Consider the following 48,609-nt stretch of genomic DNA (forward strand, 5'->3'; position numbering starts at 1 on the left):
GCGAAGGTACTGGCTAAACGCGGATACGGGCTCCTCCTCTCCGACCGCAACGAGCAGGGTCTGCACGAGACAGTGTCCGAGCTGGCCACCGAATCTGCCGTAGAGTCCCGCGTTGTCGACGTCACGGACCCGGACAGTGTTGCGGCACTGTTCGCGCAGGCCGCAAGGCTGCCAGGCGGCATTCGGGGATGCGTTCACTCGGCAGGAGTGGTCGGAACCTCGACACTCGACACCACCGAGGCGACTGAGTGGGAGCGGATCTTGTCGATCAACCTCACCGGAACATTCCACGTGATCGCCGAGTCCGCCAAAACAATTGGAGATGGAGGGTCGATCGTCTCGATCTCCTCAATGGCGGCCCAAACATCGTCACGGTTCGCCTCCCCCGCGTACGCGGCCTCCAAGGCGGGGGTCGTCGGCCTCACTCGGTCGCTGGCGGCACCACTGGCTGCCCGAGGTATCCGGATCAACTCCGTCTCCCCAGGGGCGATCGACACCAACATGCTGGCGGAATTCGGATCAGAACGTCGCGAGTCCCTGAAAGGCATGAACCCGATGGGACGTCTCGGGAACCCCGACGAGATCGCCAGTACGATCGAATTCCTGGTGTCGGACGCGAGTTCGTTCGTCACAGGCCAGGTGCTCGCAGTCAATGGTGGTGCCTTCTTGGGCTGATCGGCAGTAGACCCTGGTAACCGCGTTCGGTCAACTCCTGGTCCGGCCCGCCGACGTTCTGTGCGGACCGGACCTCCATTAGATCCCGGAGACGCGGACCAGGCGGGTAACCAGGCAGCTACGCTTGCGTAGCCGGGGCCGATACCGACGCTCGCGAAACGAGGTCGCAAGGCAACAGAACCTGCGATGGCGCGGCGGCAGAGCCACCGGACTGCTCCATTCGATCGAGAACGGACCGTACCGCTGCCGCGCCCATGTCGAAGTAGGGAATCGCAACTGTGGTCAACTGCGGCATCAACCCGGCGGAAATGAGCTCCAAATCGCCGAAACCGACCACCGATAGATCCTCGGGAATACGAAGGCCAAGAAGACTAGCTGCTTGATACACACCCATCGCCATGTGATCACTGAAACAGAAAATCGCCGTCGGGCGGTCTGCACGATCGAGCAGTTCCAGGGCCGCCTGACGCGCACCCTGAGGGCTGGTTTCCCCGGCCTTCACAAGCGCCGGGTCGAACTGGACGTCGCTCTGAGCGAGCGCTTCGTGGTAGCCCGTGAGCCTCTCGTCGGCGGCGACCAGCACCTGCGTCGTGGTGACGAATCCGATACGACGATGGCCGTAATCGAGCAGATGTCGAACTGCCCGACGCGCACCGTCCCGTTCGTCGGAGAGAACCGCCGGATGATTGGTCGAAGACGGGTGGCCGTGGACGACCGTCGTGATCGTGTTGTCGAGGACGTCCGGAACGTGAACGATCTGCTTGACCAGAGCTGCATAGAGCACACCGTCGACCTGGTGCTGCAGTAGGGACCGAATCGCCCGGAGTTCGGTGTCCGTGTTGCCTTCACTGTTCACGACCATCAAGACCAGACCGTCGCGCTGCGCGGCGGACTGTGCCCCCAATACGAGCTTGCCGGCATACGGCGTGGTGACGATCTGGTTGCTCACCATCCCGATCACTCCAGAGCGTTGCGTGCGTAGTCCGCGAGCGAATGAGTTCGGCTTGTACCCGATCTTGGCAGCCGACTCATTCACGAGGCGTCGTGTGTCGTCGCTGTAGCGTTCGAGACGCCGACCATTGAGTATCTGTGAGACTGTCGCGACCGACACCCCACTCAACGCTGCGACATCACGAATGCCGGGCCGTGCTGCCATCGTGCGCTACCATCCCCTGGCTCAGAGTTCGTGTCGGTGACAAGGTCGAGTTTCACACCAACATTACCTGCCGGCCACAGCGTCAAACTTCGCGAATCATCGACGCGCAACCGCGGCGTGTCTCGGCGAGGCCGGCACGGCAATGTCGAGCTCGACGATTCGGAACGCCAAGGGGTTCTTGTTCCGGCCGAGCCTTCGATGCTGGGTCGCTAGTTGAGGCCAAACTCCTTGGCGACCAGCTCAATCGTGGTCATGCGGGCGTCGAGTCCGGGAACATTCGGGTTGATCATGATCTGATCGGTGCTATAGGCCTCTGCCAACTGTTCGATCTGGCTCCGAACCTCTGATGGTGTCCCGAAGACAAGGCGGTTCCGATTGCGCTCGATCGTCGCCGCCTCACCGGCTGTGTACCTGTGATGGCGGGCTGTCGATACCGAGGGCAATGCGGTCAACGCTGCGGGGCTTTCGATCTGCGCCAGCCAGAGATGGAACGCTGTTGCGAGATCATCTGCCTTGCTCCGGCTTTCCGCCACCGCAACGAAGATGGTAACGATCACCTCCGGTTCCGGTTGCAGCTCGGATGGCACGAACTGCTCTCGGTACGCCTGCGCCGCCGGAACACCTCGCCCACCGGGGTTGATGAAGTGGGCAAAGGTAAATCCCAGCCCTTCTTTCGCTGCGAGGCCGGCTGTCGACCCGCTCGCACCCAGCACCCACATCTGCGGGCTGGTCGAAATCTTGGGTCGGGCGGCGGCTCGGGCGAAGCGATGCCCGACGGGATAATGCCCGGTGACGAACGACTTGAGGTCGGAGACTTTGACGTCGTAGGGCAGGTCCCTGGCCTTTTCCTCGTTCAACGCGTGACTGATCAGTGCGTCTGCACCCGGCGCCCGTCCGAATCCGAGATCGACGCGTCCGGGATGCAGAGCTTCGATCATCTTGTAGTTCTCGGCAACCTTGATACTGCTGTAATGAGGCAACATCACTCCACCAGAGCCCACCTTGATCCGGCGAGTGCTGTCGGCGAGGTGCATCATCAGCATCTCGGGTGCGACACCGGCAAGCGCGTCGGTGTGATGGTGCTCGGAGACCCAGAATCGTTCGTAACCGAGCGCATCCGCGCGTGCCAACTTGCGCGTGTCAGCGAGAGCCTCGGCTGCGGTCCCGCCCTCGTCAACCGGTGAATAGTCCAGGATGCTCAGTCTCACAGCGGGGTCCTCCTCGTCGAAATTCTGTCCACGGGTTCGCGTCTTCGCGGTCTTCGACGACGCTAAACCTTCACATCAATGTGAAAGTCAAATCCGCACCCCGGACACCTGAGGAAGCTTGTGGCCTCGCGATGTCAATCCGCCCTTCGATCCGGGTTGCAGCGGGCCCGGGATCGCAGTGCTGAGGAATGCGAGAAACGCCGCTCTATTTGGGTGGGGTGACGATATAGCCTTCGATATCGGAATGCTCGCGTGCGAGATTCCGAGCCAACTCCTCGTCAATCCACGAGGCGGTCGTGTGGCAGAAGGCTCAATACACGATCCATTGGCTGTCTTGCCCCTGAGGCGGTCCTTCGGCATTCACCGCAAGTTGGTGAGAATTCCAGAACCGCGGGACTAGCGAACGTACGTACGTCTAACGTAGTGTTGAAGGCCACAGCAACATTTGTACGGCTAAGGAGAACGATGTTTACTCTCGTCGACGCTATTCGTCGCAACGAGCGGCTGGTGCCCCAACGTGAAGCGATCTTCGACGGTACGCGCCGGCTCACCCATGGAGAACTCGCGGACAGGGCGTGGCGAATCGCCGCCGGTCTGCGGTCGCAGGGTGTCAAACCCGGTGACACCGTCGGCGTCCTGGCGGGCAACACCGCCTTCAGCATCGAAACCTTCCTGGGAGTCGTCGCCGCCGGTGCCGCCTTTGTCCCGTACAACTGGCGATGGGCAACCGAGGAGCTGGCGCACGGCATCAACGAAACCGGCGCCCGCGTCGTACTCGTCGGCGATGGCTTCGACGCCGCAATCGCGGAGGTCCTAGCCGGTGACGGCCTCAAAGCGCCGGTCACCGTGGTGCACGAGGGAGACGAGTTCGATCACCTCCTGCGGTCGGAACCGATCAAGGATGTGCCGGTAGAAGCATCGGATGCTGCCTGCATCCTGTTCACCGGTGGCACCACCGGCTTCTCCAAGGGGGTCGTGCTCTCGCACTCGGCGATCCTGACCAACGCAGTCAACGAAATCGCCGACTGCCGTATCGGTGCCCGCCCGAACGATCGCGGCCTCGTCGTCACCCCGCTCTTCCACTCCGCCGCCCTGCTGTGCTGGTTCCTGCCCCACTACGTGACGGGGAACAGCTCGGTCCTCGTCCACAAATTCGTGGAAGAGGAGATCGCGGACCTCGTCGCGCGCGAGTCGATCACCAACATGTTCCTCGTGCCCAACATGATCCGGCGCATGCTCAAGTCGGGCACGTTCGACACCGACGGGTTCCGCAACAATTTCAAGGCCCTCCACACCGGTGCCGGTTTGCTGCGCATGCCGGACAAGCTGGCAGTGTCGGCCCTGATCCCGGATGTCGACCTGTTCTTCCGTTACGGCCTCACTGAAGCCGGGCCGATGGTCACCCGGCTTCTCCCACAGGACATGCTCCGGCCGGAGATCGACGGCTCGATCGGCACCGAATACCTCCTCACCGAGGTCGAGTTGCGTGATCTCTACGACGGTGCCCCGACGGCGGTGGGGGAGATCGGAGAGATCTGCGTCCGCGGCCCCAATCTGATGACCGGATACTTCGGTCGACCGGAGGCCACCAAGGAGGTGCTCGACAACGGCTGGCTGCGTACCGGTGACCTGGCGGTCCGCGACGAAAATGGCTACCTGTACTTCCGCGACCGGGCCAAGGACATGATCAAGACCGGTGGCGAGAACGTGTACAGCTCGGAGATCGAGCAGTTGCTCCACACGCACCCGGCTGTCATGGAAGCCGCCGTCCTCGGTGTCCCGAGTGAAGAGTGGGACGAGGAGGTGCGAGCAGTGATCGCCGTTCGGCCGGGTCAGACCGTCACCGAGACGGAGATCGCAACGTTCCTGCGCAAGCACTTGGCCGGATACAAGGTTCCGAAGATGATCGCGCTCGTGGGCCCGAACGCCCTGCCGATGAATCCCAGCGGCAAGATTGTCAAGACCAACATCCGGGCAACGATGGGGTGGTAACAACCGCGTCACCAATCAACGAGAATATCAATCGACTAACGTACGATTGTTCCTGAGACCGCTTGCCGGCCCCTTCGGGGACCGTCCAATTTACCTCGGAGGGGCACAGTGACTCGAGCAACTCGGGTGACACGCGGCGGCGCGCGCACCAACGTCGCCATTCGGGAGGCCGCGGCCAGCCTGTTCTACGAACATGGCTACGAGGCCACGTCGCTGCGCACAGTCGCGAGCGAGGTCGGCATCCAGGTCGGCAGCCTCTACAACCACATCAGCGGCAAGGAAGAGTTGCTGACCGACATCATGGTGTCGGTCATGGACGAACTCCTCGAAGCCGTGAACAAGGCGCTCGTAAGCGTCGACGGGAGTGCGCTGGACCGGTTCAAGGCGGCGGTCGACTGCCACATCCGTTACCACGCGGAGCATGCGCGGGAGACGTTCATCGGCAATACCGAGCTCCGGGCCCTGAGCGACGGAGACTTGGAGTTGGTCCTCGCCAAGCGTGCCGAGTACGAGCGACTGCTGCAGAAGCTCATCAAGGACGTGGCCAAGGAGACCGGCGCTGACATCCTCGATGCCAAACTGCAGACGTATTCGATCCTGGCTCAGGGTGCACACGTGTCGTCCTGGTACAAACCCGGCGGCCCCAAGACGCTCGACAAGGTCGTCAACACCTACATCAAGATGGCGCTGCGACAGCTCGGCGTCGAGAACGGCAGCTAACCTAGCAGCTTCTCGCGCCATCCCGCACCGGGGCACCAGCCGGGATGGGGCCTCTGGCGACCGGGTGTTCGAACCCGTGGCAGATGGCCTCGCCAGGACGTCGACGCCGCTCTGTTAGCCGACGACAGCACGGTGCGTGATTGCAGGGCCACCGCGACTCTGTTGGTGCCCGTACATCTTGCTTTCGTTCCCGCGCCGACGGCTGGCTCCGATGGGCGGCCGCGAAGACGGACGCCAGTGAGAAGGACGGAATTTTCGATCGCGATCGCATCGCGCGCCGCCAGTGTCCTACGATCGTCGCCCTGGGCGTCGTGGCACTGCCCGGGGCAGAACCAATGCCCGATCGTGATTCGGCCTGGTCGGTTGCCGGATAATTCATTGGCACGGAACGTTTCCCGGTGAGATTCGAATCTCCATTGAAGGTCGCTTCGCCGTGATGCCCGCTGCTCTGAGGGATGCCGCGCTCACCAGCCCCATCTGGTTGACATTTGTTGTCGCTCAGATCACACTCTAATTAAACAAACGCACGTACGTTTGTGTCCGTTGCTCCGCCGACACCGGCAGGGAATTACATCGAGAGAATGGGAAACGCAATGAGCCGCTTGGAGGGCAAGGTCGCCCTGATCACCGGGGCCGCACGCGGCCAGGGACGTTCGCACGCGCTGGGGCTGGCGAAAGAGGGCGCTGACATCATCGCCATCGACATCGCCGACCAGATCGATAGTGTGCCGTACCCGATGGCGTCGCTCGATGACCTGAAGGAAACGGCGCGGCTGGTCGAGGAACTGGGCCGCCGCGTGGTCATCGCGCAGGCCGACGTGCGCAACCTGCAGCAGATGGAGGCTGCGGTCGCCGACGGCCTCGCCGAGTTCGGCCGTATCGACATCGTCTGTGCCAACGCAGGCATCATCTCGGCAAACAAGGTCCTGGACCTCACCGAAGAGCAGTGGAACGACATGATCGACACCAACTTGACCGGTGTCTTCCACACCGTCAAGGCAGCGGTGCCGAACATGGTCGAGCGGGGCGAAGGCGGCTCAGTCATCTTCACCGGATCGACGTCGAGCCTGAACGGTTACCCGAACGTCGGCCACTACGTCACCGCCAAGCACGGCATCGTTGGTCTCATGCACACGCTCGCAAACGAACTCGGCCCGAAGGGAATCCGGGTCAACGCCGTGCACCCGACGAACGTCAACACCAAGCTCCTGCAGAACGAGACCTTCTACGGACTCTTCCGCCCCGACCTCGCGCACCCGACACTCGAGGACTCCCGCGACGCGTTCGCCACCATGCACTCGCTCCCGAACATCCCGTGGGTCGAACCCATCGACATCACCAACGCCGTGCTCTTCCTGGCCTCGGACGAATCGCGGTACATCACCGGTATCAACCTGCCCATCGACGCCGGCGCAAGTCAGAAGGTCGGCGGCTAGAAGTCGTCGGATTCCGTGGCGAGGCGGTGTGAGCCTTGCCATGGGGCAATCCGCTGCCCCTTCACCCGGCACTTTTCCGTCCCGGGTGATGGGGCAGCGGTGCGTTCCCCTGCGTGTCTCTTTGGCTCTGCTCAGTGCGGGTGGCTCATCCGTACCACCCGCACCTCGGCCGATACTCCGGGGGTGCGGCCAGTACTTTCACCCCGGTCCTCGAAGGCCGCGAAGTACCGGCCCAGTCCTGTCCTGGGCGCTGAAGGTCAGTTCGCCCCATCGCATGGTGGCGCCATCGGTAACGCTACGGCCGCCGACAAAGGCACTTGGCTTCCTTACCGATGAGAACTACGACCTGATTCTCGACGCACTTGCTGACTGATCTGCGAACCGGAGGAAGGTCGTATCGTCCTCGCCTCGCTGTACCCCTGGTGGCCCGCTGAAGATCGATGCCCGGCGGCCGGTGGTCTGATGCTTGCAAAGTGCGCACTCCCGGTAGATCAGCTGATCACCATTGGCGAGACGGCTGCGGTGTGCTGGACCAAATGCAACTGGTGCAGGTGAACTGGTCAGACTGTTCGGATCACGGTCCGGTGAATGCTTCACCCGACAGGTCCGCGCCGCGCGGCTCGAAGGACTCTGCGGTGTCGGTGTCCTCGACGTCCATGTCGGGTACCTGGGCTTCTTCCCTGCCTGCCGTCAGCTGTTCGCGCGACGTGTCGGTCGTCTCGCCGGCTTCGAGGACTCTCGGTGCGTCGTAGTGGGTGGCCATGACCTCTACCTCATGATGCGGTCGGGTCGGGCCCGGTTCGGGGGTTCGGTGGCGCGCCACTCTCCCGGGGTCGGGCCGCGAGGCGGGTACGTCGGGTGTGGCGGGCACGCTCGTTTTCGGACATGCCACCCCAGATGCCATAAGCCTCGGTGGTGAGGGCGTGGGTGCGGCAGTCGGCGAGCACGGGGCAGTCCTGGCAGATCTGTTTGGCGGCGTGCTCACGCTGGGCGCGGACGCTGCCGCGTTCACCGTCGGGGGAGAAGAACCTCTCGGTGTCGGTGCCGCGGCAGGAGGCGCGGTGCTGCCAGTCCCGGTCGATGTGGTGGTGCGAATGATCAGGCACTGCGGGATTGGTCGCTTTCGGAGTCGAACATTGACTTGATCCGCCGGCCCCGGGCGGGGCCACGCAAGGGTGCGGGGTCGGTCGGCGACGTTCGTGCACGGAGACGTGGGTCGGCAACACTTCCCTGTCGCCGACCGGGGTGTCGAGGCTTCCGGTTTCTGGGACTGCAGTCGGTGCGCAGCGCGTGCGCAGTCGGAATGGGCGGTGTCGGTTGCGCTGATGCCTGGGGTCAACATCGGTGGGAACGGGAGGCACCCGGATCCCATGCCCTCGTCGTGAGGCCCGGGATCCGGGTGCTGAAAGCGAATGGCGTGGATGCGCGGCGTCAGAGCGCCATTCCACCATCCACCGGAAGAACGACTCCGGTCGTCCAGTCGTCCTCGAGTGCGAACCGTGCGATCCACCGGGCGGTGTCGACGGGATCGCCGACACGGCGCAGAGGGATCGTGGCCGCACGCTCACGCAGCAGCATCGACTCCTGCTCGGCACTCATCCCGGCGGTCCGGTAGATCGCGGTCGGCGTCGGACCGGGAGCGACGGAATTGACCCGAACCCCCTCGGGGCCCAACTCGAGGGCCCAGCACCGCGTCAGGTGCGCCACCGCCGCCTTGGAAGCCGCGTAGTGCGCATTGCTGGCGGTGGGCTTGAGCGCGACCGAACTCGCCACGTTCACGATTGCTCCCCTGCTGCTCTTGAGCGCGGGGAGGAGCGCCTGCGTGACTAGGGTGGTACCGAGCACGTTGACGTCGAACAGTGAGCGCACCGATTCCACGTTCACCTCGGCCAGCGGTCCCACCAGGAAGGCGCCCGCACAGTTGACAACGAAATCGATTCGTTCCCAATGCTTCTGCGCTGCTGCGGCCGCCGAGGCGACCGCAGCAGCGTCGGTGATGTCGACTGTGCGGGCCGCGACATCCTTGCGGTCGGCAAGATCTGCCAACGCCTCGTCGCTGCGATCCCACGCGTCGACGCGGGCACCGTGCTCGACCAGCAGCTCGAGGCAGGCCCGACCGATCCCGGTGCCCGCACCGGTGACGACACCGGTGAGGCCATCCCGCCGCGGTGCGAGCACCGGTGCGCTCATACCGGGGTGACGCCGTTTCGGCGGGCCGGGGCGGTGCGATCCCGCTTGCGGTACAGCGCCAGGCGCTGGGTGAGCTCGTGGCGCAGCTCGTTCGCGGGCACGACCGCTTCGACGGCGTTCTCGTTGGCGATCTTGAACACGTCGATGCCGGCGGCGTACTCGGCCTGCTTCTCGGCGATGAACGCGGCGCGCTCCTCCGGATCCTCGATGGCCTGGATGCGGTTGTAGTGGATGCCGTTCACGGCGGCGTCCGGGCCCATCAGGGCGGGCTTGGCCGTCGGCAGCGCGATCAGGGCGTCCGGCTGCATCGGGGCACCGGACATCGCGAGGTACCCGCCGCCGTACGCCTTGCGCAGCAGCACCGTGATGCGGGGGACGCGGGCCTCGGAGACGGCGAAGATCATCTTCGCGCCGTGCCGGATGATGCCCTGACGTTCGACCTCGGAGCCGATCATGTAGCCGGCGATGTCGACCAGGAACAGGATCGGGATGTTGTAGGCGTTGCAGATCCAGATGAACCGGGCCGCCTTGTCGGAGGAGTCGGGGAAGATCACTCCACCCTTGACGGTGGGCTGGTTGGCGACGATGCCGACGCTTTGGCCGTTCAGGCGGGCGAACCCGGTGACCAGTTCCGGGGCGAAGAGGTCCTTGTACGGGAAGAAGCTGGCGTCGTCGACGAGGGAGTCGATCAGCTCGTGGATGTCGAAGATCTCGGATTCGACCTCGGGGACGATCTCCTTGATGGTCCGGGCACCGGACGGGTCCGCCGGTGCGGTGACCGGGGGCTCCTGCTGCCAGTTCGACGGCAGGAATGACAGCCACACCCGCACGGCGGCAATGGCTTCCGCGTCGTCTTCGACGAGGACGTCGGACAGGCCGGAGACGGTCGAGTGCATCTCTGCGCCACCCATTTCCTCGAGGGTGACGTCTTCACCGGTCACCATCTGCGCCAGCCGCGGGGAGCCGAGGTAGGCGGTGGCGTGACCGCGGACCATGATCGTCAGATCGCACAGTGCGGGCACGTAGGCGGAGCCGGCGGGGGAGGGGCCGAACAGGGCGCAGACCTGGGGGACGCGGCCGGAGATCTGGACCTGGTTGTAGAAGATGTTGCCCCAGGCACGGCGGCCGACGAAGCTCTCGAACTGTTCGTCGATGCGGGCGCCGGCGGAGTCGAACAGGTACACGATCGGGGTGCCGGTGGAGTCGGCGAGTTCCTGGGCGCGGACGATCTTCTCGAAGGTCCGCTTGCCCCAGGTACCCGCCTTGACGGTGTAGTCGTTGGCGATGACGACGATGTCGCGGCCGTCGACCTTGCCGACCGCGGTGACGACGGCGTCACCGGGCAGGCCCTCGTCGTAGCGGGCGAGCAGGCCGTCCTCGAAGGACCAGCCATTGTCGAAGAGCAACTCGAGCCGGTCGCGTACGAGCATCTTGCCGGCATCGATCTGCTTCTGCCGCTGCTTTTCCGAGCCGCCGAGCCGAGCGGCGGTCAGGCGTGCCTCCAGCTCGTCGTGTGGGCTCCGCGCGGGTGCGGTCTGGGTGTCATCCAGGATGTCAGTCATCGGAAACTCCAAATTGATTCGGTATGAGAAGGATTCGGTCAACTACTTGTAGCTGAACAGCAGAGAGGCGCCGCCGTCGATTACGGTGGTGGTGCCGTTGACCCCGCGTGAGGCGCGGCCGGCGAGGAAACCGATGACCGCGGCGACGTCGTCGGGATCGAGGATGCGCCCGGTCGGGGTCTTGGCCGCCATCCGCTCTGCCGCGGGTCGATCGAGCATCGGGGTGACCATCGCACCGGGAGCGACCGCGTTCACGGTGACCGCGGTGCCCCAGAAGTCGAACATCAGGGAGCTGGTCAGGTTGATCAGTGCGGCCTTGGAGGCGGCGTAGGCGGGGTACTCGTAGCCGCGGGTGCCGGCGAAGGAGGCGCAGTTGATCACACGCCCGTACTCGGCGGCCTTCAGATCGACGGCGAAGGCCTGGGTGAGCAGGAACGGGGCGGTGACGTTGACGTCCATGACCTGCCGCCAGGAGTCGGCGGTGGTGTCGGCGAGATGGGTGCGGCGCAGGATGCCGGCGATGTTGACCAGATGGGAAACCTGGCCGAGGTCGGCGTGCACCGCGTCGACCAGCGAGCTTGCCGCCGACTCGGAGGTGATGTCCACGCCGTAGGCGGCACTGGTGACCCCGTTGTTTCCCAGCTCGGTGGCGGTGCGCTTGGCAGCGACTTCGTCGATGTCGACACAGGCCACCGACAGGCCGAGTTCGCCGAGCACCGCCGCGGTGACGGCTCCGAGTCCGCCCCCAGCGCCGGTGACCACCGCGACCGGCTGCCCTACCGGTGGTGTCATCTCACTCACCTGCCGCCACGACGGTGGCCAGGGATGCCCCGGCCGCGACGACCTGCCCGACCTCGACGTGCAAGGCGTCGACGACCCCGGTCACGGCGGCGCGGATCGGGTTCTGCATTTTCATCGCCTCCAGCACCATCAACACCTGCCCCGCCTCGACCTGGGCACCGACCTCGACGTCGATCTGCGCGACCGTGCCCTGCATCGGGCTCTTGGCCTCACCGCTCGCCGCGGCGCCGCCGCCCCGCTTCTTCCGTGGGCCACCGGTCGCGGCGCGACGCGCCTGCGGCTCGGCGACGGGCGCGGCAGCGGCCGGACCGGCGGGAGTGAAGAACGGAATGACGTAGCGACGGTCGCCGACCCACACCTCGTTGCGGGGCAGCATCTCCTCGGTGTCCTCGGCGTCGGCGTCGGCGTCGGACAGGTCCTCGACCGGCGGCAGCAGCGAGGCAAAGTCGATGTCGCGCTCGAGCCAGTTGGTATGCATGGCGACGTTACGGAAGTCCTTGTGCGCAATGATCTGTCGCGCGGCCGGGACGGTGGTGGGCACGCCATCGATGATCAGCTCGTCCAGAGCGAGGGTCAACCGGTCCAGGGCCCGGTCCCGGGTCGGTGCCCACACGATGAGCTTGCCGACCAGGCTGTCGTAGTAGGGCTGGACCTCGTCACCGGATTCATAACCGCCGTCCCAGCGGACACCGGCCCGAGTCGGTGCCTGCACGGTGGCGATCGGGCCGGGGCTGGGCATGAACAGGGCGCCGCGGGTGTCCTCGGCGTTGACGCGGACCTCGATCGCGTGCCCGCGCGGGGAGGCGCCGGACTCGGTGATCGACAGCGGCTCGCCGGCGGCGACGGCGAGTTGCTCGGCGACCAGATCCAGGCCCAGGGTCATCTCGGTGACCGGGTGCTCGACCTGGATGCGGGTGTTCATCTCCAGGAAGTAGAAGGCCTCCCGGTCGGCCTCGACGAGGAACTCGACAGTGCCGGCGCCGACATAGCCGACCTCCTTGGCCAGGCGGACCGACGCCTCGCCCATGGCACGGCGCAGCTCGTCGGACAGGCCGGGAGCAGGTGCTTCCTCGATCAGCTTCTGGTGCCGGCGCTGCACCGAGCAGTCACGGTCGCCGATCCACACCGCATTGCCGTGGGTGTCGGCGAAGACCTGGACCTCGACGTGGCGAGCACTGGACAGGTACCGCTCGAGGTAGACATCGTCACGACCGAACGCGGCAGCGGATTCCTGCTTGGCCGAGGCGAACGCGGATTCGGCGTCGGCGGCCGAGGCGACCATGCGCATGCCGCGGCCACCACCGCCGTAGGTGGCCTTGATCGCCACCGGGTAGCCGTACTCGTCACCGAACGCGATGACATCCGCCGGAGAGGCGATGGTGCCCTGCGAGCCGGGGACCTGCGGGACGTCGGCCTTCGCGGCGAGATCGCGGGCGGCGATCTTCGAGCCCATCACCTCGATCGCCGAGGAAGGGGGTCCGATGAAAATCAATCCGGCGTCCTCCACGGCCTTGGCGAACGCGGCGTTCTCCGCCAGGAAGCCGTAGCCGGGGTGCACGGCCTGCGCACCGGTGCTCTTCGCGGCCTCGATGATCTTGTCGATCGCCAGGTACGACTCCGACGCAGAGGCCGCGCCGAGCAGGACCGCCTCATCGGCCAGACGCACATGCAGCGCCTTCTCGTCCGCCTCCGAGTACACGGCGACGCTGGCGATGCCGGCCTCTGCGCAGGTGCGAATGATGCGGACCGCGATTTCGCCGCGGTTGGCGACGAGGACCTTGGACAACATGCCCGGACTCCTTGGGGTTTCGAAATACCTGTGCGATGGACGCCCCGGTGTGGGGTCGCCTTCGTAGGACCATGTCACTTAGACAAACAATCGTACGTTCGCTTACGGTACCGTCAGATGTGGTAACGGTCAACGATGGTCCCCGACTCACCCGTGGGCGGGGTCGACGACAGAGAGGGCGCGGACGGTGATTGCCTCTGCCGAACAACTCGAGTCCCTGGTCGACGCTCTGCGAGTGACCCCCGCGGGGGTGAACCGGTTCGACGGACCGACCTCGGCGCGCAAACTTCCCCGGCTCTTCGGCGGACAGGTTCTCGCCCAGGCCGTGATGGCGGCCGGTGCGACCGTGCCCGCCGACCGGTACCCGCACTCGCTGCACACCTTGTTTCTGCGCGGGGGAAATCCCGATGCACCCGTCAGCTACCAGGTGACGGTCCTGCGCGACGGCCGCTCCTACAGCGCCCGCGCCGTCACCGCCGCCCAGGGCGAGGAGGTGCTGGCGACCCTGCAGCTCTCGTTTGCCACCGAGGAGGACGGCCCCGAGCACGAATGGTCCCCGCCGCTGACCGAGACGCCGCCGGACGAACTGTTGCCGCTGCACGAGCAACTCGAGGGCGAGAGTGCGGTGCTGCCGGAGTGGTGGTCGAGGCCCCACCCCTTCGACTTCCGCTTTCTCGAGCACCCCGAGGCGCTGGCCGCGGCCGGCACCCGGGCCCCCGAGCAGCAATTCTGGGTGCGCGCGGCCACCAGGGTCCCGGACGAGCCGCTGCTGCACACTGCCCTGTTGGCATATGTCAGCGACCTGACCCTGCTCGACCCGGCGCTGATGCCGCACGGGCGCTCCTGGTACGGCAACCGGGTGATCGCCGGTGCCAGCATCGACCACGCGATGTGGTTTCACCGCCGGTTCTCGATGAACGACTGGATGCTGTGCCGGCAGGTCAGCCCGATCGCCACCGGTGGCCGATGCCTGTGCACCTGCGATTTCACCACCGAGGCGGGTGCGCGCATCGCGTCGGCCTCCCAGGAGGGCGTTCTGCGCGAACCCTGACCTCGACAGCACCGTTCAGACCGGCACGATCTCCGCCTCGGAGGCGAGAAACCAAGTGATGTCCCCGATGAATTCTTCCTCGTGCTCGCGGACGGCGTCCGCCTCCAGCGAGGAGAACGCCTGGGCCACTGCGGAAACGGACGGGAACCACAGCTCCGCCATCCCGTCGTACGCCCATTCCGTGCGATGCTCGATCGCCGGATTCTGTACGTAGCGCTCGAGCTCCGGGAGCTTCCATACGTACCGGGGGTGCTCGACGTTCCAGTACCGGAGGAACTCGTCGCGAGAAAGCTCGGACTTCGCCGTGATCAGCGCAACGATCTTGACGGACATACATTTCTCCTTCAGGCGGGGTCGGCGACCGAGAAGTTCGGCGACCAATCGGGAATGCACGGCGGCGTTCGGCCGGAGATGACAACTTCCGGTCGAACGCCGCCGTGGGGATCAGTGCGCGAGGGTCTTCGTCTTGTCCAGACCTGCCCCGGTCAGGGCTCGCACTTGAAGTTCGTCGAAGGCGGCGTCATCTGCCGGCTCTCGACTGAGGTAGCTGCCCACGACGCACCCGAGGAATCCGGCGGGCACCGACAGCAGGATCGGGAAGGCCAATGGGAAGGGCGCTGTTGTCGACAACGAATCCGACAGCAGCGGAGCCAGACTCGGCCACACCAGCGGGCCGGTCAGAATCAGCGCCAGCGCCGTCAGTAGACCCGACAATGCGCCGACCACGGCCCCGAGGGTACGCATCCGCCGCCAGAGCAGCGTCATGATCAGCACGGGGAAGTTCGCGCTGGCCGCGGTGGAGGTGGCCAGCGTGGCCAGGAAGGTCACGTTCTGGGTGCCGCCGATGGCCAGGGTGGCACCGACGGTGACGATCACCAACGCCACCGCCGCGATCCGGCCGACCGTCATCTCCTCCCGTTCGGGCCGGTGGAACGTCTTGGCCCACAGGTCATGAGCGATCGTGCTCGACGCGCTGAGCACCAGGCCGGCCGACACCGCCAGCAGCGTGGCAATCGAGACCGCGACCACCAGCGCCAGCAGCAGGTCGGACGCGAAGCCGTCCCCGCCGCCGAGCCAGACGGTCAAGGCAGGCAGGGCGAGATTGCCGCCCTTGCCGGCGATTGCCTCCCCGCCGGCGCCGAGGGCAGCGCGCGCGGAAATGCCGAGGAATGCGATCAGGACGTTGAAACCGCCGATCAGGCTGATCGCCCAGATCGCGGACTTGCGGGCCTCGATGGCGTCGGGGACGGTGAAGAACCGCATCAGCACGTGGGGCAGCCCCACTGCGGACAAGGTCACGGCCACTGCCATGGAGATGATGTTCCAGGGTCCCTTGAAGGAGTTGCCGGTCGCCAGGTAGTGGTCGCCGAACTTACTCTGCGAGACCGCCTGCTCGATGATGTTGAGCGGGTTGGGATCGATCCGGACGAGAACGAGGATCACCAGCAGCGCGACGACGCTCATCAGGGCAACAGCCTTGATGATCTGCAGCCACGTCGTGGCGAGCATGCCGCCGAAGAGCACATAGGTCAGCATCAGGACCGCGGCGATCACCACACCCCAGGAGAAGTCGATCCCGGCGAGGGCCTCCATCAGCACGCCGCCCGCGACCATCTGGGCGAGCAGGTAGAAGACGCAGATGAACAGTGTCGAGATCGCCGAGACGATGCGGACCGGCCCGGACCGCAGCCGAGTGGCGAGCGCGTCGGCGAACGTGAAACGCCCCAGGTTGCGGAGCTTTTCGGCGATCAGGAACATCACCATCAGGAAGATCCCGCACGCGAAGATCGCGTACACGATCCCGTCCATGCCGTAGAGGTAGGCCAGCCCGGCATAACCCAGCAGGGAGGCCGAGGACAGGAAGTCGCCGGCGATGGCGGTGCCGTTCTTGCGTCCGGTCATCGCGCCGCCAGCCGTCCAGAACTCCGCGGACGTCTTCGTGCGGCGCGAGGCGAAGTAGGTCGCGACGAAGGTCGTGGCCAGCAGCAAGATGGTGACGACGACGGCGGTGGTGTTGAATCCGTCAGACATTTTCCGTGACCTCCCGCTCCCGAGCGGCGGTGGGAGTGCTGAGCACCGCCGCGGCCAGGGTGTCCCAGTGGCGTGCGCGGCGCACGTACCAGGCGCCGAGTCCCATCACGGTCGCGACGTAGGCCAGGGACAGGATCAGCCCGATGCTCAGCCCCGACACGGGACGCTTGGCGATGATCTCCGGTGCGAAGGCCGCGAAGCCGACAAGCACGCAGAACGCCACCGCGAAAACACTCCAGGCGATGGTGAAGAAACTGCGGCGGTCACCTCGCAGGCGGAGCATTGCCGGATCCGACCAGAGTCGACTCCAGTCGACGGCGGTCTCGGTGGGAGGCATGGTCACCCTTTCTCGTGGTTGGTGCCGTCTTTCGCGCGTATACCGCGAGTTCACGACGAGTGAGGGCGGGGCCGGGTCGCGTGTGGGACCGAACGCCCTGCACGCCCTCTGTAATGGGCATCACAGACGCTATACGAACGGGTGTTTGTTTGTCCAGGTGCACGGAAAGGCCTTTTGACACCTTGGAAAAACGTGCGTTCGTTTGTATCGTGAGATACGTGACCAGGTCACAGCACGGCGACCGCACCCTTTTGCGTCCCCGAAGGGCGCGGTCACCCCGAGTCGGAGGAATCCCATGATTGGAAGCGGCACCCTGCCGGACACCACGGAGCAAGCGGATCTGCGCGAGATGGTGCGCGAGATCATCGAACGGTTCGCACCTGCGCAGCGGGTCAGGGAACTCGACGACGCCAACGCGTTCGATCTCGAGCTGTACCGCGCGCTCGGGGAAGCCGGGCTGATCGGACTCGACGCCCAGGCCGACGGCACCACCGGCGCCGACCCCCGACATCAGATCATCGTCCTCGAAGAGCTCGCCGCCGGCCCGACCTCGATGGCGGTGTGCCTGGTCGTGCAGTACATGGGCGTCGGACTGCTCACCGAGTACGGCAGCGACCAGCAGCGCAGCACCGTCCTGGCCCCCTTGCTCGACGGCCGCGAGCGGGTGGCCTTCGCATTGACCGAACCCGACGGCGGCACCGACGTCGCCCGTGTCATGCGCACCCGGGCGAAGCAGTCCGGCGACGGCCGGTGGATTCTCAACGGTGCCAAGACCTGGATCTCGGGTCCGCAGCACGCGAGGAACCTCATCGTCCTGGCCCGGACCTCGGCGCCGGAGTCTTCCCCGATCGACGGCATCACCATGTTCTTGGTCCCCACCGAGACCCCGGGCATCACGGTGAAAGAGCTCGATACCTTCGCCATCCACAGCCTCGACACCTGCGAGGTCACCTTCGACAACGTCGAGGTGGACACGGCCGCCGTGCTCGGGCACGTCGACAAAGGGTTCCGTCAGGTGCTGGGCACTCTCAACGGTGAACGACTCAATGCCGCCGCCGCCGCACTCGGGATCGCCCGAGGAGCTCTGGAAGCGGCCGTCGACTACGGCCGGCAGCGTCAGGTGTTCGGGCGTCCGGTCGGCAGCTTCCAGGCCGGTCAGCACCGCCTCGTCGACGGTGCCATCGCGATCGAGTCGGCCCGGGCCCTGATGCTGCAGGCCGCCGAGGCCACCGCCACCGGGAAACGCGCCGACATTCTCAGCGCCATGGCCAAGGTCGCCGCCTCCGATGCCGCGGTCGCCGTCACCGACGCCGGCATGCGACTGATGGGCGGCTCAGGGTTCAGCAAGGAGTACCCGATGGAGCGGTTGTTCCGCGATGCCCGCCTCTACACCTTCGCCCCACTGACCAACGAGATGCTCCGCAACCACATCGGTGAGAAGTACCTGGGATTGCCGCGGTCGTTCTGACTCACGCACCCGCACACCACAACACAGAAGGACACCATCATGCCCGCGATCACACCCTTCGCCGACGAACTCAACGCACTTCCGCCGCTGGCCTCGCGCTACGTCGACGTCGGCGCCCTGCCCTGGCGCCCCTCCGGGTACGAGGGCATCGATATCAAGGTGCTGCTCAAGGATGAGGAGAGCGGTCTGCTCACCGCCCTGTTCCGCTGGCAGCCCGGATCGGTCCTGCCGCTGCACGAGCACGTCCGGATCGAGCAGACCTGGGTGCTCGAAGGCAGCATCGTCGACGAGGAAGGCGAGACCACCGTCGGTAACTTCTCGTGGCGCCCGCAGGGCAACCAGCACCGCGCCTCGGCGCCGAACGGGGCCCTGGTGCTGTGTTTCTTCCTGACCCCCAACAAGTTTCTCGAGGGGCCGAACGCCGGCTCCACGCTGGAATAGCCGCACCACCCGAGCTGAGGAGTTCGTGTTGTCTCAACCCACTATTCATCGCACGCGGCTGTTCTCGCCGCTGACCCTGCGCGGTGTGACCTTCCGAAACCGCCTCTGGGTGGCGCCGATGTGCCAGTTCTCCGCCGACGACGGCATACCCGACGACTGGCATCTGGTGCACCTCGGCTCGTTCGCCAAGGGGAAGGCCGGCCTGGTCCTCACCGAGGCGACCGGGGTCAGCCCGGAAGGGCGGATCAGCTCCAAGTGCACCGGGCTGTGGAACGACACGCAGCTCGACGCGTTTTCCCGCATCAACCGGTTCGTCACCGAGCACGGATCGATCCCCGGCATCCAACTCGCGCACGCCGGCCGCAAGGCCTCCGCGCAGGTTCCCTGGGAGGGCGACGGGACCGTCCCGATCAGCGAGGGCGGCTGGGAGACGGTCGGTCCGTCGGCGACGGCCTGGGGAGACCAGGCCGTGCCGCGTGAGATGACCGTGGCCGACATCGCAAAGGTGGTCACCGACTTCGCCGACGCCGCCGCCCGTGCCCTGGCCGCGGGATTCCGGGTCGTCGAGATCCATGCCGCACACGGTTATCTGCTCCACCAGTTCCTGTCCCCGATCACCAACCGGCGCACCGACGACTACGGCGGAGACCCCGACCGCCGCGCCCGCTTGCTGCGGGAGATCATCGCCGCGGTCCGCGCGGTCTGGCCGGAGGAGTTGCCGCTGTTGCTCCGGATCTCCGCCACCGACTGGGCCGAGGACGGCTGGGACGTCGACGACAGCGTCGCGCTGATCCGCTCGCTCGAGGGTTCCGGGATCGACCTCGTCGACGTCTCCAGCGGCGGCCTGACCCCGGAGCAGAAGATCACCGTCGGACCGGGATACCAGGTGCCGTTCGCTCGCCGGATTCGCAACGAAACATCCATTCCGGTCGCGGCCGTCGGGCTGATCACCGACTCCTCGCAGGCCGAGCAGGTCCTCGTCGACGGAGCCGCCGATGCTGTTTTCGTCGGACGGAACCTGCTGCGCGAGCCGATGTGGCCGCTCAAGGCGGCTAAGGAGCTCGGCGTCGAGGACACGCTCGACTGGCCGATCCCGTACCAGTCGGCCCGCTACCGCGGCAACATCCCCTGATCTCCTGGTGGGCGCGATCGTTGACATGGATGGGTGCCCACCCGGTACCGTAAGAAAACAATCGTTCGTATGTGGTAAGCGTGCCGGGTGCAGAGACGTCCGCGCGCGCCGGGCGGCACCCACGGCCGCATCATCGCCGCCAGCGTTCGTGTGTTCGCCGAGCAGCTCTACCTGAAGGAGAAAAGATGTCCGAGACCAGCCCCAGCCGTCATCAACTGCTGATCGACGGTAAGTGGGTGGATCCGGTCGAAGGCGGCACGGTCGACGTCTTCAACCCGTCGACCGGAGAAAAGCTCGCCGAGATCGCCGCAGGCGGCCCGCGCGACGTCGAACTGGCGGTGCAGGCCGCACGCCGTGCATTCGACGACGGCCCGTGGCGGCGGATGCCGGCCGAGGCCCGCGCCCGGATCCTGCACCGCTTCGCGGACCTCATCGAGGCCAATGCGGACGAGATCGCCCTCATCGACACACAGGACTGCGGAAAGCCCTACGCGTTCATCCGTGACATCGACCTGCCGAACATGGCCGACCTGCTGCGCTACATGGCCGGGTGGACCACCAAGCTCGAGGGACGCACCATCCCGCTGTCGCGGCAGAACCCCGGAGACTTCTTCTCCTACACCCGGCGGCAGCCGGTCGGCGTCGTTGCCCAGATCATCCCCTGGAACGGCGCCGCACTCGCCGCGGTCTGGAAGCTCGCCCCGGCGCTGGCCGCCGGATGCACCGTGGTGCTCAAACCCGCCGAACTCGCCTCCCTGGCCCCGCTGCGTCTGGCGGAATTGGCAGTCGAAGCCGGTGTGCCCGACGGAGTAGTCAACGTGATCACCGGAACGGGCGCGGACGCCGGAGCTCCACTGGCCGGTCACCCGCAGGTCGACAAGGTCGCGTTCACCGGCTCGGTCGAGACCGGCAAGAGGATCGTCGTCGCGGCCGCATCGAACCTCAGCAAGCTGACCCTCGAACTCGGCGGCAAATCCCCCAACGTCATCTACGACGACGCCGATCTCGACATCGCCGTCGACGGAGTGCTCGGTGCCGTCCTCTACGCACAGGGTGAGGCCTGCACTGCCGGATCGCGGCTGTATGTGCAGCGCAACGTCTACGACGAGGTCCAGACCCGCATCGCCGCCAAGGTGCCGGAGATCAAGATCGGGCCCAGTGCCGAGCGCGGCGTCCTGGTCGGCCCGATGATCACCGACCAGCACCGCTCCAAGGTCATGACCTTCGTCGAAGGCGCGCTCAGTGACGGAGCCGAGATCATCGCCGGTGGTGCCCAGACACGCGAGCCCGGTTACTACCTCGAGCCGACCGTGCTCGGCGGGGTCGACGACGATATGACCATCGCCCGGGAAGAGATCTTCGGCCCGGTGGTTTCGCTGATGCCGTTCGATGACGAAGCCGAGGTATTGCGCCGCGCGAACGACACCACCTACGGTCTGGCGGCCGGAGTGTGGACGAGCAACGTCGGTCGCGCCCACCGCTTCGCCGAGGCGGTCAACGCCGGTGCGGTCTGGGTCAACTGCTACAACGTCTTCGACGCCGCGCTGCCGTTCGGCGGATTCAAGCAGTCCGGTTGGGGTAAGGAGATGGGCGGCGAAGCCCTCGACGGCTACCTGCAGAGCAAGGCGGTCACCGTCTCGCTCGCCTGACACCTTTCGAAGCCCTCGCACACGCCCGGCTGGTACACCAGCCGGGCGTGTGCGTGTTCTGTGGCCGAAGCCGGTTCGACCTCACTACTTGGACGCTGCGGGGTTTGTTCGGCACCAGCTCTCGTTGTGATCGTTGACACGGCAACCGAGGCTGAACTAACATACGTACGTTCGTTTCTTGAGTTGTGGTCCCATCTTGCGCCACAGCCTGCACTGTTCCGACTGCAATTGACGGTCGAATCCTCCGCGTGCCGTGTGCACTTCGGTTCACCGCACCCACCCGAAGACGCCTCCTGCCTTGTCGGCGGAGAATCCAGATACCAGGAGCCACGTCATGACAACATCGACGCTCACCGGCGCGCGTGTGACCTACGCACGTGCGCCCCTCTACAGTTGGTGGGTCCTGCTGGTCAGCCTGCTGTGTTTCATGTGCTGCTTCATCGGCCTGAACACGGTCGCCGTGTTCGGCACGGTCATCCAGGACGACTGGGGAATCAACGCCACCCAATTGTCGTTGCTCACCACCGCATCGATGCTCACGTTCTGCGTGGTTCCGGTCTTCGCCGGCAAGTGGGCCGCCCGTATCGGAGTGAAGAAGATCGTCGTCATCGGCTTGCTCTGCAACGCCGTTTCGGCGCTATTGATCCCGGTGGTCGGCGAGTCCTACACCGGCATGCTCGTCCTGCGTCTGCTCCTGGGCTGCTGCGGCGGCGTGATGAATGCGTCCCTGGCCACCCACGCATCCTTGTGGTTCCCGAAGAACCGTCGCGGTTTCGCGACCGGCCTGTTGATGGGCTTCCTCGGCGTCGGCTTCTCCATCACCTCGTTCGCCGGACCGCTGCTGACCGACAGCGGCATGTCGTGGGAGATCGCCTCGATGTGGCTGACCGTGGTCCCGAGCGTCGCCTGCGGTGCGTTGTTCGTGCTCACCGTCAAGGACTTCCACAAGGCCCACCCCGGTGTGCCCTCGATGGACGCCCTCGTTGCCGAACCTGTCGGACTCCGGCGCCCGCACTCGACCCGTTTCGACGCGCTGCCCAAGCCGGGATCGCTCGCCGAGGCACTCCGCAGCTCCCGTGTGTGGTGGTCCTCGCTGTACGGGGCAGGCACGGCGATTACTCTCTACGGGCTTTCCTACGCCCTGCCTTTGTTCCTCGAACAAGACCGCGGCATGACGTTGCTCGAAGCCTCCGCGATCATCGGCGTCACCTTCATGTTCAAACTCGTCGCCGCCCCCGTCGGCGGGTTGATGTCGGACCGGCTCTTCCGCGGCGAGCGATTCCAGACGAACATGATCGGTGCCGGTCTAGCCGGTGTCATGGTTGTCGCTGTGCCCGGGATTCCCGCGAGCACTCTGGGGATCTACCTGTGCATGATGTTCCTGGCAGCCTCGTTGTACGGTGGCACCTACTGGGCGTGGGCGGCGGAACTGTCTCAGCCGCAAGCGAATTACCAGACAAGTGGACTCATCGTGACCGTCAGCAATGTCGGCGCCGTGCTGGCCGCCCCGATGCTGGGGCTGATCATCGACGCCACCGGCAGCGCCACCTACGCCATGGTCACCATCGGAGTCCTCGGCCTGCTGAGCGTGGAGTGCGCCCGCCGCTCCCGGCTGTAGGCCCATACTCCACCCCTTGATCGCCGACCCGTGTGACCGCATACCAGCCGTTGCGTCATCCTTGTGGGTCGGCTCCCGAACGCTCTCCGGTTCCGGGCGGTTCACACGACGGCGGCGCGAGTCCGGAGCCGGAGAGCACCCCCGCTCACTCTGCGGGTCGTGCTCGACAACACCCGAGATGCCTCGCATGACGGGACGAGCGCTGACACAGGGGGCTCGGGCCGCGATCCGGTCGGAGCCCCCTGCGTCGTCGAAGTAGGGAAGTCAGCGGATGGTCCAGCCGCCGTCCGCGACGTAGACCGCGCCGTGCACGAAGCTCGCCTCGTCGCTGACCAGGAACAGCGCGACGTTCGCCAACTCCTCGGGCTGCGCGTGCCGGCCGGCGGGTGCACTGCGCAGCGCCTCGACGACCGGCAGATCTTCGTTGTACAAGATGTCTTTGGACATCCCGGTTTCCACCGCACCGGGTGCGATCGCGTTTACTCGCACATTCTGGTGGGCGTAGTCGAACGACATCTGTCGGGTGAACCCGATGACACTATGCTTGGCGCTGGTGTACGCAGTACCACCTCCACCGGCGATGAACGCGGCAACCGAGGCGGTGTTGACAATCGACCCACCGCCAGCAGCAATCATCGACGGCAACACCGCGCGGGTCACCAAGAACATGCCCTTGAGATTGACGCCGATGATGCGGTCCCACAGCGCCTCGTCGGTGTCGAGGAGCGGAGCATAATCGTCGAGCACACCCGCGTTGTTCATCAGCACCGTCACCTCGCCCGCAACAGCCGCAGTCTCGGCGGCCGCCGCTGCCACCGCCGACGCGTCGGAGATATCGACCGCCACCCCGTGAGCCCGTCCGCCCGCCTGGCCGATCTCGGTGACCACGACCTCGATCCCGACCGGATCGAGGTCCCATACAACGACCTCGGCGCCTTCGGACGCGAACCGCAGAGCGCTCGCCCGGCCGATCCCCGACGCGCCGCCGGTGATCACCGCCGTCCGATCGGCAAGACGAGTCCCGGTTCCACTGGCAGTTTCGATCACAATTTCCTCCCCTGACAACGTTGATGAATACACAGCCACTTGTCGCACCGGCCGCCCATGCCTCCACACACCGGATCGGTGCGGCCTCGGCGCTCCTCAGTTGTTCGTCGACCGCGGGTAATGCTCGGCAATGTCCCGCGCATCCTCTCGAGCACAGTGACCGTCGGCCATGATCTGCCAGAGCGCGGCGACGAACTGATCTTCTGTCAGACCGAAGTGCACCAGCAGTTCGTCGGCCGGAACGCCGCCGTAGGGTAGCCAGGCCAGCGCCACACGAATCATCGCGTGCGCATCGGTTTCCGCCAGAGGACGTGCCCTCCTACGTTCGCCGTCCCGCTTCTTGCGCCGCAGTCGCTTGTAGCGCTCGACCTCAGCGTCGACATCAGTCGACGCTATTCTTCCGAATCTACGGGGCTGCATGGCGATAACTTTCAAATGCGCTGCACTGTGTGATCATCCGTGAATCACGGCCGACAGCAAAGCGTAAGGCCCGCCGTCGAATTGAAAGGAGCGGACCGGCGGGATAAAGTGTTGTGCCACTTCCGTCGCGGATGTGATGCGCAGCTGTGCGGGGCGACGGAGGTGACCCGTAGCCCCGCACGTTGACAACTCCGCCTCGCGCGGAAGGGTCGGAGCGGCCGAATGTGTGCCGCAGCCTCAGTCGCGGAAGGGCTGCTTGACCCAGCCCTGGTCCCAATTGGACACCTGGTGGGTGCGTCCGCGCAGTTCCTGGAAATACCAGGTTCCGTCGCGTTTGACGAACTGATCGGTGTAGTTGATCGTCAGGATGACCGGGTCCTTCTTGGTGGCGTCCTGGCTGTTCTCGATGGTGCACAGGCACAGCAGGTAGAAGTATCCGGTTGCGCTCTGGCCGTCGTCGGCGAGCTCCACACGTGGGGCGATCATGTAGTGCAGAGCCCAGGTGATCTTGTCCGACAACGCCCGGAAGTGCGCCTTGATCTCCTCGTGGCCGGTCATGGATCCACCCTCGCCGTCCACGACCCACCGGCCGTCTTCGACGAACAGGCCGGCGATGCCCTCCGGGTCGTAGCCGTTGTCGCAAAAGCCGGCGTAGCGGTACTTGAGCTGTTCGATTGCGCGGACGTCTTCGAGTCGTATCAGTCGCTCGGCGAGCTCGGCGACGCTCACATCCGCGGTAGTGGTGTTCATGGTTTCGAGTCCTCCTGTGAGGGTTGAGTTCTGGAAGGTTTGTCAGGAGATCTGTGCGAGGACCTTGGAGACCGTCTCGAGGTTGCGCATGCCCTCGCCCGGGTCGGCTGCCGGATCGACCCACAGCACTGCCCGTTCGATCCCCAATTCTCGATAGCTCTCGAGTGCTGCAGGATCCGGCGGCGCCGAGGCCACCGCGATTCCAACCGATTCGGGATCACGACCGGACTCCTCGACGACCCTACGGAACTCGGGCACTGTCTTCGACAGAGTCGGATCCTCCGCTGAGGGCACGACATACCAGGCGTCGGCCCACTCGGCGGCGTGCCGCATCGTGGTCGGACCGGCGCCGCCGAGGTAGGTGCGTGGACCATTCGGTTGCGCGGGTTTGGGCCACGCCCAGGAGGGGGCGAGGGACGCCCGCTGCCCGTCGTAACACGCCTCCTCCTGGGTCCACAGGGCCTGCATGACCTTGAGCTTGTCGCGTACGGTCGAATAACGCTGCTTCCACACGACGCCGTGTGCCTCGGCCTCCTCGACGTTCCACCCCATTCCGACGCCGCAGATGACGCGCCCACCGGAAAGGTGGTCGAGGGTGGCGATCTGCTTGGCTTTGGCGATCGGATCATGCTGGGCGAGCAGGCAGATGCCGGTCCCGAGCATGATCGTCTGCGTGTGTGCGGCGATCATCGACATCGTGACGATCTGGTCATAGGTGCGCAGGTAGAACCCGGGCAGCTCGGGCCCGCCATAGGGGATCGGGTAGTCGGTTTTCCGGGACACCGGGAAATGCGTGTGTTCGGGCACGAACAGGGACTCGAATCCGTACCCTTCCGCGGCCTGCCCGAACTCAATGGGGTCCGGACCCTGATCGGTGAAGAAGTAAACTACGCCCACATCCATGACGGGCTCCTAACTGAAGTGTCTGCGTGTAAGGGACGCCGACGGATTCAGGCGTCGCCGACGACGACGTGGTCCTCGAGGACCACGACGTAGTGCTTGCCGATGAAGTTCTCGACATCCGCCAGGGCCGCCTGACCGGCCTCGGACGCCCAACCGGCTTCCATCGCCTCGGCGCTCTCGTAGTCGAGAACGGCCAGACCGTCGATCCCGAATCCGTTGTCGGGTTCGGTGGCACCTTCCTGCGGAACGACGTGCCGCTGCACGTAGCGGATCACACCGGGCACCTGCGCGGCGAGCGGGGCGTGCTTCTCCCGCCAGTACTCGTCGAACTGGGCGAACGACATACCCGGCTTGCGTCCGATCAGTGCGATCGTGCGGACCGGTCCACCATTGACTGTCATTTGATTTTCCTTCTCTGTTGGGGTTTTTGGAGGGAAGTGGGGTGTCAGCCGGGGTACTTTGCGAGCATCCCCGCATCGACGGGAAGCGCGGTGCCGGTCACATACCGCGACTCGTCACTGGCCAACCACAGGACGGCCTCGGAGATGTCGGCGGAGTCCACCCACGGCACCGGAAGCAGGTTGATCCGCCCGAGAACCTCGACACCGTCGTCAAGGGTCGGGTTCTCGAGGTCCGGCCGGAAGATCTTCGCCGCCGTCGGGTTGTCGATCATGTCGGTGCGAACGTTGGTCGGATGCACCGTGTTGACGCGGATGTTGTGCGGCGCCACCTCGTTCGCGACCGAGCCGACCAGTCCGACCAGGGCGTGCTTGGCGGCGCTGTAGTGCGCCACGTGCGGGACTCCGCGGATACCGGCGATGGAACTGATCGCGATGATCGAACCGCCATGACCCCCGGCGATGATGTGCGGCAACGCCGCCTTCATCGTCTGCCAGACACCGGTGAGGTTGATGTCGATCAGGGTGTCCCATTCGGCGCGAGTGAGCTCCCAGGAGGGTTTGGCTGCTCCCAGCACGCCGGCGTTGGCGACGACGATGTCGAGACGCCCCAGCTCCGCGGCGGCGTCGGCGACCGCGTCGATCATCGACTCGTCGCGGACGTCGGCTTCGATCACCACCGCCCGGCGGCCACGCTCCTCGACCAGGCGCGCGGTCTCCTTCAGGTCCGCATGCTCGGGCATTGCGTAGCTGACCTGGTCGATCGGGCGTACCGAGTCGAGCAGGATGAGGTCCGCGCCTTCGCCCGCGAGGGTGAGGGCGTGCGACCGGCCTTGGCCGCGGGCGGCGCCGGTCACGAACGCCACCTTGCCGTTCAGTCGCTGACCAATGTTCGTCATGAATGTTCCTTTCCGGGAATCAGACGGTGGAGAATGTGGCGCAGGTCCAATTGCTGTGCTCCCACCGCGACGGCGATGACCACGGCCTGGACGAGGAACTGAGTGGAGGACGGTGCGCCGAGGGAGAGCACCAGCTGGGTGAGCTGACTCAGGAACAGGGCCCCGACGGCCGTGCCGATGATGTTGCCGCGGCCACCGGTGAGGGCGGTGCCGCCGACGACGACCGCCGCGATGGCCGGCAAAAGGTAGCTGGTGCCGGCGTTGGTGTTCGGTGTGCTCACGTACCCGGCCAGCAATACCCCGGCACCGCTGTAGCACAGCGCGGCGGCGACGTATCCGCTGATCTTGATCCGCGCGGTGCGCACGCCCGCGGCGTGGGCGGTGCGCTCGTTCGACCCGACGGCGATCACCCGGCGTCCCCAGGCGGTGCGGCCGGTCGCGAAGACGGTCACGATCATCAGCGCGATCGCGAGCCACACCGTATTGGAGACACCGATCGTCTTTTCCAGTGCGAAGTCGGACACGCTCTGAGGGGCGCGAGTCGGGGTTCCTCCGGAGTAGGCCAGGGCGGCGCCCATCAGGACGGCGTTGACTGCCAGGGTGGCCACCAGCGGGGTCACCGAGAAGGCCGAGACGACGATGCCGTTGACCAGGCCGACGACGACGGCGATGGCGGCGACGATGAGCAACGCGGTGAGGATGCTGCCGTGGTCCTGGGCGTACTGGCTGCTGACCAGGGCGGCCATCGTCATCATGCCGGGCAGGGACAGGTCGATGCCCTTGAGCATGACGACCATGGTCTGCCCGATCGCGGCGATCGCCAGGATCCCGGCGAAGGGGAGCAGCGAGTCGATCGCGCTGCCGGAGACGCTGCCGGGTGCGATGAGCCAGCTGAAACCGAACAGGGCCACGGTGATCGCGATGACCGAGCTGGTGCCGTTCCAGGTCGGCGTCCAGCGGCGCGAACCGGAGTCCTTCGGTTCGGTGTCCGGGAGTGCTTGTGGTGCGTGCATTGCGCTCACGGCGTCAGCTCCGCTCTGCGAGGGTTCGGGACTTGGAGTAGAAGGCGGCCGCGGCGATGGTCAGACCGCCGAGCAGCCACTGCTGCCAGTACAGCGGCAAGCCGATGAACTGCACCACAGTGTTGATCTGGATCACCAGCACCGCGCCGAGGCAGGCACCGATGAACGAGCCACGCCCACCGAAGATCGAGGCGCCACCGAGTACCGCGGCACCGATGCTCGCGAGCGTGTAGCTGTCGCCGATGCTGGCATTTCCGGTACCGGCCTGCGCCATCAGCAGCACGGCCGCCGGAACGACGAGCACCGAGCAACCCACGTACGCGATCAGTGTGATCCGCTTGGTGCGCACACCGATCCGATCTGCGGTTGCATGCGCGGATCCGGTGGCGCGCAGGCGGATACCGAACAGGGTCCGGTACATCGCGAACTCGAGCAGCACCGCGACGACGATCGCCAAGACGATCATGATCGGGATGAATCCGAGCTTGGTGGACGCGTACGACAGGAAGATCGGGTCGATCTTGCCCGCGGGCAACGGGCGCAGCAGGTATGCGATGCCCTGGATCGCGGTATAGGTCACCAGGGTGGCGATCAGGGGGTTGATCTTGACGACCACCGCCAAGGTCCAGTTGACCAGACCGACGACCGCGGCCACGAGTGCGAGCACGATCAGCCCGATGATCATCCCGATCGGCGTCTTGTACGCCGACAGGACGAACGAGCCGACCACTACCAGCAGGCCTGCCAGCGGCCCGACCGACAGGTCGATACCCCCGACCATCATCACCACCTGCTGGGCCATCGCGAAGAACGCCAAGGTGGCCAGCAGCGGCAAGATCAGCCCGAAATTGCGTGAGGTGAAGTAGAACTCGCTCTGGCTGATCGCCACACCCGCGAGCAGGATGGTCGCGATCGCGAGAATAGCGGCGGGAGTGAGGTCGTTGCGGGCCAGCTTCCGACCGAGGGTGACTTTCCGCAGCGCGGTGCCGACGCGACTGCGACTGCCGGTGGCACTGAGTGCGGCCTGGGCGATGCCGTGCTCGGACAGGTCGTCTCCGACGAGTTCCTTCGCGGCCTTGCCACGGGAGAAGACGATGACCCGATCGCAGAGCTGCTCGAGTTCAGCAGCAGAGGAGGAGAGCACGATGATCGCCGCGCCGCGGGCAGCCGCCTCCCGCAGGATGGTGTAGATCTCCTCGCGGGCACCGATGTCGACACCCTGGGTGGGCTCGTCGGCCAGAATCAGCTTCGACTCGGTCATCAGAACTCGGCTGAGCACGACCTTCTGCTGGTTTCCGCCGGAGAGGGTGGCGATATCGACCTCGGCGGAGGGCGCCTTGACCCGCATCGACGCGAACGTTTCGGACGTGGCCTTGCGCTCGCGCAGGCGCGAGAGCACGCCGAGGTGAGACAAGCGCCCCAGCGACGACAGCGAGGCGTTCTCCCGCAGGCTCAGACCCGGCAGAATGCCCTCGTGGTGCCGGTCGTGCGGAAGGTAGGCGATGCCCCCGGCCAGTGCCGCGGTCGGACTGGACGTCTTGACCGCCCGACCGCCGAGTTCGATGGTGCCGCGCCCGGCGACCAGGCCGCCGAGCGCACGCAGGACCTCGCGCTGTCCCTGCCCCTCGACACCGGCGAACCCGACGATCTCGCCGGCCCGGACCGTCAGGTCCAGGTCATCGAACCCGTCGCCGGAGAATCCGGTCACCTCGAGCAAGGTGTCACCGAGCGCGGTCGTACGAGTCTCGGCCCGGGTGTGCGCGCGGGTGAGTTCGCGGCCGACGACGAGGTTGACCACGTCCTGCTCGGTTACCTCGGCGCCGTCGAACGTCCCGACCAGCGCGCCGTCGCGCAGCACCGACACGGTGTGGGCGATCTGCTTGACCTCGTTGAGCCGGTGCGAGATGTACACGACTGCGCCACCGGCGTCGATCAACTCCGACACCAGGCGGAACAGCTCGGCGACCGCGGGCGGCAGCAGATGCTCGGTGGGTTCGTCGAGAACGATGACCTTGGGCTCTTCCGCCAGGGCCTTCGCAATTTCGACGACGAACCGCGCGTCGGGCTGCAACTCGCGCACCGGAGTGCGCGGATCGATCGAGGCCACGCTGCTCCACCGCGAGAGGATGCCTTCCGCCCAGCCGACCTGTTCGCCGACCGACGGGCGGCGGTCCTCGGGCATGCTCAGGCGCATGTTCTCGGCCACCGTCAGATCCGGAAGAAGCGCCGGCTCCTGGTAGACGATGGCGAGTCCCTGCTCCCGGCACCAGGCAGGGGAAGGGTCGGTGGCGGCGACGCCACCGATCTCCACCGTTCCTGAATCTGCGGTGATCGAACCGGCCGCAATGCCGACGAGGGTGGACTTGCCGGCCCCGTTCTGGCCGACCAGCGCATGGATCTCGCCGCGCCGGACGGTGAGCGAGACACCCTTGATTGCGTGGACGCCCGGATACTTCTTGTCCACCGAGTCCAGCCGCAGGACGATGTCCTGATCGGCGATCTGGTGGACCGGATCTTCCTGAACCTGTACGTCACTCACGTACATCACATCCTCGACGATCTCTTGCTGAGTCATTGTTCACCACTCCTCGTCCCTCGTGTCCAGCCGTTACTTGAAGACGGCCGAGAGCTGCTCGGGCGAGAGCGCCGAGGACAGGTCGGCGTCCGGCGGCAGGTCCTCGCGGCAGGTCGGGAGCTTGCCGCCCAGGGTGTCGACGAATGTCGGCAGTTCGAAGTTCTCCGGCTCGTTATCGGGCTGTCCGTTGAGCGCGGCCAATGCCTTGCGGGCGGCGATGCGCACGACGGTCGTGGTGCCGTCGAGGGTCAGCAACTGGAAATCCGGGTTGGCCTGGTGGTGCTGCAACCACATGCAGCCGAGTTCGTTGTCGGTCGCCGACGTCGCCAGCGGCGGGATGGGCCGGCCGGCGTTGATGAAGGCGCGCAGTCCGCCCTTCGACGCGACACCGTAATCCGATGCCAGAACGTCGATCTCGGGATACTTGGTCAGCGCTCCGGCCATCGCGCGCTGCTCGTATGCCGCGTCCCAGCTCGACGGTTGCGGTTCGTTGGTCAGCGAGGTGAATGGATCGCCGAGTTCCTTGGAGGTCTCGTTGATGCCGTCCCACAGGGCGACTGTCGAGGGGCTACCACCCGGCAGGCCGCCACTGAAGAGCATCTTGCTGCCCGGCTGGACCTGGCCGCCCAGCCACTTTGCCATCGTGTCACCCTCGACGTCGAAGTTGTACTGGACGTAGCCGTCGTAGTCGACACCGACCTCACCGCCGGGATCGGCGATGTAGGGCACGACGACGACACCGGAGTCGTGCGCGTTCTTCAGGGCGCTGAGCGCCTGGCTGCCGAAGTCGTCGTAGGTGACGATCGCATCGAAGCCCTGTGCGGTGTACGAGTTGATCGCGGTGATGTACTTCTGGAGGTCGTTGTCGGCCTGGGTGTACTCCAGGGTTACGTTCGGGCACGCGGAGAGCTCGTCGGTGAGCTCGGCCTGCGTGATCTTGCGCCAGGAGTTGGCGCCGAAACCGGCGACATGCGCGATCTTCAGCGGACGATCGCCGCAAAGCTGTTCGACCGGCAGGGCCTGGCCGCCGTCGCTCGTCGAACCCTGGGAGTTGCCGCTCGATTCGGCCGGTGCACTGGCCGTGCACGCCGCGACACTCAGGACTGCGGTGAAAGCAACTCCGGCAAGGGCCGCGCGACGACAAGACAGAGCGTTCATGGATTTTCCTTCTTCTGCCAGACACAGACGAACGTTTGCTCGTTTGTTTGTATTGTGGCGTAGAGCACATCATTCGTCAACGGGTGATCCACGGCATGCCGCTACCAGGGGAAATCGGCTACTTCGTAGCCGTCGCACGTCAATGGGACTGTGCCGCGCCCGGCCCACTCCATCGTCGACTCACCAACTCTGTTGCGTCGGTGAGTAACAGCTCGTGCGCGGTGCGGCTGTGGGGTTCGCTGTCGCGTGCGAACACCCGAAACCAACGTGCGCGATCTGTGCAGCAGGGATCGAAGCACGCGGGGAGCACGGCCACTAGCCCTCCCGGTCCGTGGGGGACTGGGAGGGCGAGTGGCCGTGTCGTATTCGATTGTGGAGTGCAGAGTGGCTGTCAGCCGATCGTGACTGGAGCGGCAACGCGCACAGTGTTGTGCAGTGTGCCCAGGCCGGTGATCTCCGTGGTGAGCGCCTGACCGTCGGACAGATGTGTTCCGGTCGGGTGGCCGACCCCGCCGGGAGTTCCGGTCAAGATCACGTCCCCGGCCTGCAGGGTGACGATGTGGGAGATGTACTCGATCAATCGGGCGGGGGTGAACACCAGGTCGCCGGTCGAGTCGGACTGGACGGTGGCGCCGTCGACGTGGGTGGTCAGTGGGGCGCCGAGTGAAAACTCGTCTGGGGTCACCAGTGTCGGACCGAGCGGGCAGGTTCCTTCGAAGGTCTTGCCCTGCAGCCACTGCTGCGTTCGATATTGGTAGTCGCGCATGGTGACATCGTTCGCGACCGCGAAGCCGGCAATGTACTCGCCGGCGTCGTCGGCCAGTACCGTTCTCGCCGTCTTGCCGATGACTACGGCGAGCTCCCCTTCCCAGTCGACCTGTTGATCGGCGTAGGCCGGGACGTGGATGTCGTCGTAGGCGCCGATGAGTGCTTCGGGGAACTTGGCGAACAAGGTCGGGTAGCGGGGGAGTTCGCGTCCCATCTCCTCGATGTGGTTCGCATAGTTCAGGCCCACGCACACGATCTTCGTCGGGTGCGGAACCACGGGCGCGTACTCCACGGCACCGAGGTCGACGACCTGCCCGGCTGCCTCGGTGGCGATGCGCTGCCAGTGCGGGTCGCGCAGCAGATCCGAGAGGCTGGGATAGGGCTCGATCAGCACCGCGGTTTCGCCGTCGATCCGTGCGGCGGCGGTCGATCCGTTCAGGCGCAGCGTGGCCAGCCTCATGAGACAGCGACCTCGGCGGGCTTTTTGAGCATCAGGCCGGACCGCTGCACGCGGCAAACCAACTTGTCCTTCTGGTTGAAGCCGCGGTGCTCGAACCGGACGATGCCGGTGTCCGGGCGCGACTTCGACTCACGTCGAGACAGGATCTGGGTCTCGACCCGAAGAGTGTCACCGATCAGCACCGGTGCCGGGAAGGCGATCTCCTCGAATCCGAGATTGCCCAGGGTGGTTCCGAGGGTGGTTTCCTGCACCGGGATGCCGACCACGACGCCGAGGGTGAAGACACTATTGACGATACGCTCGCCGTACATGCTGTTCTTGGCGAACTCGGCGTCGAGATGCAGGGGCTGGACGTTCAAGGTGAGCGTCGTGAACAGCAGATTATCGGTCTCGGTGACAGTTCGGGTCACCGCGTGCTTGATGACGAGCTCGGGCTCGAGTTCTTCGAAGTACAGTCCACTCATTGTCGGTTCCTTACGAGGTTGTTGCGGTTAATGCGAACTGATGGATTCGGCGAGGGCGACCACGCCGCGGGCGGTCTTGACGTGCGCGATATCAACGTGTTCGCCCTCGAAGAGGGCGGCGGCCTGGCCCTTCGCCTGGGCCTGTTCGAAAGCCTCGATCATGCGCCGGAAGCGGTCGACGACCTTCGGGTCCGGGGCGTAGACGTCGTTGACCGTCTCGATGTGCGAGGGGTGGATGAGGACCTGGCCGGTAAAGCCGAGCCGACGGTTGCCCTCGGCGAATCGGCGCAAGCCGTCCAGATCGGAGATCTCCTGCCACAGCCCCACGATGGGGTGGGCCAATCCGGCGGCACGGCAGGCGAGCACTGCCTTGCTGCGGTAGTGCAGGGTCTCGAGGCCCTCAGCGGTCCACTCGAAACCGACCTCGCGCGAGACGTCGGCATCGCGGGCGGCGGCCACCATCAGCGAGGCGACCCGCGGATGCGCGGCGGCGATCGCCTCGCAGTTCACCAGCGACTTCGCGGTCTCGAGGGTGGGAATCACCTCGACGCTGCCACGGATCAGGGCGGCCTCGATCTCGAAGTGCTCGAGCAACGCCGCGAAGTCGAGGACCTCACGGGCTCCGTACACCTTCGGCAACAGCAACCCGTCGAGTCCCGCGCGTACCACCGCCGCGAGGTCTCGGCCGAAATGGTCCGTGTCGAGTGGGTTCGGGCGCACCAGCACCGTCACCTCGGGGTGCTCGCGTCGCAGGGTGTCGATCGTCTCGGCTGCCAGCGCGCGGGCATCGGCTTTGCTCGGCTCGGGAACCGAATCCTCGAGGTCGAGGATCACGGCGTCGGCGCCGGCACGCACTGCCTTCTGCGCCCAGCCCTCACGATGAGCTGGCACGAACTGGAGGGAACGTAGGGGTCGCATTACTTCCTCACTCGATAGGGCACCGCCGGTGCGGGGACGTCACTGATTCCCCACACGGTCCCGGGTGATACCGCCGATCGCCGGACCGGCCATCCAGAGGAATCCGCGCCCACCGCGAAGGAGGCGCGGGACCATGTGGTGTGCGGCATCTCGTCACATCCAGACATCGTGGTGCAGGCTTTGACCAAATGATTGACCAGCGGGTTGGCGGCCCGTACTGTTAAACGAACAATCGCTCGTACGTTAACACGGCCGGCGGCGCCGGCGCTATGAGGAGTTTCGATGACAATCAACGACGTCAGCACTGCCGCCCGAGTGATCGGGCAGCCTGATCGCTGGTGGGAGGACCTCGACCTCGGGGACGTGCTCCGCGGGCCCGGCATGACTGTCACCGACGCGCACCTGGTGCACTGGGCCGGGCTGACCTGCGACATCGTCTCGCTGCACCTCGACGAGGAGTATGCCGCCGGCACCCAGTTCGGACAGCGGATCGCACACGGGCCGTTCACGCTGTCGCTCGCCCTGGGACTGACGACGCAGACCGGGTACTTCAACAATGTCGTCGCCTGGCTCGGCCTCGACGAGGTGCGCGCTGTGCGTCCGGTGCTCATCGGCGACACCCTGCATCCCGAAGCCGAGCTCATTGCCACCCGCCCCACCAAGAAGCCCGACCAGGGCATCTGGTCTTTCGCCTACAGCGCGCTCAATCAGCGAGGCGAAGCCGTGATGACCTTCCGGAGCAGCTTCATGATCCGCCGACGTCCCGAGGAGCTTCGCTGACGACATGCGGGTGGCGGATTGCGATCCTCGCGCACTGTTGTGTGATCACGGGCGCACTCGTACGCTGCAGCGAAAGCGAACGTTTGTTCTTGAAAGGAATTGAGCATGGCCGAACATGACAAGCCGGTAGTCACTCGTAAGGGAGAGGAAGCGCAGAACACGGGCCAATCGGGTGGCGCGGTGCGTGTGTCCGGGGTCAGCGTCCAGCACACGCCGGCGACGAAGATTTGGTTCGGGAAGGTCTTCAACGAGCCGGGATATCGGTCCCTGCCGCACCATCATGGTGAGGCCGAGACCGGCGGGTACGTTCTCACCGGCAAGGCGCGAATCTACTTCGGCGAGAACTTCAGCGAGTACATCGACATGTCGGAAGGGGACTTCGTCTTCGTCCCGCCCTTCATGCCGCATGTCGAAGCCAACATGAGCACCACCGAGGAACTCATCTGGCTCACCACCCGCACGCCCGAGAACATCGTCGTCAATCTGCCTGAGGTAGACGACAGCACTCTGGCCGGATACGTCCGTGTCGGAACCCACGCCGAGGCGCACTGACTTTCCCGCCCCCGCTTCATCGCAGGAGTTCCTCTCCTGCGGCTCAATATTGCAATCCACGAAAGTCCTCCGGCCGAGTCACGGCCGGAGGACTTCGGTGTGTCGGACGGCGGAACGCATATCGGCGGTTCGGTGTACCGAGACGGGGCGAATCGGGGGAGAGGTTCAGCGCGCACCGATTCCGGTTGTCATTCTCGCCACCGCCGCGGTGCGATTGTTCACCGACATCTTGCGCAGAATATTGCTAACGTGAAACCGGACCGTGTTCCTCGAAATGTACAGGTCACGACCAATTTCGGCGTTCGATGCACCATCGGCCATCATTCCCAGAATCTCGTGCTCGCGACCGGTCAACGGCTCGTCGTGATCGGAAGGGCGCGTGATTTCGCCGCGGGCAGGGAGTCCGGTGTGAACACACGAATCGGCGCGGCCGCCGGAGAGCAGGACCCTCTCCAGCGCCGATGCGGCACGAAGGCGTGCCGCCCGGTCATCCACGTGCTGAGAGTGAAGCAAGTCGAGGATTTGACTCAGCTCGGCGTACATCGTCATCGATTCCGCAACCTCCGGGTCCAACCGAGCCATGGACTCTCCGGCGCGGACTTCGTGACCTGCTGAAACTCGGCCTGAAATTGTTGGCCGACAGGGGGATCCTTGCCATCCGCAGGGTAGCGTCGTAGGCTACAGCAAACAAACACTCGTAAGTTTAAGTGAGTGTTGGGCACCGAAGCAACTCCACTGAAAGAAGCGGTTCCATGTCGCTTGCCATTGGGGATCGAACAGTGCGCCTCCCGCTCGAGTTGACCAGCTTTGTCGGGAGGCGCACCGAACTCGCTGACGCCAAACGACTCCTCGGTACTCACCGGTTGGTCACCGTGACCGGAATAGGGGGAGTGGGGAAAACACGTCTGGCGTTGCGCGTGGCGGCAGACATCGCGCACACGTTCACAGGCGGTGTCCGGCTCGTCGAACTCGGCGACGTGCACGACGCCGGGAAACTGATCGAGACCATCGCCGAGTCACTGGCACCCGAGATCACAGCGCCCTCTCTCGACGATCTGACCGAACACCTGGCGACACAACGCGCGCTGCTCGTGTTCGACAACTGCGAGCACCTGGTCGACGACGTTGCGGTAGTGGTCGGCAAACTGCTTCGGATCTGCCCGGATCTGCGCATACTGGCCACCAGTCGGGAATGTCTGGGCATCGGCGGCGAAGTCACCCTGGCGCTGCGACCGTTGGCGACCCCCGACTGCCACTGCCTGAGTTCACCGAGCGGGCTCCCCAGCTACGAGGCAGTCGCCCTGTTCGCCGATCGGGCCAGCGCCGCCGTGCCAGGCTTCGGGATTACCGAGGAGAATCAGTTCGCCGTCGTGAAGATTTGCCAGCGTCTCGAGGGGCTTCCCCTACCCATCGAGCTAGCGGCTCAGCGGCTGCGGGCCTTGTCCACACAGCAGATCCTCGAACACCTCGACGATCCGTGCTGTTTCCTCACCCTCGGCAGCCGGGGAGCGCCCGCACGTCAGCAGAGCCTGCGCTCGAGCCTGGACTGGAGTTACGACCTGTGCTCGGCGACCGAGCGATGCCTGTGGGAGGTGCTGTCGATATTCGAAGGCGGATTCGAGCTCGACGCCGCCGAAGCAGTATGCGCCGGCTACGCCACCTCAGGCGAGTTACTCGACGTATTGACCTCGCTGATCAACAAGTCGATCATCACCCCCGAACAGACCCCCGGTCTAGTCCGATATCGCATGCTCGCGACGGTGCGCAACTACGGCCTCGACAAGCTGCGGGCAACCGACCGGCACACGACCGTCCTCCACAGGTATCGAGACTGGTTCATCAAACTCGCCCTCCACGCGGACGCCTGCTGGCTAGGCTCTCGGCAGGTCGAACTCATCGATCGCCTCGACCGTGAACGGGCCAACCTCTACGCCGTGATGTCGGCCCGCCTCGACGAGCCACGCGACGCACCGTGCGGACTTCGCATCGCGATCGCACTCCGGCGATTCTGGATGACACGCGGTCTCCTCGACGAGGGCCGACACTGGCTGAGCCACGCCCGGGCCCACCAACTCCCGGGGCACTCATTCGCGCAGATCACCGCGCTGTGCGCCGAAAGCACACTGGCCGGCCTACAGGGCCGATCTCACGAGGCCTTCGATCTGCTCGCCGAGGCGCGTCGATTCGCCGCCCTGAACTCGGATCCGCGCGTAGGGCAACTCGTTCTCCGTGCGGAAGCCGAAGTGTCGCTCGCGAGTGACGATGCCACGACGGCGTCCGCACTCTTTGAAATCACGCTGGAGGCGATTGATCCGTCCGGGGACGACACCGCACGCTTGGAAGCACTGACCGGACTCGGTCGCGCTCTCGGTCGCAACGGCGACCTCGAGAGCGCAGCCCCTTACCTCCAGGAAGCCCTCGCAATCTCCAACGCACACGGCGAATCGGTGAACCGGGCCGTTGCTCATACGGCCCTCGCTGTTATCTCCGAAACCGGTGCACCCACACGGGCAGCTCATCACCTCGAAGTTGCTCTACATCTGACACGACAGCTGCGAAGTCCTGTCCTTGCAGCCGACCTCCTACATATCGCCGCGACCCTCACCGCCGACCGCCACGCCGAACGCGCCGCTGTGTTGTTCGAAGCCTCCGCTGCATGGCAACACCGTGTCGGCCGAATCCCCACCGGCGCACCAGCAAACCTCGACGATATGAGCGCACGGACCACGCTGAGACTCGGCGAGCGGGAGCACTCCCAAGCGCAGCAGCGAGGGCGACGCTTCAGCCTCGACCAGGCCGTGGCGTACGCACTCGGTGAACAACCCGACCAAGATGAGCGCTGCACCCGATCCGGTGATCGATTGACCCCACGTGAGTGGCAGGTCGCCCAGCTGATCAGGCAGGGGTTGACCAACAAGGCAATCGCCGAGACTCTGGTCATTTCGCAGCGCACAGCCCAAGGCCACGTCGAGCGGATACTCAACAAGCTCGGATTCACCTCCCGCGTCCACGTTGCCGCCTGGCTGACAGAGCGCGACGCCGTCGACCCCGAGGCTGTCTTGGAAGTCGGCTGGCACGGGCGGTGACCCAATCACGTGGATGTTCGTCAGGTGAACGATGAGCTTTCGAGCCACAACAACGCGGGGCGGCGGGGTTTGAGGGCCTATGGGGTCATGGAATCGCGCACACCGGCAGGCAACTCGAACGCACGCGCCCTCCGGCATCGCCCATTGGAGGCCCAACATGCCCGCCGACAGCATCTGCGGCGGAGCAACTCCATTGGTAGCTCAACACAGCACTGCCGGGCCGGAATAACTCCGGCCCGGCCACGCCCAATCAGTGTCAGCTGACGGCGCTGTCCGACCACTCCGGGTAGTCGATGTAGCCCTTGTCCCCGCCCGAGTAAAAGGTGTCGAGATCGGGCATGGTCAGATCGAGGCCATCGCGCAGGCGACGTACCAAGTCCGGATTGGAGATGAAGTACCGGCCGAATGCGATCAGGTCGCCGCCGCGCGCCAACCACCGGTCGGCATTCGCCCTGTCGACGAAGTCTGCACTTCCGACAATCGCAGGGTTCACGATCAGCGGACCAGTCCAGATCTCCCGGATGCGGTCGTTGATATCGTCCGATGCAGTCTCGAGGATGTGAAGGTACGCCAACCCCAGCGGATTCAATGCGTTGAGAAGCGTGGTGTAGAGGCCCTCGGGATCGCTCTCGTTCATGTCGTGGAACTTCCCGCCGGGTGAGAACCTGATCCCCACTCGGTCGGCGCCGATGGCGGCGCTGACGGCGGTAGCGACCTCGACCGCGAAGCGTGCCCGGTTCTCATGCGACCCGCCGTACTGGTCGGTGCGCTGATTGCTGTTGTCCGACAGGAACTGCTGGATCAGGTAGCCGTTGGCGCCGTGGATCTCGACGCCGTCGAAGCCGGCGGCGATCGCGCGCTCGGCCGCCGCGACAAACACGTTGACCTGCTCTCGAATCTGCTCGACGGTCATCTCGGCGGGCGTGACGAACGCGAGCCGACCACCGGAGTTGAAGATCGTGCCCTGGGCGGCGATGGGCGAGGCTCCGAGCGGCTGCATTCCGTTGATCTCCGGGTGCCCCACGCGGCCGCCGTGCATGAGCTGGGCGAAGATCCGGCCGCCGGCATCGTGAACAGACTGGGTGATCGGGCGCCAGGCTTCCTCCTGCTCATCGTTGTAGAGACCGGGAATATTCGGCTCGGACTGTCCCTGCTTCGACGGCGAAATGCCCTCGCTCACGATGAGCCCTGCGCTGGCGCGTTGCGCGTAGTAGAGCGCGGCACTCTCGCACGGTAGTCCCGTCTCGGAGGCGCGAACCCGCGTCATGGGTGCCATGACGACTCGATTCGACAGCTCGAGTGAACCCAATTTGTATGTCTCGAACAACATGACCTGAGAACTCCTTACTGTGGGGGTGTTTGTCGCCCGGTTGTAGCCTGGCGTGCGTCGGCACCGAGCAATGCCCTGTGCGTGGCTAGTTTTCGACGGTGTCTAGTGCACGTGATTCTTGTGGTGTAGTCAGTCGTACCCCTGGACTCGGTCTCATCGGCGTAGCGATCCCAGAGGTTGCACCCGAAGACCTTGTCCCGGCGACGCTGCCAAAGGACGAACCGACGGATTTCCGGTAATGCCCAAGTGGGTTTGACTGCTTCGCCGACCCCACATGCGATCGATCTTTGGGTGCGGGGCCCTCCGAGTAAACGTACGGACGTTCGTACGTAAGTATTGGCGAGATCGGTCGATGTGTCAACCCTCACAGGCGTGCGCAGCGTCGGGCGCTTGTCGCAGGTTGTGTCGAAAATTGGCGCTGCATCTGCTTGGCGGGGGAGGGTGGTCCGCCGATGCGATTAGGTCGACTAGCCCGACCGAGTCGGAGTGGTCTGGGCGTAAAGCTCGGTTTCGCCCACGAGCAGATCATTGATGGGCCCGCTCGAGCTGTTGTATCGCCGCGCTGGGTTCGGTGGCGCCATGTCGGCGTTTGCGACTAGCGCGTGGCGGCTGGCGTAGTCATGGACGACGAGCAACTGCAGCGCACTGAATTTCGGACGATTACACGGTCGTTCAATCACGATGTGACAGTTTGAGTTGCTATATCGAAATGATATGTCCTTATGTGAAATTGGCGTCTAGCCAGAACATGTTGGCTCCCCGACTATCAATGCATGCGTAGGCGATTGAGTGGGCCGAAGGCTGACGACCAGCGCGCTATGCGGTAGGAGATTGAATCTCGGCTGTTGAGTGCCTCGCAGCGCTCGCCTCGGGCCTTGCGCTTTGCGCTGGGATCCCCAAAGGCGCGACGCGGTTGTTACCAGCTCAATCGTCGCCCGGATGCTGGTCTCGACGATCTTGTCGCTGGGATTCATCGGCAGAGAGTTCGGCCCAGCGCGATCCCATGCTTAACAACTTCTTCGCCAGAACATTCTGGGCAGCGAGATACCAATCAGCAAACGTACGATTGTTTATGAGATCACTCGCCGGCCCCTTCGGGGACCGTTAACTTTACTTCGGAGGGCACAGTGACTCGAGCAACTCGGGTGACCCGCGGCGGCGCACGCACGAATGTCGCGATTCGCGAGGCCGCGGCCAGGCTATTCTACGAGCACGGCTACAAGGCGACGTCGCTGCGCACGGTAGCCAGCGAGGTCGGCATCCAGGTCGGCAGCCTCTACAACCACATCAGCGGCAAGGAAGAACTCCTGACGGACATCATGGTGTCGGTCATGGACGAACTCCTCGAGGCGGTGAACAGCGCCCTGTTCGACGTCGACGGCAGTGCCGTGGATCGCTTCAAGGTGGCGGTCGACTGCCACATCCGCTACCACGCCGAGCACGCGAGAGAAGTCTTCATCGGCAACTCCGAACTGCGCTCCCTCAGTAACGGCGACCTCGACGAAGTGCTCGCCAAGCGTGCGGAGTACGAGCGCCTGCTGCAGAAACTGGTCAAGGACGTGGCCAAGGAGGCCGGCGCGGACATCCTCGACGCCAAACTGCAGACGTACTCCATCCTCGCGCAGGGTGCCCATGTGTCGTCCTGGTACAAGCCCGGAGGCCCCAAGACGCTCGACAGGGTGGTCAACGCCTATATCACGATGGCGTTGCGGCAGCTCGGCGTCGAAGACGACAGCTGAGTGCGGTAACCCTGTGTGCGTGAGTTACTCGCGGATGTCGATGGCAACCTCACCACATACCTGAATAGCGAGAATCAAGCAGCACAGTGGACCTCGGAGACGGCGAAGACCATATTCCCGCCGTGCCGGATGATGCCCTGGCGTTCGACCTACGAGAAGGTCGGATAGGGGCCGGACACGGTCGAGTACATCTCCGCCCCACCCATCTCTTTGAGGGGCGGAGGCATCACATCGCTCACCTGCTGAATGCGCGCCAGTTGTCCCGATCGCCACACCTTCTGCTGTCGTGGCTGCGATGCGGGGTACGGCGAGTACCCGTGACCGGCGTAGGTGTGGCAGAGAGGGATTGAGCGTAGCCCGCACCCCGGCTTGATGCTGCACGGTTTGAGGCGCTCCGGGGGCCAGGTAGTCCAATGCGGGGCTTGACACAAGTAGTCGTCGACGAGAGACTTATCACAAACAAACAAACGATCGCTTTTTTGAAATTTGAGGCTTTGACTCCAGCCCGAAGGGGAATCCACGTGAAGATTCGATCGCAGAAACTGCACGCTGTGAGCGTCGTCGTTGTCGCACTCACAACGCTGCTCATGACGTCTTCCTGTTCCAACGGCAGTTCGTCCGGCGGGGGAGGGTCGGGGAAGGTGGCTTTGAAGGTTGCCACATATGAGGGTTTGTGGCTCGAGGCGCCGGTGTACGTCGCCGAGGAGCGTGGCATCTTCGCCAGCCACGGTGTCGAGATCGAGCGGATCAACATTCCGACCGGTCCTACCCAGATCGCGGCGGCACAAAGCGGGAGTATCGACGTGGTGACGCTGACGACTAACGCGATCATGCAGTCGAATGCGAAGGGGGGGACGCCCTTCGATCAATTGATCGGGAACATCCAGCATCAGATCTACGGGGTATCCGGACTCGAGAGTGTGATGGACAACTGCCCCGACGCCGGCAAGCCGTACCCCGAGCCGATCAAATGCATGAAGGGCAAGCGACTGGGCGTCACCGCGCTCGGATCGGACAACTACAACGTGGCGCTCTCACTGCTCCATGACGCAGGACTGAGCAAGGACGACGTGGACATCCTTCCCCTCGGTGGTGGGACGCAGTTGCCGCTGGCCATGCAGAACGGTCAGGCAGACTTCGTGGTAAATACCGAGCCCGGCCCTACACAGGTGGAGAAAGTGTGGAAGATCGCGGTGCCGGTGGTACCGCTGCGAACCGGGGCCACGAACAAGTACTTCAGCACGTGGAGCGGCTCGGGCTTTTTCGCGACCGAACCGGCCGTAGAGAAGAAGCCGGAGGCGTACCAGCGGTTCGTCGACGCGATGGTGGAGGCGTCCGACTGGGCCGCGGACCCCGCCAACGAGCAGGAACTTGCCGCAATTTTCAAGAAGTACGCATCGAACACCCCCGACGAGACGGTGAGCGAACTCGCCAGGACCGCGCCTGCGACTTTCGGCGCACGGATGAATTGTGAGGGCGTGATGAACGCGTCCAAGTGGCTGGCGGAAACCGACCAGGCCACCGCTGAGGATCTTCCGACGAATTGCGAGGACTTCGTCTGGAACTACACGGCCGGAAAGTACCTCGACAAACAAGCGAAGTGAGTCGATTCAAAGACTGCAGCCGGACCGACTCTGGAAGGAGTTTTCAATTGTCATCGAGCAACTCAATGCGCGGCGTGGCCGTCGTCACAGGGGCCGGCAGCGGAATCGGCGCAGCCGTCGCCACCAAGCTCGCCGATGACGGCTATCAAGTACTCGCAGCGGACATCAACCAGGTTAGCTCTGAGAAACTGGCCGCCGAACTTGTCGAGCAGGGACACGAAGCCCTTTCGGTGGAGGTCGACGTGGCGAGCCCAGAGTCCGTGGCGAACCTGGTGTGTCGGGCGTCGACCTGGACCGCGAATCCGATCACCACCCTAGTCAACTGTGCTGGCGTGAACAGTCACCACGACGTCCTGGACCTGCCCTTCGAGGAGTGGGAACGCATCATCCGGATCAACCTCACCGGTACGTTCCTGGTTTGCCAGTCGGTCGCCAAGTTGATGGTCGAGGCCGGCAAGGGCGCGATTGTCAACATTTCTTCCCTGAACGCCGAATTGGTGTCCGGCAAGGGAGCTCACTATGCAGCCTCGAAGGGCGGTGTCCGGCAGCTCACCAAGGCATTCGCGGTGGGACTGGCGCCCCACAACATTCGGGTCAATGCGGTCGGCCCTGGGCCGGTCGAGACCAACCTCACAGCACACCGGATTGCCGACCAGGAGATCCGCCAGAACATGATGCGCGGCCTCCTTCGTGGGCGCTTCGGCCAACCCAACGACGTCGCCTCGGCGGTTGCGTTTCTGGTCTCCGACGACTCCGACTTCATTACCGGAACCACTCTCTACCTCGATGGAGGAATCCTCGCATGCCGATAAACTTCAGTGTCGACGACCTGGGGCCGATCACCGATTTCCGGGCCCGGCCGAACACCGCCGAGTACATGGCGATCTACGACCAGCCGGGCCGACGTGATCCCTGGCCCCGGTTCGGTTATCCGCGACCGGGCAACGAGCCGCTCGATGAGTTCGTGGAGAACGTCGCTCAACTTGGTATCTCACGTGCGGTGTTCACCGGCCGACAGGGATCGTTGGCCGGTGACTGTCCCATTCCGAACGACTACATTGCCGAGTGTGTGGGGCAGTTCCCCCAGAGGCTGACCGGTTTCGCTGGCATCGACCCGCTCACGGGCGACGCCGCACTGGCCGAGGTTCGGCGTACCATTTTCGACCTGAAGCTCTCCGGCATTGCGATGGATCCGCCACGTCAGCTGTCGGGGGAGGAGATCGGCTACGACAACGAGAAGTATCTCTTCCCCGTGTACGAGCTTGCTCAGGAGCTTGACGTGCCAGTCATCCTGACCATGGGACCCATGGTGGCCCAATTCGGTGATCCCTGGCCAGTGGACCGCGTCGCGGCCACGTTCCCGGATCTCAAGATCGTCTGCTCGCATGGCGTCTGGCCCCAGGTCACTGAGCTGATTAGTTTGGCCTACCGTCGATCCAACGTCTATCTCGAGGCATCGATCTACGAGTTCCTGCCAGGGGCAGAGCCGTTCATCGATGCGGCGAGCACCATTATCGCCGACCAGGTCGTGTACGCCAGCGCCTTCCCGTTCAACCCGCTGGGCACACTCGAGAAGTTTCTGCAATTCCCGATCCCGTTCGAAGCGATGAAGAAGGTCGTCTCCGAGAACGCGTTGAAGCTGCTGGGTCCGATTCCGGCGCCGGCCGACGTCGTCGCTATCGCTGGTAAGGCATCACAGTGAAGGGCACACACCAGGCCAGTGGCGCCGTTCTTTCGGAAGAACGTATGACGCGTACCACGACCAGCGCCACGGCCATCGGCCCGAACCCCACAGACTCGCCGTCGAACCAGCAGAAGTTCGCCTTTTCCGTCAAGTCCGTCCGGCATTGGTTCGGCGGCCCGCGAGAGCAACCGCCAGCACTCGACGACGTTTCGATCGATGTCCGCGAGGGAGAGTTCCTTGCCCTGGTCGGCCCGAGCGGCTGCGGAAAGACGACGCTCCTGAACATGCTGGCCGGTTTGATCCGTCCAGACGAAGGCAGCATCGCAGTCCGCGGGGAACCGGTTATCCGGCCACGGTCCTCGGTCGGCTACATCTCGGCCAGAGACGCTCTCCTGCCCTGGAGGCCGGCCTGGAAGAACGTCGCCTTCGGGCTTGAGACCCAGCGTCTGACTCGCGCTGCCCGTAAGGAACGTGCGTACGAGATGCTTGAACTAGTCGGGCTCAAGGGGTACGAGGAGCTCAAGCGAGGCGAGTTGTCGCAGGGAATGCGGCAACGGGTCGCCATCGCCCGCACGCTCGCCGTCTCGCCGGAGATCATTCTGCTCGACGAGCCATTCTCGGCACTGGACCAGCAGACAAAGCTGATCCTGGAGGGCGTGTTCATTGACATCTGGGAGAAGTCGCGCAAGACCATCGTGATGGTCACCCACGACATCGAAGAGGCGGTGGCCATGGCTGACCGCGTCGTGATGCTGACGCACCGTCCCGGACGGATCCGGGTGGACATGGAGATCGATCTCCCGCGACCGCGGGACGTCGCCGAGATCCGTTACGACCCCAGGTTCCGAGAGACTACCCACACCATCTGGAACCATCTGCGCGAAGAGTTGCAGTCCATCAACGTTTTTGAGGAGGGCTGACATGGAGCCCCAGGTTCTCACCGCGACCCGTACGGCCCAGCATCCTCCCGCGACCAATACGACGGGTACGGCACCGAGGCGCAGGATGTCGAGGCGTCGGGTGGCGATCTCTGCGGTCCAGGTCGGGATCGGCGTGCTATTCCTGGCACTGTGGCAGTGGGTGGTGGACGCCGGGTTTGTCGCAGAGTTCTCCGTCTCCAAACCCACGAAGGTGTGGGATGCCTTGACGTCCTATGTCACAGGCCCGGACTTCTGGGGAGACAGCCTGGCCACGATGACCGAAACCCTGGTCGGCTTCGTGATCGGGGCCTTCGTGGGGGCGATTGCAGGGCTGATGCTTGCTCGCTTCAGCTTTCTCGATGCGGCTCTTTCGCCCTACCTGACCGCGCTGAACTCGCTGCCCCGCGTCGCGCTCGCGCCGATGTTCATCCTTTGGTTCGGGATCGGCATGGCCTCGAAGGTGTATCTGGTGATCAGTATCGTGTTCTTCATCGTCATGATCGCCACTCAGGCGGCCGTCAAGACAGTCGACCCGGACTTCATGATGATGGGTAGAGCGATGGCGATTGGTGAGTTCCGAATGTTCGTCAAGATCATCCTGCCGGCCTCGGTCCCAGGCATCTTCGCCGGGCTCAAGCTGGGTACGGTGTATGCCCTGCTGGCGGCAGTGTTCGGGGAGATGTTGTCGTCGCAGGAGGGCTGGGGACAGAAGATTAGCTTGTACTCCCAGTCGTTTCAACCGGACGCCGTCATCGCCGTGCTGTTCGTAGTCATGGTGTTCTCGGTTGCCATCAACGGGCTGATGAGCCTTACTGAGCGGCGGCTGTTGTCTTGGCAGCGATGATGGAGCACCGTCCTGCCCAGTTGGCCGAGTGCGCCGACACGTCAGCACGGCAGGCGAATTCCCGGGATTCAGGTCTGTCGGTCTGACGCACCGACGTGACTTGCAGTCAGCGGTGACCTGTTGGTTCGATCGCCGATTCGCTAGGCGGCGCCGGGTACCCAGAAATCTTCGACGCTGGCACAGGTTGGTAGTAATTGAATAGGTGAATAGGGCTGTGCTGCATCGATCCGGCTGAACAGGTATTGCCGCAAACCTGCGTCAGCTATCGGACGGTTCGGGGTACCGAGCAAATTGTCTAAAACTAGCGTTCGTTGAATGTCGTCAGGATGGACGAGACTCGCTGAAAGGTCTAGTCGCCCAAGGCAGCAGACACGAGCGGGCCGGTTTCGGAGCGAAGCTCTTGCTCGATGAGCAGACATTCGGGCAGCTCCCCTCGGACTATCCGCGCCAATAACAGAAAACCTCAAGGAGAGTTGTGATAGTCGACTTCCGGGTTCGCCCGCCATATAAGAGTTTCACCAAGCTGCACATCTTCCACCCGCGGGTGTCCAACCCGGACCCGGTCACTGCGAAAGGGTTTCAGTTGGATCTGCCGCCCTATCGCTCCAGGGATGAGTTTTCGATGGGCGCATTCGTGGAGGAGATGGACGAAGCCGGCATCGACGTCGGTGTGGTGATGGGCCGCACCGCCCCGCCCGCAGCGGGGTCGGTGCCCAACGATGAGATCGCCGAAATCCTCTCTGCGCACCCCGGTCGATTCGTCGGGTTCGGCTCGGTGGACGTCACCAACCCGAAGGCGGCCATCTCCGAGGTGGACCGGTGCGTCGACCTGGGATTCAAGGGCATCGCGTTCGACAACGGTTATTTCCCCTTGTACGACGACGACGAGACCATCTTTCCGATCTATGAGCGCTGCCAGGAGGAGGGGCTGCTGATTTCCATCACGAGTAGCCTGTTCCTCGGGCCAGACTTGACCTACTGCGACCCGGTGCACCTGCAGCGAGTGGCAGCGCGTTTCAACGAGCTCAAGAT

General features: G+C 64.7%; 44 protein-coding genes and 1 pseudogene. 20 read left to right on the plus strand and 25 right to left on the minus strand.

Translation table 11 applies throughout. The annotated features are described in order from the left end of the window. Positions 1-675 (plus strand): SDR family NAD(P)-dependent oxidoreductase (locus tag AC1DWT_RS25640; RefSeq protein WP_477922724.1); only part of this gene is annotated, 675 nt, incomplete at its 5' end. 118 nt (positions 676-793) lie between these two features. Here AC1DWT_RS25640 and AC1DWT_RS25645 read toward each other — a convergent pair. Together AC1DWT_RS25645 and AC1DWT_RS25650 are read right to left on the minus strand one after the other, a co-directional pair. Next, a complete protein-coding gene (locus tag AC1DWT_RS25645; RefSeq protein WP_095866009.1) occupies positions 794-1,831 on the minus strand; it encodes a LacI family DNA-binding transcriptional regulator in 1,038 nt (345 codons plus the stop codon). A gap of 209 nt (positions 1,832-2,040) precedes the next feature. Next, a complete protein-coding gene (locus tag AC1DWT_RS25650; RefSeq protein WP_477922727.1) occupies positions 2,041-3,039 on the minus strand; it encodes an LLM class flavin-dependent oxidoreductase in 999 nt (332 codons plus the stop codon). A 465-nt stretch (positions 3,040-3,504) separates the two neighbouring features. Here AC1DWT_RS25650 and AC1DWT_RS25655 point away from each other — a divergent pair, with 465 nt between their 5' ends. The 3 genes from AC1DWT_RS25655 (at position 3,505) to AC1DWT_RS25665 (ending at position 7,187) form a co-directional block, all read left to right on the plus strand. Then, positions 3,505-5,031: a class I adenylate-forming enzyme family protein gene (locus AC1DWT_RS25655; protein WP_095866007.1), complete on the plus strand. Its 1,527-nt coding sequence runs from the start codon at positions 3,505-3,507 to the stop codon at positions 5,029-5,031. Between the two features lie 108 nt (positions 5,032-5,139). After that, the gene (locus AC1DWT_RS25660) at positions 5,140-5,751 is read left to right on the plus strand and encodes a TetR/AcrR family transcriptional regulator (protein WP_257016248.1); all 612 of its coding nucleotides are present in this window, start codon (positions 5,140-5,142) and stop codon (positions 5,749-5,751) included. 593 nt (positions 5,752-6,344) lie between these two features. Next, entirely contained in the window at positions 6,345-7,187 is an 843-nt protein-coding gene (locus AC1DWT_RS25665; protein WP_095866005.1) for a mycofactocin-coupled SDR family oxidoreductase, read from the plus strand. 474 nt (positions 7,188-7,661) lie between these two features. On the opposite strand, the pseudogene AC1DWT_RS25670 reads toward AC1DWT_RS25665, so the two are convergent. The 6 genes and pseudogenes from AC1DWT_RS25670 to AC1DWT_RS25695 all read right to left on the minus strand — a co-directional run. Then, positions 7,662-7,950 (minus strand): annotated as a pseudogene (locus tag AC1DWT_RS25670) (DUF4193 family protein); the annotation flags it as partial. A 10-nt stretch (positions 7,951-7,960) separates the two neighbouring features. Continuing rightward, positions 7,961-8,293, minus strand: a complete 333-nt coding sequence (locus tag AC1DWT_RS25675; RefSeq protein ID WP_095866004.1) for a WhiB family transcriptional regulator — start codon at positions 8,291-8,293, stop codon at positions 7,961-7,963. A gap of 325 nt (positions 8,294-8,618) precedes the next feature. Then, positions 8,619-9,377 carry an SDR family NAD(P)-dependent oxidoreductase gene (locus tag AC1DWT_RS25680; protein WP_095866003.1) on the minus strand — a complete coding sequence of 253 codons (759 nt, stop codon included), beginning with the start codon at positions 9,375-9,377 and terminating at the stop codon, positions 8,619-8,621. Then, positions 9,374-10,939, minus strand: coding sequence for an acyl-CoA carboxylase subunit beta (locus AC1DWT_RS25685; RefSeq protein WP_095866002.1), 1,566 nt, complete (start codon positions 10,937-10,939; stop codon positions 9,374-9,376). Before AC1DWT_RS25685 ends, AC1DWT_RS25680 begins: the two co-directional genes overlap by 4 nt. 42 nt (positions 10,940-10,981) lie before the next feature. Beyond that, on the minus strand, positions 10,982-11,731 hold the full coding sequence (locus AC1DWT_RS25690) for an SDR family NAD(P)-dependent oxidoreductase (RefSeq protein ID WP_095866001.1): 750 nt from the start codon (positions 11,729-11,731) through the stop codon (positions 10,982-10,984). Between the two features lies 1 nt (position 11,732). Then, a complete protein-coding gene (locus AC1DWT_RS25695; RefSeq protein WP_095866000.1) occupies positions 11,733-13,529 on the minus strand; it encodes an acetyl/propionyl/methylcrotonyl-CoA carboxylase subunit alpha in 1,797 nt (598 codons plus the stop codon). A 187-nt stretch (positions 13,530-13,716) separates the two neighbouring features. On the opposite strand from AC1DWT_RS25695, the gene AC1DWT_RS25700 reads away from it, so the two are divergent. After that, on the plus strand, positions 13,717-14,580 hold the full coding sequence (locus tag AC1DWT_RS25700) for an acyl-CoA thioesterase (RefSeq protein ID WP_477922734.1): 864 nt from the start codon (positions 13,717-13,719) through the stop codon (positions 14,578-14,580). Positions 14,581-14,595: 15 nt separating this feature from the next. Here AC1DWT_RS25700 and AC1DWT_RS25705 read toward each other — a convergent pair whose 3' ends face one another. The 3 genes from AC1DWT_RS25705 to AC1DWT_RS25715 form a co-directional block, all read right to left on the minus strand. Next, entirely contained in the window at positions 14,596-14,913 is a 318-nt protein-coding gene (locus AC1DWT_RS25705; RefSeq protein WP_477922736.1) for an EthD family reductase, read from the minus strand. Between the two features lie 111 nt (positions 14,914-15,024). Further along, positions 15,025-16,611: a solute symporter family protein gene (locus AC1DWT_RS25710; RefSeq protein WP_095865997.1), complete on the minus strand. Its 1,587-nt coding sequence runs from the start codon at positions 16,609-16,611 to the stop codon at positions 15,025-15,027. Continuing rightward, the gene (locus AC1DWT_RS25715) at positions 16,604-16,948 is read right to left on the minus strand and encodes a DUF485 domain-containing protein (RefSeq protein ID WP_095865996.1); all 345 of its coding nucleotides are present in this window, start codon (positions 16,946-16,948) and stop codon (positions 16,604-16,606) included. Before AC1DWT_RS25715 ends, AC1DWT_RS25710 begins: the two co-directional genes overlap by 8 nt. 295 nt (positions 16,949-17,243) lie before the next feature. On the opposite strand from AC1DWT_RS25715, the gene AC1DWT_RS25720 reads away from it, so the two are divergent. The 5 genes from AC1DWT_RS25720 (at position 17,244) to AC1DWT_RS25740 (ending at position 23,256) form a co-directional block, all read left to right on the plus strand. Further along, complete coding sequence (locus tag AC1DWT_RS25720) at positions 17,244-18,416, plus strand: acyl-CoA dehydrogenase family protein (RefSeq protein ID WP_387487306.1); 1,173 nt, start codon at positions 17,244-17,246, stop codon at positions 18,414-18,416. A gap of 39 nt (positions 18,417-18,455) precedes the next feature. Beyond that, on the plus strand, positions 18,456-18,857 hold the full coding sequence (locus AC1DWT_RS25725) for a cupin domain-containing protein (protein ID WP_477922738.1): 402 nt from the start codon (positions 18,456-18,458) through the stop codon (positions 18,855-18,857). Between the two features lie 28 nt (positions 18,858-18,885). Further along, positions 18,886-19,989: an NADH:flavin oxidoreductase/NADH oxidase gene (locus AC1DWT_RS25730; protein ID WP_477922740.1), complete on the plus strand. Its 1,104-nt coding sequence runs from the start codon at positions 18,886-18,888 to the stop codon at positions 19,987-19,989. 185 nt (positions 19,990-20,174) lie between these two features. Beyond that, on the plus strand, positions 20,175-21,638 hold the full coding sequence (locus tag AC1DWT_RS25735; protein WP_095865994.1) for an aldehyde dehydrogenase family protein: 1,464 nt from the start codon (positions 20,175-20,177) through the stop codon (positions 21,636-21,638). Positions 21,639-21,972: 334 nt separating this feature from the next. Further along, the gene (locus AC1DWT_RS25740; protein ID WP_477922742.1) at positions 21,973-23,256 is read left to right on the plus strand and encodes an MFS transporter; all 1,284 of its coding nucleotides are present in this window, start codon (positions 21,973-21,975) and stop codon (positions 23,254-23,256) included. A gap of 264 nt (positions 23,257-23,520) precedes the next feature. Here AC1DWT_RS25740 and AC1DWT_RS25745 read toward each other — a convergent pair whose 3' ends face one another. From AC1DWT_RS25745 to AC1DWT_RS25800, 12 genes are all read right to left on the minus strand, one after another. Continuing rightward, positions 23,521-24,303 carry an SDR family NAD(P)-dependent oxidoreductase gene (locus AC1DWT_RS25745; protein ID WP_477922744.1) on the minus strand — a complete coding sequence of 261 codons (783 nt, stop codon included), beginning with the start codon at positions 24,301-24,303 and terminating at the stop codon, positions 23,521-23,523. Positions 24,304-24,399: 96 nt separating this feature from the next. Then, a complete protein-coding gene (locus AC1DWT_RS25750) occupies positions 24,400-24,738 on the minus strand; it encodes a hypothetical protein (RefSeq protein ID WP_477922746.1) in 339 nt (112 codons plus the stop codon). 222 nt (positions 24,739-24,960) lie between these two features. Continuing rightward, positions 24,961-25,473: a nuclear transport factor 2 family protein gene (locus AC1DWT_RS25755; RefSeq protein ID WP_477922748.1), complete on the minus strand. Its 513-nt coding sequence runs from the start codon at positions 25,471-25,473 to the stop codon at positions 24,961-24,963. A 42-nt stretch (positions 25,474-25,515) separates the two neighbouring features. After that, the gene (locus tag AC1DWT_RS25760) at positions 25,516-26,376 is read right to left on the minus strand and encodes an LLM class F420-dependent oxidoreductase (protein WP_477922750.1); all 861 of its coding nucleotides are present in this window, start codon (positions 26,374-26,376) and stop codon (positions 25,516-25,518) included. Between the two features lie 47 nt (positions 26,377-26,423). Continuing rightward, positions 26,424-26,777 (minus strand): EthD family reductase, encoded by a 354-nt coding sequence (locus tag AC1DWT_RS25765; RefSeq protein ID WP_095865991.1) that lies wholly within the window; start codon positions 26,775-26,777, stop codon positions 26,424-26,426. A 44-nt stretch (positions 26,778-26,821) separates the two neighbouring features. Then, positions 26,822-27,673: a mycofactocin-coupled SDR family oxidoreductase gene (locus tag AC1DWT_RS25770; protein WP_477922752.1), complete on the minus strand. Its 852-nt coding sequence runs from the start codon at positions 27,671-27,673 to the stop codon at positions 26,822-26,824. Continuing rightward, entirely contained in the window at positions 27,670-28,686 is a 1,017-nt protein-coding gene (locus AC1DWT_RS25775) for an ABC transporter permease (protein ID WP_477922784.1), read from the minus strand. Before AC1DWT_RS25775 ends, AC1DWT_RS25770 begins: the two co-directional genes overlap by 4 nt. A gap of 13 nt (positions 28,687-28,699) precedes the next feature. Then, positions 28,700-31,240, minus strand: coding sequence for an ATP-binding cassette domain-containing protein (locus AC1DWT_RS25780; protein ID WP_477922786.1), 2,541 nt, complete (start codon positions 31,238-31,240; stop codon positions 28,700-28,702). 63 nt (positions 31,241-31,303) lie between these two features. Continuing rightward, positions 31,304-32,428 (minus strand): substrate-binding domain-containing protein, encoded by a 1,125-nt coding sequence (locus tag AC1DWT_RS25785; protein WP_477922753.1) that lies wholly within the window; start codon positions 32,426-32,428, stop codon positions 31,304-31,306. A gap of 391 nt (positions 32,429-32,819) precedes the next feature. Next, positions 32,820-33,656 (minus strand): fumarylacetoacetate hydrolase family protein, encoded by an 837-nt coding sequence (locus tag AC1DWT_RS25790; RefSeq protein WP_477922755.1) that lies wholly within the window; start codon positions 33,654-33,656, stop codon positions 32,820-32,822. Beyond that, positions 33,653-34,120, minus strand: coding sequence for a MaoC family dehydratase (locus AC1DWT_RS25795; RefSeq protein WP_005250675.1), 468 nt, complete (start codon positions 34,118-34,120; stop codon positions 33,653-33,655). The genes AC1DWT_RS25790 and AC1DWT_RS25795 overlap by 4 nt, the downstream gene beginning before the upstream one ends. A 27-nt stretch (positions 34,121-34,147) precedes the next feature. Beyond that, positions 34,148-35,038, minus strand: coding sequence for an HpcH/HpaI aldolase/citrate lyase family protein (locus AC1DWT_RS25800; RefSeq protein WP_477922758.1), 891 nt, complete (start codon positions 35,036-35,038; stop codon positions 34,148-34,150). A 282-nt stretch (positions 35,039-35,320) separates the two neighbouring features. Here AC1DWT_RS25800 and AC1DWT_RS25805 point away from each other — a divergent pair, with 282 nt between their 5' ends. Both AC1DWT_RS25805 and AC1DWT_RS25810 read left to right on the plus strand, forming a co-directional pair. Next, on the plus strand, positions 35,321-35,818 hold the full coding sequence (locus tag AC1DWT_RS25805) for a MaoC/PaaZ C-terminal domain-containing protein (RefSeq protein WP_477922760.1): 498 nt from the start codon (positions 35,321-35,323) through the stop codon (positions 35,816-35,818). Between the two features lie 105 nt (positions 35,819-35,923). Further along, a complete protein-coding gene (locus tag AC1DWT_RS25810; protein WP_477922762.1) occupies positions 35,924-36,370 on the plus strand; it encodes a cupin domain-containing protein in 447 nt (148 codons plus the stop codon). A 165-nt stretch (positions 36,371-36,535) separates the two neighbouring features. Here AC1DWT_RS25810 and AC1DWT_RS25815 read toward each other — a convergent pair whose 3' ends face one another. Further along, on the minus strand, positions 36,536-36,919 hold the full coding sequence (locus AC1DWT_RS25815) for a helix-turn-helix domain-containing protein (protein ID WP_477922764.1): 384 nt from the start codon (positions 36,917-36,919) through the stop codon (positions 36,536-36,538). A gap of 230 nt (positions 36,920-37,149) precedes the next feature. Here AC1DWT_RS25815 and AC1DWT_RS25820 point away from each other — a divergent pair, with 230 nt between their 5' ends. Further along, positions 37,150-39,456, plus strand: a complete 2,307-nt coding sequence (locus tag AC1DWT_RS25820) for an ATP-binding protein (protein WP_477922766.1) — start codon at positions 37,150-37,152, stop codon at positions 39,454-39,456. Positions 39,457-39,712: 256 nt separating this feature from the next. Here AC1DWT_RS25820 and AC1DWT_RS25825 read toward each other — a convergent pair whose 3' ends face one another. After that, entirely contained in the window at positions 39,713-40,786 is a 1,074-nt protein-coding gene (locus AC1DWT_RS25825) for an alkene reductase (protein ID WP_477922768.1), read from the minus strand. Between the two features lie 1,127 nt (positions 40,787-41,913). Here AC1DWT_RS25825 and AC1DWT_RS25830 point away from each other — a divergent pair. The 7 genes from AC1DWT_RS25830 to AC1DWT_RS25860 form a co-directional block, all read left to right on the plus strand. Next, entirely contained in the window at positions 41,914-42,525 is a 612-nt protein-coding gene (locus AC1DWT_RS25830) for a TetR/AcrR family transcriptional regulator (protein ID WP_477922770.1), read from the plus strand. A 422-nt stretch (positions 42,526-42,947) separates the two neighbouring features. Beyond that, positions 42,948-44,129: an ABC transporter substrate-binding protein gene (locus AC1DWT_RS25835; RefSeq protein WP_477922772.1), complete on the plus strand. Its 1,182-nt coding sequence runs from the start codon at positions 42,948-42,950 to the stop codon at positions 44,127-44,129. Between the two features lie 47 nt (positions 44,130-44,176). Beyond that, entirely contained in the window at positions 44,177-44,941 is a 765-nt protein-coding gene (locus tag AC1DWT_RS25840; protein WP_477922774.1) for an SDR family NAD(P)-dependent oxidoreductase, read from the plus strand. Further along, complete coding sequence (locus AC1DWT_RS25845; protein ID WP_477922776.1) at positions 44,932-45,831, plus strand: amidohydrolase family protein; 900 nt, start codon at positions 44,932-44,934, stop codon at positions 45,829-45,831. Before AC1DWT_RS25840 ends, AC1DWT_RS25845 begins: the two co-directional genes overlap by 10 nt. Continuing rightward, positions 45,828-46,733 (plus strand): ABC transporter ATP-binding protein, encoded by a 906-nt coding sequence (locus tag AC1DWT_RS25850; protein ID WP_477922778.1) that lies wholly within the window; start codon positions 45,828-45,830, stop codon positions 46,731-46,733. The genes AC1DWT_RS25845 and AC1DWT_RS25850 overlap by 4 nt, the downstream gene beginning before the upstream one ends. Before the next feature lie 100 nt (positions 46,734-46,833). Then, positions 46,834-47,577: an ABC transporter permease gene (locus AC1DWT_RS25855; RefSeq protein ID WP_477922780.1), complete on the plus strand. Its 744-nt coding sequence runs from the start codon at positions 46,834-46,836 to the stop codon at positions 47,575-47,577. Between the two features lie 544 nt (positions 47,578-48,121). After that, the coding region (locus AC1DWT_RS25860) for an amidohydrolase family protein (RefSeq protein WP_477922782.1) at positions 48,122-48,609 on the plus strand (488 nt) is incomplete at its 3' end.

This window comes from Rhodococcus sp. P4_B6, assembly GCF_056402215.1.

Excerpts from the sequence above, each read along its gene's own strand:
- AC1DWT_RS25645 (WP_095866009.1), bottom strand. The coding sequence starts at position 1,831 with ATGGCAGCACGGCCCGGCATTCGTGATGTCGCAGCGTTGAGTGGGGTG.
- AC1DWT_RS25655 (WP_095866007.1), top strand. The coding sequence starts at position 3,505 with ATGTTTACTCTCGTCGACGCTATTCGTCGCAACGAGCGGCTGGTGCCC.
- AC1DWT_RS25665 (WP_095866005.1), top strand. The coding sequence starts at position 6,345 with ATGAGCCGCTTGGAGGGCAAGGTCGCCCTGATCACCGGGGCCGCACGC.
- AC1DWT_RS25680 (WP_095866003.1), bottom strand. The coding sequence starts at position 9,377 with ATGAGCGCACCGGTGCTCGCACCGCGGCGGGATGGCCTCACCGGTGTC.
- AC1DWT_RS25685 (WP_095866002.1), bottom strand. The coding sequence starts at position 10,939 with ATGACTGACATCCTGGATGACACCCAGACCGCACCCGCGCGGAGCCCA.
- AC1DWT_RS25690 (WP_095866001.1), bottom strand. The coding sequence starts at position 11,731 with ATGACACCACCGGTAGGGCAGCCGGTCGCGGTGGTCACCGGCGCTGGG.
- AC1DWT_RS25695 (WP_095866000.1), bottom strand. The coding sequence starts at position 13,529 with ATGTTGTCCAAGGTCCTCGTCGCCAACCGCGGCGAAATCGCGGTCCGC.
- AC1DWT_RS25705 (WP_477922736.1), bottom strand. The coding sequence starts at position 14,913 with ATGTCCGTCAAGATCGTTGCGCTGATCACGGCGAAGTCCGAGCTTTCT.
- AC1DWT_RS25710 (WP_095865997.1), bottom strand. The coding sequence starts at position 16,611 with ATGTCTGACGGATTCAACACCACCGCCGTCGTCGTCACCATCTTGCTG.
- AC1DWT_RS25715 (WP_095865996.1), bottom strand. The coding sequence starts at position 16,948 with ATGCCTCCCACCGAGACCGCCGTCGACTGGAGTCGACTCTGGTCGGAT.
- AC1DWT_RS25720 (WP_387487306.1), top strand. The coding sequence starts at position 17,244 with ATGATTGGAAGCGGCACCCTGCCGGACACCACGGAGCAAGCGGATCTG.
- AC1DWT_RS25725 (WP_477922738.1), top strand. The coding sequence starts at position 18,456 with ATGCCCGCGATCACACCCTTCGCCGACGAACTCAACGCACTTCCGCCG.
- AC1DWT_RS25735 (WP_095865994.1), top strand. The coding sequence starts at position 20,175 with ATGTCCGAGACCAGCCCCAGCCGTCATCAACTGCTGATCGACGGTAAG.
- AC1DWT_RS25740 (WP_477922742.1), top strand. The coding sequence starts at position 21,973 with ATGACAACATCGACGCTCACCGGCGCGCGTGTGACCTACGCACGTGCG.
- AC1DWT_RS25755 (WP_477922748.1), bottom strand. The coding sequence starts at position 25,473 with ATGAACACCACTACCGCGGATGTGAGCGTCGCCGAGCTCGCCGAGCGA.
- AC1DWT_RS25760 (WP_477922750.1), bottom strand. The coding sequence starts at position 26,376 with ATGGATGTGGGCGTAGTTTACTTCTTCACCGATCAGGGTCCGGACCCC.
- AC1DWT_RS25765 (WP_095865991.1), bottom strand. The coding sequence starts at position 26,777 with ATGACAGTCAATGGTGGACCGGTCCGCACGATCGCACTGATCGGACGC.
- AC1DWT_RS25770 (WP_477922752.1), bottom strand. The coding sequence starts at position 27,673 with ATGACGAACATTGGTCAGCGACTGAACGGCAAGGTGGCGTTCGTGACC.
- AC1DWT_RS25775 (WP_477922784.1), bottom strand. The coding sequence starts at position 28,686 with ATGCACGCACCACAAGCACTCCCGGACACCGAACCGAAGGACTCCGGT.
- AC1DWT_RS25780 (WP_477922786.1), bottom strand. The coding sequence starts at position 31,240 with ATGTACGTGAGTGACGTACAGGTTCAGGAAGATCCGGTCCACCAGATC.
- AC1DWT_RS25785 (WP_477922753.1), bottom strand. The coding sequence starts at position 32,428 with ATGAACGCTCTGTCTTGTCGTCGCGCGGCCCTTGCCGGAGTTGCTTTC.
- AC1DWT_RS25790 (WP_477922755.1), bottom strand. The coding sequence starts at position 33,656 with ATGAGGCTGGCCACGCTGCGCCTGAACGGATCGACCGCCGCCGCACGG.
- AC1DWT_RS25795 (WP_005250675.1), bottom strand. The coding sequence starts at position 34,120 with ATGAGTGGACTGTACTTCGAAGAACTCGAGCCCGAGCTCGTCATCAAG.
- AC1DWT_RS25800 (WP_477922758.1), bottom strand. The coding sequence starts at position 35,038 with ATGCGACCCCTACGTTCCCTCCAGTTCGTGCCAGCTCATCGTGAGGGC.
- AC1DWT_RS25805 (WP_477922760.1), top strand. The coding sequence starts at position 35,321 with ATGACAATCAACGACGTCAGCACTGCCGCCCGAGTGATCGGGCAGCCT.
- AC1DWT_RS25810 (WP_477922762.1), top strand. The coding sequence starts at position 35,924 with ATGGCCGAACATGACAAGCCGGTAGTCACTCGTAAGGGAGAGGAAGCG.
- AC1DWT_RS25815 (WP_477922764.1), bottom strand. The coding sequence starts at position 36,919 with ATGACGATGTACGCCGAGCTGAGTCAAATCCTCGACTTGCTTCACTCT.
- AC1DWT_RS25825 (WP_477922768.1), bottom strand. The coding sequence starts at position 40,786 with ATGTTGTTCGAGACATACAAATTGGGTTCACTCGAGCTGTCGAATCGA.
- AC1DWT_RS25845 (WP_477922776.1), top strand. The coding sequence starts at position 44,932 with ATGCCGATAAACTTCAGTGTCGACGACCTGGGGCCGATCACCGATTTC.